General features: G+C 61.2%; 48 protein-coding genes (2 of these 48 only partly in view). 29 read left to right on the plus strand and 19 right to left on the minus strand.

The window, feature by feature from the left end; all coding sequences use genetic code 11:
* Window positions 1–75, minus strand: the 5' portion of a protein-coding gene (locus VVD49_RS19160) for a hypothetical protein (protein WP_327600834.1). The gene continues 279 nt to the left of window position 1, outside the view; only the first 75 of its 354 coding nucleotides appear in the window; it begins with the start codon at window positions 73–75; the stop codon falls past the left edge of the window.
* A gap of 176 nt (window positions 76–251) precedes the next feature.
* Between VVD49_RS19160 and VVD49_RS19165 the strand changes: the two genes are divergently transcribed.
* Both VVD49_RS19165 and VVD49_RS19170 read left to right on the plus strand, forming a co-directional pair.
* Window positions 252–611 (plus strand): hypothetical protein, encoded by a 360-nt coding sequence (locus VVD49_RS19165; protein WP_327600835.1) that lies wholly within the window; start codon window positions 252–254, stop codon window positions 609–611.
* Window positions 612–621: 10 nt separating this feature from the next.
* A complete protein-coding gene (locus VVD49_RS19170) occupies window positions 622–1,611 on the plus strand; it encodes a YihY/virulence factor BrkB family protein (RefSeq protein ID WP_327600836.1) in 990 nt (329 codons plus the stop codon).
* A gap of 42 nt (window positions 1,612–1,653) precedes the next feature.
* On the opposite strand, the gene VVD49_RS19175 is transcribed toward VVD49_RS19170, so the two are convergent.
* The 3 genes from VVD49_RS19175 to VVD49_RS19185 form a co-directional block, all read right to left on the minus strand.
* On the minus strand, window positions 1,654–1,962 hold the full coding sequence (locus VVD49_RS19175; protein WP_327600837.1) for a hypothetical protein: 309 nt from the start codon (window positions 1,960–1,962) through the stop codon (window positions 1,654–1,656).
* Between the two features lie 243 nt (window positions 1,963–2,205).
* On the minus strand, window positions 2,206–4,182 hold the full coding sequence (locus VVD49_RS19180; protein WP_327600838.1) for an AsmA family protein: 1,977 nt from the start codon (window positions 4,180–4,182) through the stop codon (window positions 2,206–2,208).
* Window positions 4,183–4,361: 179 nt separating this feature from the next.
* On the minus strand, window positions 4,362–4,811 hold the full coding sequence (locus VVD49_RS19185) for a BON domain-containing protein (RefSeq protein ID WP_327600839.1): 450 nt from the start codon (window positions 4,809–4,811) through the stop codon (window positions 4,362–4,364).
* Between the two features lie 447 nt (window positions 4,812–5,258).
* Here VVD49_RS19185 and VVD49_RS19190 point away from each other — a divergent pair, with 447 nt between their 5' ends.
* Window positions 5,259–6,392: a glycosyltransferase family 4 protein gene (locus tag VVD49_RS19190; protein WP_327600840.1), complete on the plus strand. Its 1,134-nt coding sequence runs from the start codon at window positions 5,259–5,261 to the stop codon at window positions 6,390–6,392.
* A gap of 102 nt (window positions 6,393–6,494) precedes the next feature.
* On the opposite strand, the gene VVD49_RS19195 is transcribed toward VVD49_RS19190, so the two are convergent.
* On the minus strand, window positions 6,495–8,003 hold the full coding sequence (locus VVD49_RS19195) for an RNA polymerase factor sigma-54 (protein ID WP_327600841.1): 1,509 nt from the start codon (window positions 8,001–8,003) through the stop codon (window positions 6,495–6,497).
* A gap of 380 nt (window positions 8,004–8,383) precedes the next feature.
* On the opposite strand from VVD49_RS19195, the gene VVD49_RS19200 reads away from it, so the two are divergent.
* The 5 genes from VVD49_RS19200 (at window position 8,384) to VVD49_RS19220 (ending at window position 10,822) form a co-directional block, all read left to right on the plus strand.
* Window positions 8,384–8,758: a BON domain-containing protein gene (locus tag VVD49_RS19200; protein ID WP_327600842.1), complete on the plus strand. Its 375-nt coding sequence runs from the start codon at window positions 8,384–8,386 to the stop codon at window positions 8,756–8,758.
* A 253-nt stretch (window positions 8,759–9,011) separates the two neighbouring features.
* Window positions 9,012–9,452 carry a PRC-barrel domain-containing protein gene (locus tag VVD49_RS19205; protein WP_327600843.1) on the plus strand — a complete coding sequence of 147 codons (441 nt, stop codon included), beginning with the start codon at window positions 9,012–9,014 and terminating at the stop codon, window positions 9,450–9,452.
* 84 nt (window positions 9,453–9,536) lie between these two features.
* Window positions 9,537–9,695 (plus strand): hypothetical protein, encoded by a 159-nt coding sequence (locus tag VVD49_RS19210; RefSeq protein ID WP_327600844.1) that lies wholly within the window; start codon window positions 9,537–9,539, stop codon window positions 9,693–9,695.
* Between the two features lie 47 nt (window positions 9,696–9,742).
* On the plus strand, window positions 9,743–9,940 hold the full coding sequence (locus tag VVD49_RS19215) for a hypothetical protein (protein WP_327600845.1): 198 nt from the start codon (window positions 9,743–9,745) through the stop codon (window positions 9,938–9,940).
* A 21-nt stretch (window positions 9,941–9,961) separates the two neighbouring features.
* Window positions 9,962–10,822: an SDR family oxidoreductase gene (locus VVD49_RS19220; RefSeq protein WP_327600846.1), complete on the plus strand. Its 861-nt coding sequence runs from the start codon at window positions 9,962–9,964 to the stop codon at window positions 10,820–10,822.
* Between the two features lie 156 nt (window positions 10,823–10,978).
* Here the strand turns inward: VVD49_RS19220 and VVD49_RS19225 are convergent, their stop codons facing one another.
* The gene (locus VVD49_RS19225) at window positions 10,979–11,971 is read right to left on the minus strand and encodes a sigma-54 interaction domain-containing protein (RefSeq protein WP_327600847.1); all 993 of its coding nucleotides are present in this window, start codon (window positions 11,969–11,971) and stop codon (window positions 10,979–10,981) included.
* Window positions 11,972–12,501: 530 nt separating this feature from the next.
* Here VVD49_RS19225 and VVD49_RS19230 point away from each other — a divergent pair.
* From VVD49_RS19230 to VVD49_RS19255, 6 genes are all read left to right on the plus strand, one after another.
* Window positions 12,502–13,887 (plus strand): sigma-54-dependent transcriptional regulator, encoded by a 1,386-nt coding sequence (locus VVD49_RS19230; RefSeq protein WP_327600848.1) that lies wholly within the window; start codon window positions 12,502–12,504, stop codon window positions 13,885–13,887.
* A 19-nt stretch (window positions 13,888–13,906) separates the two neighbouring features.
* A complete protein-coding gene (locus VVD49_RS19235) occupies window positions 13,907–15,043 on the plus strand; it encodes a DNA topoisomerase IB (protein ID WP_327600849.1) in 1,137 nt (378 codons plus the stop codon).
* A 68-nt stretch (window positions 15,044–15,111) separates the two neighbouring features.
* Complete coding sequence (locus tag VVD49_RS19240; RefSeq protein WP_327600850.1) at window positions 15,112–15,312, plus strand: hypothetical protein; 201 nt, start codon at window positions 15,112–15,114, stop codon at window positions 15,310–15,312.
* 85 nt (window positions 15,313–15,397) lie between these two features.
* A complete protein-coding gene (locus tag VVD49_RS19245) occupies window positions 15,398–15,604 on the plus strand; it encodes a hypothetical protein (RefSeq protein ID WP_327600851.1) in 207 nt (68 codons plus the stop codon).
* Window positions 15,605–15,834: 230 nt separating this feature from the next.
* Window positions 15,835–17,337 carry a sensor histidine kinase gene (locus VVD49_RS19250; RefSeq protein ID WP_327600852.1) on the plus strand — a complete coding sequence of 501 codons (1,503 nt, stop codon included), beginning with the start codon at window positions 15,835–15,837 and terminating at the stop codon, window positions 17,335–17,337.
* Window positions 17,297–17,770, plus strand: a complete 474-nt coding sequence (locus tag VVD49_RS19255) for a response regulator (RefSeq protein WP_327600853.1) — start codon at window positions 17,297–17,299, stop codon at window positions 17,768–17,770. Before VVD49_RS19250 ends, VVD49_RS19255 begins: the two co-directional genes overlap by 41 nt.
* Window positions 17,771–17,855: 85 nt before the next feature.
* Here VVD49_RS19255 and VVD49_RS19260 read toward each other — a convergent pair whose 3' ends face one another.
* Complete coding sequence (locus tag VVD49_RS19260) at window positions 17,856–18,998, minus strand: zinc-binding metallopeptidase family protein (RefSeq protein ID WP_327600854.1); 1,143 nt, start codon at window positions 18,996–18,998, stop codon at window positions 17,856–17,858.
* 149 nt (window positions 18,999–19,147) lie between these two features.
* Here VVD49_RS19260 and VVD49_RS19265 point away from each other — a divergent pair, with 149 nt between their 5' ends.
* Window positions 19,148–19,297 (plus strand): hypothetical protein, encoded by a 150-nt coding sequence (locus tag VVD49_RS19265; protein WP_327600855.1) that lies wholly within the window; start codon window positions 19,148–19,150, stop codon window positions 19,295–19,297.
* 76 nt (window positions 19,298–19,373) lie between these two features.
* Here VVD49_RS19265 and VVD49_RS19270 read toward each other — a convergent pair whose 3' ends face one another.
* Together VVD49_RS19270 and VVD49_RS19275 are read right to left on the minus strand one after the other, a co-directional pair.
* Window positions 19,374–21,620: a response regulator gene (locus tag VVD49_RS19270; protein WP_327600856.1), complete on the minus strand. Its 2,247-nt coding sequence runs from the start codon at window positions 21,618–21,620 to the stop codon at window positions 19,374–19,376.
* Window positions 21,621–21,635: 15 nt separating this feature from the next.
* Window positions 21,636–27,413 carry a HAMP domain-containing protein gene (locus VVD49_RS19275; RefSeq protein ID WP_327600857.1) on the minus strand — a complete coding sequence of 1,926 codons (5,778 nt, stop codon included), beginning with the start codon at window positions 27,411–27,413 and terminating at the stop codon, window positions 21,636–21,638.
* A 236-nt stretch (window positions 27,414–27,649) separates the two neighbouring features.
* Here VVD49_RS19275 and VVD49_RS19280 point away from each other — a divergent pair, with 236 nt between their 5' ends.
* Window positions 27,650–27,892, plus strand: a complete 243-nt coding sequence (locus VVD49_RS19280; protein WP_327600858.1) for a hypothetical protein — start codon at window positions 27,650–27,652, stop codon at window positions 27,890–27,892.
* A gap of 576 nt (window positions 27,893–28,468) precedes the next feature.
* On the opposite strand, the gene VVD49_RS19285 is transcribed toward VVD49_RS19280, so the two are convergent.
* A complete protein-coding gene (locus VVD49_RS19285; RefSeq protein WP_327600859.1) occupies window positions 28,469–29,011 on the minus strand; it encodes a hypothetical protein in 543 nt (180 codons plus the stop codon).
* 209 nt (window positions 29,012–29,220) lie between these two features.
* Here VVD49_RS19285 and VVD49_RS19290 point away from each other — a divergent pair, with 209 nt between their 5' ends.
* Window positions 29,221–29,745 carry a DUF4142 domain-containing protein gene (locus VVD49_RS19290; protein WP_327600860.1) on the plus strand — a complete coding sequence of 175 codons (525 nt, stop codon included), beginning with the start codon at window positions 29,221–29,223 and terminating at the stop codon, window positions 29,743–29,745.
* 50 nt (window positions 29,746–29,795) lie between these two features.
* On the opposite strand, the gene VVD49_RS19295 is transcribed toward VVD49_RS19290, so the two are convergent.
* Window positions 29,796–30,620 (minus strand): Crp/Fnr family transcriptional regulator, encoded by an 825-nt coding sequence (locus VVD49_RS19295; protein ID WP_327600861.1) that lies wholly within the window; start codon window positions 30,618–30,620, stop codon window positions 29,796–29,798.
* 371 nt (window positions 30,621–30,991) lie between these two features.
* On the opposite strand from VVD49_RS19295, the gene pgm reads away from it, so the two are divergent.
* The 8 genes from pgm (at window position 30,992) to VVD49_RS19335 (ending at window position 40,685) form a co-directional block, all read left to right on the plus strand.
* A complete protein-coding gene (pgm, locus tag VVD49_RS19300; RefSeq protein WP_327600862.1) occupies window positions 30,992–32,692 on the plus strand; it encodes a phosphoglucomutase (alpha-D-glucose-1,6-bisphosphate-dependent) in 1,701 nt (566 codons plus the stop codon).
* Window positions 32,693–32,725: 33 nt separating this feature from the next.
* Window positions 32,726–34,213, plus strand: a complete 1,488-nt coding sequence (locus VVD49_RS19305) for a DUF7125 family protein (protein WP_327600863.1) — start codon at window positions 32,726–32,728, stop codon at window positions 34,211–34,213.
* Window positions 34,210–36,615, plus strand: a complete 2,406-nt coding sequence (locus VVD49_RS19310; protein ID WP_327600864.1) for a PAS domain-containing protein — start codon at window positions 34,210–34,212, stop codon at window positions 36,613–36,615. The genes VVD49_RS19305 and VVD49_RS19310 overlap by 4 nt, the downstream gene beginning before the upstream one ends.
* A gap of 18 nt (window positions 36,616–36,633) precedes the next feature.
* Window positions 36,634–36,984, plus strand: coding sequence for a response regulator (locus VVD49_RS19315; protein ID WP_327600865.1), 351 nt, complete (start codon window positions 36,634–36,636; stop codon window positions 36,982–36,984).
* Window positions 36,985–37,295: 311 nt separating this feature from the next.
* Window positions 37,296–38,102 (plus strand): endonuclease/exonuclease/phosphatase family protein, encoded by an 807-nt coding sequence (locus tag VVD49_RS19320; RefSeq protein ID WP_327600866.1) that lies wholly within the window; start codon window positions 37,296–37,298, stop codon window positions 38,100–38,102.
* The gene (clsB, locus tag VVD49_RS19325; RefSeq protein WP_327600867.1) at window positions 38,099–39,418 is read left to right on the plus strand and encodes a cardiolipin synthase ClsB; all 1,320 of its coding nucleotides are present in this window, start codon (window positions 38,099–38,101) and stop codon (window positions 39,416–39,418) included. Before VVD49_RS19320 ends, clsB begins: the two co-directional genes overlap by 4 nt.
* On the plus strand, window positions 39,415–40,407 hold the full coding sequence (locus VVD49_RS19330) for a lysylphosphatidylglycerol synthase domain-containing protein (protein ID WP_327600868.1): 993 nt from the start codon (window positions 39,415–39,417) through the stop codon (window positions 40,405–40,407). The genes clsB and VVD49_RS19330 overlap by 4 nt, the downstream gene beginning before the upstream one ends.
* A 35-nt stretch (window positions 40,408–40,442) precedes the next feature.
* Complete coding sequence (locus VVD49_RS19335; protein WP_327600869.1) at window positions 40,443–40,685, plus strand: hypothetical protein; 243 nt, start codon at window positions 40,443–40,445, stop codon at window positions 40,683–40,685.
* On the opposite strand, the gene cls is transcribed toward VVD49_RS19335, so the two are convergent.
* Window positions 40,686–41,999, minus strand: a complete 1,314-nt coding sequence (gene cls / locus VVD49_RS19340) for a cardiolipin synthase (RefSeq protein WP_327600870.1) — start codon at window positions 41,997–41,999, stop codon at window positions 40,686–40,688. It lies immediately after the preceding gene.
* Between the two features lie 132 nt (window positions 42,000–42,131).
* Here cls and VVD49_RS19345 point away from each other — a divergent pair, with 132 nt between their 5' ends.
* Window positions 42,132–42,710, plus strand: a complete 579-nt coding sequence (locus VVD49_RS19345) for a hypothetical protein (protein ID WP_327600871.1) — start codon at window positions 42,132–42,134, stop codon at window positions 42,708–42,710.
* An 87-nt stretch (window positions 42,711–42,797) separates the two neighbouring features.
* Here the strand turns inward: VVD49_RS19345 and VVD49_RS19350 are convergent, their stop codons facing one another.
* The 7 genes from VVD49_RS19350 to dapC form a co-directional block, all read right to left on the minus strand.
* The gene (locus VVD49_RS19350; RefSeq protein ID WP_327600872.1) at window positions 42,798–43,037 is read right to left on the minus strand and encodes a hypothetical protein; all 240 of its coding nucleotides are present in this window, start codon (window positions 43,035–43,037) and stop codon (window positions 42,798–42,800) included.
* A gap of 145 nt (window positions 43,038–43,182) precedes the next feature.
* Window positions 43,183–45,306: a TRAP transporter substrate-binding protein DctP gene (dctP, locus tag VVD49_RS19355; RefSeq protein ID WP_327600873.1), complete on the minus strand. Its 2,124-nt coding sequence runs from the start codon at window positions 45,304–45,306 to the stop codon at window positions 43,183–43,185.
* A 356-nt stretch (window positions 45,307–45,662) separates the two neighbouring features.
* The gene (locus VVD49_RS19360) at window positions 45,663–46,214 is read right to left on the minus strand and encodes a response regulator (protein ID WP_327600874.1); all 552 of its coding nucleotides are present in this window, start codon (window positions 46,212–46,214) and stop codon (window positions 45,663–45,665) included.
* An 82-nt stretch (window positions 46,215–46,296) separates the two neighbouring features.
* On the minus strand, window positions 46,297–47,265 hold the full coding sequence (gene prmB / locus VVD49_RS19365) for a 50S ribosomal protein L3 N(5)-glutamine methyltransferase (protein WP_327600875.1): 969 nt from the start codon (window positions 47,263–47,265) through the stop codon (window positions 46,297–46,299).
* 52 nt (window positions 47,266–47,317) lie between these two features.
* Window positions 47,318–48,496 carry a PilT/PilU family type 4a pilus ATPase gene (locus VVD49_RS19370; RefSeq protein WP_327600876.1) on the minus strand — a complete coding sequence of 393 codons (1,179 nt, stop codon included), beginning with the start codon at window positions 48,494–48,496 and terminating at the stop codon, window positions 47,318–47,320.
* Between the two features lie 103 nt (window positions 48,497–48,599).
* Window positions 48,600–49,421 carry a 2,3,4,5-tetrahydropyridine-2,6-dicarboxylate N-succinyltransferase gene (gene dapD, locus VVD49_RS19375; protein ID WP_327600877.1) on the minus strand — a complete coding sequence of 274 codons (822 nt, stop codon included), beginning with the start codon at window positions 49,419–49,421 and terminating at the stop codon, window positions 48,600–48,602.
* Window positions 49,422–49,486: 65 nt separating this feature from the next.
* Window positions 49,487–50,671 (minus strand): succinyldiaminopimelate transaminase, encoded by a 1,185-nt coding sequence (gene dapC / locus VVD49_RS19380; protein ID WP_327600878.1) that lies wholly within the window; start codon window positions 50,669–50,671, stop codon window positions 49,487–49,489.
* Window positions 50,672–50,899: 228 nt separating this feature from the next.
* Between dapC and smc the strand changes: the two genes are divergently transcribed.
* The 3 genes from smc to ligA all read left to right on the plus strand — a co-directional run.
* Complete coding sequence (gene smc / locus VVD49_RS19385) at window positions 50,900–54,463, plus strand: chromosome segregation protein SMC (RefSeq protein ID WP_327600879.1); 3,564 nt, start codon at window positions 50,900–50,902, stop codon at window positions 54,461–54,463.
* A gap of 101 nt (window positions 54,464–54,564) precedes the next feature.
* The gene (locus VVD49_RS19390; RefSeq protein WP_327600880.1) at window positions 54,565–55,707 is read left to right on the plus strand and encodes a cell division protein ZipA C-terminal FtsZ-binding domain-containing protein; all 1,143 of its coding nucleotides are present in this window, start codon (window positions 54,565–54,567) and stop codon (window positions 55,705–55,707) included.
* A gap of 80 nt (window positions 55,708–55,787) precedes the next feature.
* Window positions 55,788–57,671: the 5' portion of an NAD-dependent DNA ligase LigA gene (ligA, locus tag VVD49_RS19395; RefSeq protein WP_327600881.1), read on the plus strand. Its footprint extends 189 nt past the window's final position; the window shows 1,884 of its 2,073 coding nt (coding positions 1–1,884); its start codon is at window positions 55,788–55,790; its stop codon lies off the right edge, out of view.

Genomic DNA, 57,671 nt, shown 5'->3' on the forward strand with positions numbered 1-57,671 from the left:
ACAGGCCGTGAGCAAGCTCGTACGGTTTTTCGGGCTCGTCGGACCCGTCAGGCATTGCGGATTGAAAGGCTTCATCGTTGTCATCTCCTGGATACATTTCTGATCTGGCTGGTACGACATTGCTTGCGATTGAAGCCTTGTCAGACCCAGCGCAGCATGTGGCGTGCCCATCGCGGCACTTGCGAGGCATGACAAGCGGGTCCAAGGGCCGGGCTTGGCGCTGTCGGGCATAGCGCTTGCCCTGATGCGGAATGAGCGACGATTCCGCCATGCGTTTTCCAGCAGCGGCGTTGCAATCTGCGGAGCACGTGAGCACAAACTGCTCTCGCAGTCCTTACAACCAGGTGGCGACCACGCCGCCCTGGCGGGAAAACTTGCAGGAGACAGACATGCACAGGAATACCAGACAGAGGGATACACGCTCGCCGGGCGCATCGACGCTTGCCGATAGCCCGCGCCTGCCCCATGAGCACGATGAGACGACCGACAAGGAAAATCCGGAAGAACGGAAGCCGCGTGCTGTAATCAAGCAAGCACATGACGATATCGTCAGTGGCAAGCAGGATACGGATCTGCATGGCACACCAGGCCTGGACAAGCCAAAACGATGAGGACGACGCCGTGGGAGAAGAGGCTGTGAAACAGGAAGTGGACGTCCAGTATCCGGACGTGACGCATGGCGCGGGCAACGATGCATCCCGAACGCCAGCCCAGCCCGCGGGCAAGTTGGCAACTGCCCTGTGGGTCGCACGCGGCTGCATAGGCGGCGTGCAGGGCTGGATTGCGGACAGTTGCGCCAGCATGGCGGCGGCGCTGGCTTTCTACGCGGCGTTTTCACTCGCGCCCATGCTGGTCGTCGTGATTGCCGTGGCCGGTTTCTTCTTCGGCCCCGATGCGGTGGAAGGGCGCCTGTTCACGGAAATCCGCGGGCTACTCGGTGCCGACGGTGCGAATGCCGTGCAGAACATGGTGGCCAACGCATGGAAGAGCGGACATAGCGGCTGGACCGCCCTCATCTCCGTTGGCGCAATGTTCGTGGGCGCCTCGGCTACCTTTGCGCAGCTCAACGCTTCCCTCAATACGATCTGGCTGGTGCGCAAGCCCACCAGCCGTGCGGCGATCGTCGCACTGGTCAAGGTGCGCCTGCTGTCGATGAGTCTCGTCATCGGCATCGGCTTTCTGATCATGGTGTTGCTGATCCTGGACGCAGCCTTGTCCTTCGCCGTCGAATGGCTGTTGGGCCCCAGCTCCAGCGCGCAACACTGGGTGCAGCTCGCCCAGCGCGGCGTCATGCTGTTGCTGCTCACGTCTGCCTTTGCCGTGCTGCTCAAGGTGCTGCCCGAAACACGCGTGCGCTGGAAAGACGTGTGGATCGGCGCAGGCGCCTCGGCCGTGCTGTTCTCGGTAGGCAAGAACCTCTTCGGCATGTACCTCGCAAGGGCCGGAACAGCCAGTGCTTTCGGCGCCGCAGGCTCGCTTGCGGTGTTGCTGATGTGGCTCTACTTCTCATCATCAGTGTTCCTGCTCGGCGCCGAGATCACAGCGTACTTCGGCCGATCAAAGAAGCGCGAAGAAGTGCAAGCGGACGGGGGCGGCGCGGAAGCAAGGTGAGACGGAGATGGATGACGTCGAACCCGATGGCGCAGCCTGCTGTTAGCGGGCTTGTAGCGCACGCGCTGCACGGGCGATGTCGAGGCACCAGCCCAGCTTCGGGTCGAAGGTGTAGCCATTCTGTTCAAGCAGCTTGCGGGCTCGCTCAGTGAGCTCGAAACTGCCTGTGCGGGGATTCTGGCGTAACAGACCGGCGGCAACCAGTTTTCGCCGCAACGCGTGATCTGCGCGGTGCCGCGTAGCCCCTGCTGCGAGAATGGCAATGTCGAGCTGGGTGAGCGTAATCGGCGCGACACGGCCGGCTTTGACTCCGGATGCTGAGCGAGTTTTGAGCGCGGTGGATCTGGGCATGGTGGGCCCTCCAGACAATTCAGGAATACCTGACAGCCGAAGTTCATGCATCGGTTGTGCCAGAAGGAGATATGGCTCGCCGTGTCCTCTTTGCTTGTCCGGGCAGGTTCTTCCATTGCTTGCGTGCCCCATTTGGCAGAATTCACATCGCCGCGAGGCAGCCTTGGTGCATGCGACATTCCACGCAGCGAGCGCGGAGCCAGGCCACGCACGCGAGTGGATTGAACAAGTCTTCAGGCAGGCTCAATCCATCTTCGTCTTGCCGCCTTTGACGGCTGCTGCAGTGGCGCGGAATACCGCTTCGCAATCGGTGTTGGAGCCAGGCCCGGTCTCGATGAGCGGGACCAGTGCGAGCAGGGGATTGACGAAGCCCAGCGCGACGGCGCTACCCACACGCAGGGCGAGCTCGCGTGACAGCACCGAGTAGCCAGGCTGCGAAAAGCTGCCGTACAGGCGCAGTGGCGCGCGGAACGAGAGGATGCTGCGATCTTTCGGTTCGGGGCTGAGGACGATGTCGAACTTCTCGTTCTTCATATCAACCTTGCCCTTGCCGTCGACCCGCGTGTCACCCGTGTCGAATACGATCACCTGGCTCTCGGCCTGCCCGTCATTGACCTTGAACGATGCGCCTGCGCAGCGGATCGGCGTTTGTGAATCGCCGCGCACGAGGAACTTCAGGATCTCACCGCCGTCGAGGCCGACCGCCTCTATCATCAGGCTGGAAACCGTACCGCCCGACATGGCGAACTGTGCGCTGCCTCTGGATGTGGCCAGCATGTCCGCGACTGAATTGCCGCGACCTACCAGATGTACCTTCGCGCCGATGGCGCCGTCGCTCTGCTTCATGATCTCCGTCGTCGGGAAAAGTTGCGAGAGCTTGGCGTGACTTACCGAGATGTCCGCGTCCACTGCGATCGGGTTCTGGCTGCCATCGAGCGAGATCTGGGCAACGATGTCGCCATCGGCTACACCCAGTTTGAGGGGCGTCAGCGTCAGCTTGCCGGCATCGACCTTGATGGCAGCATAGAGATCTTCCAGCGGCAGCTCGTCAGGGACGTTGAGCTTTTTTACATCGAGCGTGACGTCCGCATCCATTGCGTTCAGGCGATCGAGCTTGAACGGCTGTTGCGGCAGGACTCGCTGGTCAGCCACCTTGACGGGCTTGGCCGCCACGATCGTCTTCGTGTCGGCGGGTTTGGCCGCTCTTTGCGCCGGGCTCATGCCGATAAGCGGGCCAAGGTCTTCAAGCCCGAGATACTGACTGCGCAGCTTCGCCTTCAACAGGGGGCGTGGCGCGCGGGAGGTGAAGCTGGCGTCGCCCGCAATGTCACTCTTGCCGATCACGCCCTTGAAGCCCTGGTAGCCGAAGGTTTCGCCCTGCTGCGTAAAGCGCCCGGCAATGCGATAGGGCGGCGACGATGGCAGCACCAGTGGCAGGGTGGGGTAGAGCGCGGCGAGGTCAGGGCCGGCGATGGACAGTTGTGCGTCGATGGCTGAGGGCTTGAGCAGGTCCGTCACGACTCCGTCCGCACTGAGGCGCGTGCGGCCTATCGTGAGCTTCGTCAGCAGCGGGAATTGCGCGCCGCTCTCCTGCAGGCTCAGCACGTCGGCAGTGCTGGCGGTGCCGTCAAAGGGAATCTTGTTGTAGCTACCTTTGAAAGCCAGTTGCGTGGTGAGGCTGCGATGGCGTTCAGAGTCCTGGAGGGGAGAGGGCCCCGTGGCTGCCTGCACGACGATGGCGAGGTCCACGATCCTGTCGTCATAGGCGATCACGCCGTTGTCCACCGAAAGCTTCTGCACTCGCACCGTGCCCTTCGAGGGCTCGCCGGGTTTGCCGAAGGTCCAGTTCGTCCTGCCATCTGCAAAGCGCGCCAGATGGATGTCGGGCTTCGAAAGCCGTACTTCCGGAATCACGATGTCCGGGCCGAACAGGCTCGGGATGTCCACCGCGATGTCGATTTCGTCGGCCGTGATCATCCGCTCGGGCGTGGCGTTCTGGATGTTGCCGACGCGTACGTCCGTCAGCTTGACGACGGGCGGCCAGGCAAGCTTTACATCGAGGTGACCAAGTGTGACGGTACGTTCGGTTTTCGCACTGGCCATACGTTCCAGCGGACCTCGCAACCAGTCCCACTCGAATACCGCGATGAAGATGGCAAGCAGTACGACAAACAGGCCGAAGGCGCTGAGCAGGGGATGATTCGACGGGTACTTGCGCATGTTTGTTCCAGTCCAGTAGGTGCGTCGCTGAAGGGCACACGTTGAACCGACGCGGTATCAGTCGGCCCGGACCTGAGGCCGGGCTCGTACCGCGCGATTCGATGCTTTGTGCCTATGCGCCGCATCTCCCGTGCCGCGCTGCGCGCGTGCTGTCCGGGAGCGGTGCTGGAGGGTCTTGCTCAGGCGGCGAGGGCGCCATCCTCATTGCGTATCAACACGTGATTGATCACGTGTGTCACGAAGGGGCATTGGCGAATGAAGTTGCCAATCTTCGCGCGCATATTGCGGCTGCTCACCCAGCCTTCGATGCTCATGACGCCGTTACTGACATGCAAAAGCAGCTCTCGCGTTTCGAGATGACTCTGGTGTGCGAGTTGTTCGTAAACCGCTTCGAGCAGGCGCTTGTCGAGCAAGGCGCGTCGCACCGGGCTGATGCGTGGCGGCTGCTGCACTACTTCCTCTGCGCCATCGTCGCTGCCGGGCCTGAAGCTGAAACGTTGCGTCAGTTCGGCGTCGGAATGGAGGGCCGGAAGCTGGCCTGTCGATGCTGGTGTGCTTGGGGTGGTTCGGGCAACTGAAAGCTTGTTGCGAAGCTGCTCTGTAAAGTGCGTAACTCTTGTTGTTTTCAATTCTTTCTCCGTTGAACTCTCTCGACCGGGCGTGTGATGCAGGGCTTGCAAGCCCTCTGCTGTGAGCCGCGGTGCGTGCCAACCCTTCTCGCAACCGCTGTGCCCGACCAGGTTCCGAGAACCACGTCCATATGCAGGCGATGCCGGTGCATTGCGCACGCAATGCGAGGGCAAGGCTCTTTTCCAAGGCAGCGTAAAGCTTGCATGTGAAGGAATTGCTAACGTGGCTGGCGATTTTTCACCGCATGGCAGCGCAAGGCGGACGAGGGGGAGGGCGGCTGCAGCTCGTCTTCACTTGTCGGCCTTCTGTCGGAGCCAGGCGCGGAAGATCCGGCGCAGCGCGAGGCGGGATCGGCGCTTGCGACGCCCCCGGGGCTGGCGAAGGGCCAGAAGGCGTCTGCACCCGGTTTGCAGCGCCCTTGTCATGTTCTCGGGGGAGCTACCGAAATGAAAGTTGCCTACATCACTGAAACCTGGCCGCCCGCTTTGAATGGCGCGGCCCTGGCTGCGGCGCGCGTGGTCAGCCACTTGCGCAAGCGCGGCCACGGCGTCGAGTTGATCCGTCCGCGCCTGCATATGGAAGATGCAGGCGACACAGACACAGTGACTGTGCCGACGATGTCGGTGCCGATGTGTGCGGATCTTCGGATAGGCATGCCGGTTGGCCAGCACCTCATCAAGCGCTGGCGCGCAGCGCGGCCCGACGTGGTGCATGTCGCCACACAGGGGCCGTTGGGGTGGAGCGCCTGCAATGCAGCGCGGGCCCTCGATATACCGGTGACCTCCGACTTCCGCGATCGCTTCGATGCGCCGGGTGGCAAGGTCGTCGCGCCGCTGTTGCGTGCCTATTTGCGCGGCTTTCACAATCGCACGGCCTGCACATTCGTGCCGACCGATGAAGTCGCCGGCCAGTTGTCCGAGCAGGGTTTTCGCAATCTGGTCGTAAGCGGCCGCGGCGTGGACACCGTGGCGTTCTCGCCGTACTACCGCTCCGAGAGCCTGCGTCGTCACTGGGATGCAATTGGTCCGGTCGTGCTGTACGTAGGGCGCTTGTCCGAGGAAAAGAACCTGTCCGCGTTGCTCGACGCCTACGCCGCGATACGAGTCGCCGAGCCTTCCGCCCGCCTGGTGCTGGTCGGCGAAGGCCCGATGCGCGACGTGTTCGAAGAGCGCTGCCCGGATGCGATCTTCACCGGGCACCTCAGTGGTTCGATGCTTTCAGCCTGCTATGCCTCGGCTGACATGTTGCTGCTGCCCGCACTGGCGGAGGGCTTTGGCAACGTGACGCTGGAAGCCATGGCCAGTGGGCTGCCCGTCGTGGCTTATGACATGGGTGCGGCGGCGATGCACATCAGGAACGACGTGAATGGCATCACCGTCGTGCCCGGCGACCAGTACGCGTTCGTGCGTGCCGCCGTGGCGCTTGCCTGCGATGAGCCCTTGCGCGAGCGCCTCGGTGCCGCCGCCTGCCAGACAGCGCGCGCAGCCAGCTGGGAGCACATCCTCATGGACTTCGAGCAGACCCTGTATGCGAACTGCGCTTCGCAATCGACCGCTTCTATTGGCGCCTGCCCGGCCTGAAGATCCAGGTTCGCCATCATGAGAATGATGGCGAACTGGTGAATCCACAATGAAAAAGGCCGACGGCAATACCGTCGGCCTTTTTGCATGCTGCCAGCTGAATCAGACCTGGCGACGCAATTCAGCAGGCGGCACCTTCATCATGCCGCGATACTTGGACACCGTGCGGCGTGCAACCACTACGCCCTGGTCGGCGAGCATCTTGGTGAGTGAGACGTCAGACAACGGGGCGTCCTGCGACTCAGCGGAGATCATGCCCTTGAGCAAGGCTCGCACTGCAGCGGCCGAGCAGGTGCCACCCGTCTCGGTGTCCAGCTGGCGCGAGAAGAAGTGCTTGAACTCGAAGATGCCACGTGGCGTCGCCATGTATTTGTTGCCCGTGGCCCGCGAGACCGTCGATTCATGAATCTCCAGCTCTTCTGCCACCTCACGCAGGATCAGCGGCTTGAGTGCCACGTCGCCATAGTCGAAGAATGTCTTCTGGCGCGCGACGATGGCCTCCGCAACGCGCTGGATCGTGCTGTAGCGTTGCTCCGCGTTGCGCAGCAACCAGCGCGCTTCCTGCAGCTCCTGAGCGAGTGGCGTGCGGTCGCTGCAACGGTTGCGATGGAACATGTCTGCATACACCTGGTTGAGGCGTGCGCGCGGCATGACAGCCGGGTTTGTCACGACGGACCAGCGCCCCTTGATCTTGCGAACGATGACGTCCGGCACGATGTAGTCGGCCGTGCGCATATTGAAGCGCGAGCCGGGGCGTGGATTGAGTTCGCGGATGATGGCGTGTGCAGCTTGCAGGTCGTCTGCATTGCAGCCGAGCAGTTTGCGCAGTTCGGGGCCGTCGCGGCGGGCCAGCAAGGCGAGATGATCCTGGACGATGCGTTCCGCCAGCGCATGTGGTACGTCGTTGCCGTCGCGTGCCCTCAGCTGCAATTGCAGGCATTCACGAAAATCACGCGCGGCGACGCCGACTGGCTCGAGGTTCTGCACGAGGCGCAGGGCAACCAGGAGTTCGCTGGCTTCGATGCTGCTGCCTGTCTCGGGGTCATCGATGCTGCTGGCGAGATCCTCGAGGTCTTCGCGCAGATAGCCGTCCTCATCGAGCGAGTCAATGATCAATTCGGCCAGGGTGCGATCACGCGCCTCAAGGCGGTATGCGCTCAACTCGCGATGCAGGTGCTGGCGCAAGGTCGGCACATGGCTGACCCAGTCGCTGAAATCATTCTCGCCGTCCTCGCCTACCCGGGAACCGCTCGAGTACGAGGCTTCGAGGTTGTCGCTTTCGTAATCCTGCGAGCCGCCCTGATCGTCGGATTCATAGCTGGACTCGAAAGGCTCGTCCGGCACTTCGCTGGATTGTGTTTCCAGCATCGTGACTTCGCTGGGAGAAGCAGAACCGAGGCCGAGTTCGCCGAGCTGTTCGGCCTCTTCCGCCGCAGCGGCTTCGCCAGGCACGACCTCTTCTTCTTCGAGGAAGGGATTGTTGGCCAGTGCGTGCTGGATCTCCTGCACGAACTCCTGCGACGAAAGCTGTAACAGCTTTACCGACTGTTGTAGTCGGGGCGTCAGGCTCAAGGTCTGTTTGGCTCGCTGATCAAAGGCGGTGTTCATCATTTTCTCTGCTCCTGCTTTTGGTCGCTGGTTCAGTGCCCAAGTCACTGATGGCGACGTTTGTCGTTGCGTGAATATGCGTTCCGGACTCTTCACTGCAACGACCATGCCAGTTTGTTAAACCTCGTAACGGCGCGGGTTACGTGGGGCCTGGCTCGTCGGCAAGCGCAACATAACTACATGCGGCCGGTACTTTTTACGCGGCAGGGAGCGTTAATTGCTGGCAAGAGTTGGAGTCGCTTCCAGCAACTCAGGAAACAGGTTGCCTGTCGCCTGTGTCGCCAGGTGACGGCACGCCGATTGCGGCGACCTCCCTGGTCGGGCCCATGTCAGACGTGTGGGTCACGGTCAATTCCAGAACGTGGAAAGAAAAGGAGATAGCCATGCATCCAATCCTGAAAAAACAGATCACCCTTGGTGCAATCGTTGCCGCCACCGCGTGCTCGATCTCGTACTCCATCGCTGCTGCGGACGTCATCGATACAACGCCGCGGGAAGCGGGCGGCAAAGTAAAAGGTGCCGCCGAAGGCGCGGTGAAGTTCGTTGATGACGTTGCCATCACCACTGCGGTCAAGACAAAGCTGATTGCGGACGAGCAAACCAAGGCGCGCGATATCAAGGTCATCACCGAAAAGGGCGTCGTGCGATTGATCGGCGAAGTCGACAGCAATAGCGAGCAACGCGAAGCGGAATCCGTTGCGCGCTCCGTCGATGGCGTGCAGGCCGTGAAGAACGAATTGAAGGTCAAGGCGCGCTGAACCTCCGGAAGTACTGCAGAAAATTCGCTGGCGATGCAGGACTTACCGGGCAAGCCCCCATGCGGCATCTCTGCCAGGTGCGCGGGGTACCAGCCCTTGCAGGGCAATGACGCCCAAACAGTTTAGCGGAACACAAATTGCTCGACTCCAGGTACGGCATGTCCAACGCATCCAAGGCAGCGCGGAGTCGTGTCGGAGTCCTGAGACTTATCAGGATTACCCCCTGAAACAGAAGTGGATAAAGGAGACGAATATGTCGATATCATCACAACAGTCGCTCAATGTCAGTGGTGGCGCAACCATCATTGGCTCGCACTTTGGCTCGGGTCGTTCCGGCCCCGAAGTCCTCGCAGCCGATACGCTGGAAGGTGACGAAGTGTTCAGCATTTCCGGCGACAAGCTGGGCAAGGTCCAGAACATCATGCTGGACGTGCCCACAGGCCGCATCGCTTACGCCGTGCTGTCGAGCGGCGGCTTTCTCGGCGTGGGCGACAAGCTCTTCGCCATTCCCTGGTCGGCGTTGACGCTCGATGCGGACCGCAAGTGCTTCGTGCTCGATGCCGAGAAGGAGCAGCTCGAAGCCGCTCCTGGTTTCGACAAGGACCATTGGCCAGCGATGGCCGATCTGAGCTGGGCTACGTCGATCCACAACTATTACGGCAAGCGTCCGTACTGGGATCTTGGTGACGAATAAGTCGAATGAGTCTTGAGAGCCCTTGCACGGGCGGGCCTGCTGCCCGCCCGTGCTCCCAGATTTTTTCCGATGAAGGATGGATTCATGAACACGGAATTCCAGACCATGCGCGATCTGCGCGCTATCACTACCGGCGCTGCGACGGCGCCGCGCCGGGAAGGCCCGAGCAAGACAGAGGAACAAAGATCTGCAAGGCGCCCGGCGGAGAAGCGCAGCCGCACCTCGGCGCGCAGCGCAGGCTGAAGCGACCCTCACGACGTCACCCTCAGTTACGGCCAGGAGATTTCCAGATGCCGCTCAAGAACGGAAAGAGCCAGAAGACGATCAGCGAGAACATCCGCACCCTCGTGCATGAGTACGAGGACGACGGCGCAATCGGCAATAGCCATCCCGCAAGCAAGAAGAAGGCGGTCAAGCAGGCGGTTGCCATCTCGCTGAGAAAAGCTGGCGTCAGCCGCACCCGGAAGAGCCGTAAGGCAAGGTCGTAACCTGGCGTGAAGGAGAGTCGCATGGTCGACACACAACAAGTCAATCCACCACAACATCAGGACCATCAACCTGGCTCGGAGGCCTTGATGCAGCCGGCGCCCGAGTCAGCGCCGCGCGTCGCACCGCAAGGCAAGAAGCTGCAGGGAAAGGTGGCGATCATCACGGGCGGCGATAGCGGCATCGGCAGGGCCGTCAGTGTTGCTTTCGCTGCGGAAGGTGCTGACATCGTGATCGCCTATCTCGATGAGGACGCCGATGCTCAGGAAACCATTCGCCTGGTGGGCGAGTATGAACAGCGATGCGTCGCCCTGCGTGGAGACATCGGCACCACGGACTTTGCCGCGGAACTGGTGTCCCGCACGCTGATCGAGTTCGGCCAGATCGACATCGTCGTGAACAACGCCGCCGAGCAGCATGTGCAGTCTTCCATCGAAGACATCGAACCCCGGCAGCTCGAAGAGACGTTCCGCACCAATGTATTCGCAATGTTCTATCTGGTCAGGGCAGCACTGCCGCATCTCAAGGCCGGCGCGAGCATCATCAACACGGCGTCAGTGACGGCATACCGCGGCAGCGCGCACTTGCTCGACTATTCCGCATCGAAGGGCGCCATCGTCGCCTTCACGCGCTCCCTGTCGCAGCAACTCGTTGAAATGGGTATCCGCGTTAACGCCGTGGCGCCAGGACCGGTGTGGACGCCGTTGATCCCGGCTTCATTCAGCGCCGAACAGGTTGCCGAGTTCGGCAGCAAGTCGCCGATGAAACGACCAGGCCAACCCAACGAGGTTGCACCCAGCTACGTGTTCCTGGCTTCGAACGATGCCAGCTTCATGAGCGGGCAGGTGCTGCATCCGAATGGCGGCGAAGTCATCAACGGTTAGGCAAGAGCAGATCTCGGAATGAAAAAGGCCATGAAGCAATTTCATGGCCTTTGCTTTTCCTCTATCCGTCAGGAAGCTGTGGCAGGACGAGCGAGCGGACAGCACGTCAGTACGGCGAGCACCTCGATGAAGTCAGCCGTTCCGTGACAACTTCAGCTAAACACCGCCGGCCTGGTATATCTCCAGCCGGTTGTAGAGCGTCTTCAGGCTGATGCCGAGTGCGAGCGCAACCTGACGTTTGTCGCCGTCGAAATGCTTCAGCGTGGCGAGAATGATCTCGCGTTGCGCCTCGGCGAGCGGCGTGCCGATAGGCAGGCTCAGCATGCCATTACTGATCGACGTCTTCTCGCCACTCGAGGCCGCGTAGGGATCGGCGATGTCGACATTCTTGTCGGCAAGGATGAAGGCGCGGTGGATGGTGTTACGCAATTCGCGCACGTTGCCGGGCCACGCGTAGCCACGCACGACATCCAGAGCGCGGCGCGAGAAGACCTTTTCCGTCTTGGAACCCTTGTTCAGGTCGTTGAGGAAATGCTGGGCCAGCAGTTCCACGTCGTCGCCGCGTTCACGGAGCGGCGGCACACGAATCGGCACGACCGCCAGTCGGTAAAGCAGGTCTTCGCGGAAGATGCCGTCACTCACCGCCACGAAGGGGTCACGATTGGTGGCTGCCACGACACGCATGTCGACGCGGATCAGGTCTGTACCGCCTACGCGGTGAAAGCTCTCCGTTTCCAGGACACGCAGCAGCTTGATCTGCATGTCGCTGGCCATTTCCGTCACCTCGTCGAGGAAGACAGTACCTTTGGTGGCGTGCTCGAAGTAGCCGATGTGCTGATGCGTGGCACCGGTGAAGCTGCCTTTCTCGTGGCCGAACAACTCCGCTTCGACAAGCTTGGCGGGGATGGCGCCGCAATTGACGGGGATGAACGGATTGTTGCTGCGCGCGCTACGATCATGAACCGTCTTGGCGAGAAGCTCTTTGCCGGTACCGCTTTCTCCGATGATGAGCACCGAAGCGTTGGTCGATGCAACGCGCTCGATCTGCCGGTACAGCTCCTGCATGGCAGGGGAGCCCCCAAGCAGGACGCCGAAGCGATCCGGCGTTGCCGCACTTACCTTCTCGGCAGAGACAGAAGCATCTGACATGAATCACTTCCTTGTTGTGGGATTGTCGTCTTTAGCAGGAACAGTGCCTGCAAGGGCTGGGATGACGATAGCATCCGGAGCGTCGGGCTGAACGCCAAGCCTGTCAATGCTATCCGGTCTATTGTGTGGGTGGCCCCCGGCTTCAGGGCTTGGCGAAACTCTGCCCGGCGTGCAAAAGCTCCACCTGCTATCTTGTAATTTTTACCTATTTTCTTTGCCGTGAGCTGTCCGCAATTGGCAAGAATTAAATTAAATATTTGATTAATAAAGTTTTGTCAAAAATGGCATGGAACGTGCGATCTGTCTGCCGACGCAGAAACTTCGTGCAGGCGGAAATGCGTTCCTGCAGTCGTCCGCTGGTCCGGTTCTTCGGAACTTGTGGAGGCTGCGCTGAATCAGTACCCGATCAGCTTTTGAACGATTGCTCGTCATGAGCCTGGCGCGTGCCGCACGACTGAATGACGATGAATGCTATTTACGACGGGCTGAGTGCAGCCCGGTTTCCTGAACTTTTCCCGTGGTCCGAGTAAATGCCTAGAGCCCTCATAGTTGATGACGATGAAAACACCCGCATGGCCCTTGCCGCGTTGATTGAAGCCGAAGGCTTTTCAGTCGACCTGGCCAAGGATCTGCGTGACGCACGGATCAGTCTTGTGCGCCAGACTCCTGACGTGGTGCTGACAGATCTGAAACTACCCGATGGCACGGGCATGGATCTGTTCAAGGAGTTCGACCCGAAGGTGCCCGTCGAGCTGATCGTGATGACCGGGTTTGCATCCGTCGACACCGCAGTCGACGCCTTGCGCCAGGGGGCAGCGGATTATCTGGTCAAGCCGGTAAACATCCAGCGCCTGCAGGTGATCCTGGCGCGTGTGCCGCGTGGCAGCGATCTCCGCTCAGAGATCGGCCAGTTGCGCGGGGAGTTGCGGCGCTACGGGAAGTTTGGCCGCATGCTGGGCAACTCGCCCGCGATGCAGACGCTTTACGACCAGATCAATCGCGTGGCGCCTACGGAAGCCACCGTCTTGCTGGTAGGTGAAAGCGGCACGGGTAAAGAGCTGGCCGCCCAATCGATCCATGATCTCAGTTTGCGTCGCAAGCAGGCCTTCCTGCCTGTCAATTGCGGCGCCATTTCGCCGAACCTGATCGAAAGCGAAATGTTTGGCCATGAGCGCGGCAGCTTTACGGGTGCAGATCGTCAGCATCGCGGCTATTTCGAACGCGCGGATGGCGGCACGATCTTTCTCGACGAAATCACCGAGATGCCGATCGAGTTGCAGGTCAAGTTGCTCCGCGTGCTGGAGAGCGGCGTGTTCATGCGCGTCGGTACCAACAAGGAAATCGCCACGGATGTGCGCGTCGTTGCCGCCACCAATCGCGATCCGGAAGCCGCAGTGGCCGAAGGCAAGCTGCGCGCTGACTTGTATCACCGCCTGAATGTATTCCCGCTGCAATTGCCACCCCTGCGCGAACGCGGCAAGGACGTGGAATTGCTGGCACTGAGCTTCCTCGAACAGCTCAATGAAACGCACAACACGAGCAAGGCTTTCGTGCCGGGCGCGATGGATGCGCTGGTGGCACACGGTTGGCCGGGCAATGTGCGGGAGCTGCGCAACTATGTGCAGCGTGCCTACATCATGACCGACAGCAAGCTGATCGAGACGGCCAGCGTGCCGCTGCAGATCTCCAGCGCCAAGCCGGCCACTGGCTCCAGTGTGGTGGTTGCGGTTGGCACTTCGCTGGCGGACATGGACCGACAGCTCATTCTCGCAACGCTGGAGCAATGTGGTGGCGTGAAGAAGCGTGCAGCGGAGATCCTCGGTATCAGTCTCAAGACGCTCTACAACCGGCTTGAAGAATACGGTTCGGTGGCGCGGGGCGATAGCGACGAGGACGAGGCTGCGAACGTCGCCTGAGCCCCGGCAGGTAATCGCGATGCACGGGGGCAGGGCGCTGCCAGGGAGGGGTGGTAGCAAGCGTGGTGACAAGCAGGCTGGCACGCCTGCCACACGTAGCTCGGCCCAGGCGTCGGGCAAGGCGCATCGTTCGCACACTTCCTTGCATTACGTGCGAGATGATTGCAGTGGCATTTCGCGTCGCAAGTTGCGCGGACGTTTCGCCTACTTCCTGCCGGATGGCACGCGCCTGAAAGATGCGGAGCAGGTGAGGCGTATCGATGCGCTGGCGATTCCGCCGGCGTATTCCGATGTGTGGATCTGTCCTGATCCATGCGGGCATCTGCAAGCGACCGGGCGGGACGCGCGCGGCCGAAAACAATATCGTTACCACGCTGCCTGGCGCGAGATCCGCGACGCGAACAAGTACGACCGCATGCTTGCTTTCAGTGAGGCGTTGCCGGTGATCCGCCGTCAGGTCGAGAAGGATCTGGCGCTACCCGGCGTGCCGCGGCAGCGCGTACTTGCCACCCTGGTTCGTCTATTGGAGACGACCTTGATCCGGGTGGGCAACGAGGCCTACGCGAAGGACAACGACTCCTACGGACTGACCACGCTGCAGGACAAACACGTGGACATCCTCGGTAGCCAGCTGAGTTTCCGTTTTCGCGGCAAGAGCGGCGTCGAGCACGATGTGTCGGTACGAAACGCGCGACTGGCGAAGATCGTGCGCCGCTGTGCGGATATTCCCGGCCATGAGCTCTTCCAGTACCTGGACGAAGCGGGCATGCCGCACAAGCTTGGGTCCAGTGACGTCAATGACTACCTGCACGCACTCTCGTCGCTGGTCTGCGCCAACGCCTCATTCACTGCCAAGGATTTCCGCACTTGGGCGGGCAGCGCATTGGCGTTCGAACTGCTGCGCCCGCTACCGGCTGCCGATGACGAGGCAATCCGCAGGAAAAATGTCGTGTCGATTGTAGAAAGCGTTGCAGCGTGTCTGGGTAATACGCCAGCCGTCTGCCGCCGCGCCTACATTCATCCAGCGATTCTGCAGCGCTATCTGGAGGGAGCATCTGTGCCGCTCCCGGCCGCGAAAGCGGTAGCGGGCTTGAGCGCGGGCGAAGCGCGCCTGAAAGCTTTCCTTGCTGCGTTACCGAGTGATGCGAGGCGCTAATCGGAGAAATGCGTGGAGGCACTCTGCAGTCGCACGCCCTGGGCATGGCCGTTGCTGTATGTACCGGAATGAAACGTACGATGGAAGAGGTGGCAGTTGTGAGTGCCGAGCAGATCATCATTTCGACCGGTGGCGTCACGACGCCGAATATCCCGGGTACCAATCCGGCGCCGCCCAATGTGCCACCACCGGCACCGCCGGTTGGCGACCCGCCCATAGCACCGCCACCGCCTCCGCTTGAGCCGCCGCCGCTTCCCGAGCAGGTCTGAACAGCGAAGCGAGTGTTGCCCGATCAAGCCGGATCAAGGCCAGCGTAAGGTCATAGTGAATCAAGGACAGACAGAGGAGAAACGCATGAATACATCCATCCTCGCAAAAGCAGGCGCGGTCACCGTTACCGCATTTCTTGCAGGTGCCACCTGGGTGGCCCTGAGTCGTTGGCGGGCCTCACAGCAAGCAGCCGATGCGGGCAGATTGACGCCCACCGCAGCGGGCGCGCCGGCAGACGCCTTCAGCCAGCACGCGGTACAGCACGATCTTTCGGTAGGCGACGCGGTATAGGAGCATCCATGGGTTTGCGTGGTCGTGAGGTAGCCGACGGAAGCTCGCGATATATTGCGGATTCCGGACTGGATGGAAGCGCGCTGAAGCGTGTCCGGGCGCAGGACTGGACACAGCATCGTATGGATTTACAGGGGCCGGAGCGACATCCGGGATTTGCTGTTGGTAGTTTTTCTGAAGCACGCCCCGGCGGACTTCAATCCGCTACGGCGCGCAGGAATATGCAATCGATGATTACGGATGACACGGACTACTTCTCGAACGTCATGGTGGCGCGCACCCCCACGCTGACACGATTGTCCGACGAGCAGGGCGTGTATCGATTCTTCAATGATCGATGGCTGAGGTTTACCGGCCGCGCACAGGACGAGGAGCTAGGCAATGGCTGGCTGCGCTCGGTGCATGCTGACGATAGGGCGGCCGTTGTCGGGGCTGGTCGTGAGGCCATTGCGGCCCAGGCCGATGTCGAGATCCAGTTCCGTCTCTTGCGTCGCGATGGGACTTATCGCTGGATGCTTGAACGTGCTTCGCCCTGGCGTCATCCAGACGGCAGCTTCGGCGGCCTGGTCAGTGCCTGCACCGATATCACCTCGTTGAAGACCCCTCCGGCCAGCAATGTTGCCGATCGACGTGCCGCACGTTTGCCGGCGGCCACGCTGCGCGTCTCTGCTGACCAGACAATCCTCTTCTCCAGCCCGGAGGCTGAAGCCTTGTTCAATGTCCGGCCAGAGGCGCTGGAAGGGTTACAACTGACCGATGCGGCCGTGCCGGATGCGCTGCGCCAGACAATTGGTCGTTTGTTGCAGCAAGCCGCAGATAGCAGCAGTGCGCACGCGGAGATCGAGTTCAGCCTGCGCGTAGGTATGCGTGAAACTGAAGTTGATCACCATCTTGCGGCCAGCGTGATCGACGATGGCCTGGACGTCGTCACCCATGGATCACTCATCCTCATTCACGACATCACGGCCTGCGTTGAGGCGCAGAACCTGCATCGTGAGAGCCTCATGCGCGAAGAGCTCGCGCGGCAGAGTGCCGAGGCTTCGGCGCGTTCGCGAGACCAGTTCCTCTCGGTGGTGTCACACGAACTACGCTCGCCACTGAATGGCATCCAGAGCTGGGCGCATGTGCTGGAGAGCCAGATCGATTCGGGTCGTCCCATCGTCCAGCGCGCGTTGGCGGGTATCAAGACAGGCGTGACGCAGCAGGTCGCGTTGATCGAGGCCTTGCTCGACGCTACGCAGATACTCAACGGTCATCTGAGCCTGCTATCCCGTCCTTATTCCTTGAGCGGAACTGTTCAGGCAGCACTGGATACGTCTCGCGACGAGGCCGAGCACAAGAAGATCGACATCACCTTCATGCCGGACTTCTCCGACGTGGACATGGTGGGCGACGCGGATCGTGTGCAGCAGATCGTTCGCCAGTTGATCTCCAACGCGATCAAGTTCACCGACGATGGCGGTGACGTGCGCATCGGTGTCACACGTGAGGCCGCTAACGTCGTCGTCAGCGTGGAGGACAACGGGCACGGCATTGCGCCATCGATGCTGGCTTCGGTGTTCGAACCATTCCGGCAAGCAGATGGTTCGCCGACACGTCGCGCGGCGGGGCTCGGCCTTGGCCTTGCGGTGTCGCGACGGATTGCCGAGCTGCAAGGAGGGTCTCTGCAGTGTGAGAGTGAAGGGGTCGGGCATGGCGCTACATTCCGCCTTATCTTGCCACTCCCCATCTGATGCACATGCCGCCAGCCCGCTCGAGGGTTTGAGAGTACTGGTGGTAGATGACAGCCGGGAGACGCGTGAGTCTCTCGCGGCGCTGCTGGGTCTTCGCGGGGTAAAGGTTACGCTGGCCGATTCCGGTATCGCGGCGCTCAATATCGTTACGGACCTGGCGCCAGACTATCTACCCGAGGTGCTGATCTGCGATATCGCCATGCCGGATCAGGATGGCTACGTAACGCTGTCCCGCATTCGCGAGTGGGAAGCGCGAAACGATGCGCGGGCGCCCATGCCTGCGATCGCATTCACGGCCTCGGCGCTGCAGCATGAGAAGCTAAAAGCTGCCTCTTACGGATTCAACGCACACCTGACCAAGCCCATCGTGCCGGACCGTCTTTACAGCGCCCTGAAAGATATGAGTCGCCTGCGCTCCGTGCTGACGATCTGAATCTTCCTCGCCGACTCAAAGGAAATCGCCCCGACTGCCGTGAGCGGCGAGGCGATTTCTCTTGCCGGGATGCACTAGCGCCTGCCTAAGCCCTGGCGACAGCTGGCACTTCCTCTGGCTTACCCTCCAACGGGGGGCTGTCATCCGCATCCGGCTGTGCCGCTGCTTCTGCGATCAGCGCGTGCACAAAAGCCAGCTTCGAGATGACGACTGTCGTCAGCACGAAGGGATACGCGTCCGATAGCCCCAGGCTGCGATTCAGATTGTTCAGCACGTAGGTCAGTGCCACCCAGTCCTGCACCATCTTCTCGATATGTGCGCCTGATCTTGGGCCGTGGTCTTCCGCGTCAAGGTGTGGCTCGTCCTCTCGGGTCGGCGTGAGGCTCAGGCCGCAAGCCTTCGCCGTCTCCAGTGCATCGACCATGTGCAGATAGTGGGCCCAGGTCTCGGCCCAGTCCTCCCATGGGTGCGAGCTGGCGTAGGCGCTGACGAAGTTCTGCTGCCAGTTAGGCGCCTGCCAGTTGGCAACTCCTTCGTCGTAGTGCTGCTTGAGTGCTGCTGCATAATCCTGTCGCTCATCACCGAACAGTTCGCGAAAGGCGTCGATGTGAGGGCTGTCCTTGACGAGACGGTCCCAGAAATAGTGCCCGATCTCGTGGCGGAAGTGACCCAGCACGGTGCGATAGGGCTCGCCCAACGAGAGGCGTGTCTGCTCCCGCTGGGCATCATCTGCTTCAGCGAGGTTGATGGTGATCAGACCATCGTCATGACCCGTGGTGACCGGTGGTGCGCCAGGTGTGTCGGCTGCAAGAAACTGGAAGCCTAGACCGCTGGCGGGCTCTTCGTCGCGACTGCGGATCTCCAGCCCGAGGCTCATCAAGCTGTAGAAGAGGCGGCGTTTTGCAGTTTCGAGCTGGAACCAGGCCTCCTTGTGGCCGGCGATGCTCAGGTCGGGAATCATCAGCGTCGTGCGGCAGGACTTGCACAGCGGCTCAGGATCATCGGCAGGAACGGCCCAGTTGCAAATGCCGGAGTCATAGTTACTGCACAGGCGGAAGCTTTCGGAAGACGCGCTGTTGACGGGGCGCCACAAATTGTCGCCCGCCGCTTCAAGGGAAGCGATGTCCTGCTGCGCCGGAATGTACGCGAGCGCATGGCCACAATTTACACAGAGGCTGTTTTCGAAAAAGAGGAGGTGACCACAGTGGTCGCAGTGAAAGATCTTCATGTTGGTGTCTGCACATTTCATTGGTTACACGTCGCCTATTACAGCAACCGGCGTGCCCTGCAAGGCTGTGGGGTTCGGCACCGTTCTTGCGATGTACTAAGGGTTTGCATGTATCGATGCAAAGCCATGCGACGAGAGCGGGATGTGAAATGGCAAAGCAGAAGATCAAGTACGACTGGGCGCCTCATGAGGTACGCCGCGACGAACGCGAAAGCCGGGTCGCCTACATTGTGGTGAGCGTTGCCGTCGTGGTGCTCGTCGTGGGTGGCATGCTCGTGGTGTTGCGCGGGCTGAGTTGATCACCAGAACCAGGCTTCAGCCTGGCGCCTGCTTCGTAGGTTGGTAAGGCAGGTGCAAGTGGTTATTGCCCGCGCATCATGCGCGGCGAATCTGTGCAGCTTCTCCCCCAGGCGCCGCATTGCCGTTCGCTGCAACGCGGGTTGCGATGAGCCGATGGATCTCCTCGGGACTTACAGGTTTGATGAAGTGGTGATCGAAGCCCGCTTGCCTGGCGGTGCGAAGGTCTGACTCCTGACCATAGCCGGTCAGCGCGATCAGCAGCATTTGCGCAGTGTCTTGCGAAGCACGCAGTCGCTGCGCCAGTTCGTAGCCATTGAGACCCGGCAGTCCGATATCGATCACCATCACGTCGGGTTTGAAGCTTTGCGCGAGCTCCAGGGCCTGCAAGCCATTCAGTGCTGAGGTTGTTTCATGGCCTTCCAGGCGCAGGAACAGGGCCACACTCTCTGCCGAGTCAGCATTGTCATCCACGACCAACACGCGGACGCGCCCTGCTGGCAGCAGGTCAGCCGTGGTGCGGGCGGAGTTGCGCGGTATGAACAGGTTCTCGGTGAGGCAGGGCAGGGTGACGATGAATTCGGACCCGCGACCGATGCCGCCGCTGACGGCTTCGACCTGACCGTCGTGCTGTTCGACCAGCCTCTGCACGAGCGTCAAGCCGACGCCGAGTCCGCCCTGGCTGCGGTCAAGCGAGCGCTCACCCTGTGAGAACAGCTCAAAGATGCGAGGCATCAGCGTGGGCGCGATGCCGATGCCATTGTCCTTTACCGAGATCGTGACAACGCCTTCGCTGACGCTTGCCACGAGGCTGATTTCCCCGCCGTCTGCCGTATATTTCGCTGCATTGTTGAGCAGGTTGGAGGTGACCTGCGAGAGCCTTGCAAAATCGGCGTCCAGCCAGACCGGTGCGGGCGGGACATCGACGAAGAGATTGTGGCCACGAGCATCGATCAGCGGCCGAACGGTCTCGACCCCGTGCGCGATGATCCTGGCCAGCTCCACGGCTTCCTTGCGCAGCGCAATCTTGCCCTGGCTGATGCGCGATACGTCGAGCAACTCTTCGATCAGGCGCGACAGATGGGAGACCTGCCTGTCCACCACATCGCGTGCCCAGATCAGAGTCGGCTCCGGTGCTGCAACGCGACGGATGACTTCGACAGCATTGCGGATGGGGGCCAGTGGATTGCGCAGTTCGTGCGAGAGCATTGCAAGGAATTCATCCTTGCGGCGACTCGCCTCCTGCAATTTCTCTTCCGCTTGACGCGACTTGAGAATTTCCCGTTGCAGGCTCAGGTACAGGTGCGCGTTCTCGAACGCGATGGCGGCGCGACTGGCGAGCTCTTCGACGGTAGCGACATCCGCAGCGGTGAAGTCTGATGCGAGGAGCGCGAGTACGCCGAGTTGCCGTTCACCGAGGCGCAGCGGCACGACCAGCAGATTGTTAAGATCGCCGCGCCACTCAGCCGTTGCCAGCGTGGCGGGTCGCGCGGCCATCTGCTCTTCAGTCCAGGTCAGGCGAATGGCGCGCGCCTGATAGGCGGACTCCACGCACGCTTCGACCATGTCGATGGGCAGGTCCTGATAAGGCGATAGCGTGCACGTCTCAGGGTTGTAGAGTCGGGTAGTGGCCGAGCGCATCAGCATCATGCCCGGATCGTCACCCATATCCACCAACAGCACGGTGAGGTCTGCCAGCTCCGGCGTGACCAGCTCGACGAGACGATGAGCTGCCGAGTTCATCTCGAGCGAAGCGCTCAGCTCGCGGCTGGCGCGTGACAGGAAGTTGGAGCGCCGCGTGGTTTCCTCCGCTGCCTCCCGCGCCGTTTGCGCCTGCATGAAGGTAATGCGTTCCTCGGCGAGGAAGCGCGTCCGGCGCTGCATCTCGTAGAGTTGAACGAACACCATCACCTTGCTGCGCAGCACCTCCGGTACGACGGGTGACAGGATGTAGTCCACCGCGCCCAGCGAGTAACCGCGGGTGGTCTGTATCTCGTCGGCATACGAGGTGATGAAGATGATGGGCGTGTGTGCCGTGCGCTTGTAACGGCGGATCATGCTGGCCGTTTCCAGGCCGTCGATGTCCGGCATGTTGACGTCAAGCAGGATCACGGCGAACTCGCGCTGCAGGATTTCGCGCAAGGCCTCCGCTCCCGAGCGCACCATGACGAGGTTCTGCCCCAGGTCTTCGAGCACGGTTTTGAAGACCAGCAGTTTCTCCGTCAAGTCGTCGACGATGAGGATATTTGCGGGCGTGATGTTCTCGACGCCTTCCTGGCCGTCTTTGTTACCCACACCTGCAATGAGGTCGTTGCGCTGAGCCATGGGAGATTCCGGCAATTAGCGGTAGAGCCAGCCACGTAATACGGACAGCAGATGAATGGTATCCACCGGCTTGGAAAGGTAGTCCCAGGCGCCCGCCTCAATACAACGTTCGCGGTCACCCTTCATGGCCTTGGCCGTCACCGCAATCATGGGCAAGTCGCGACCGCCCGGCAGCTTGCGGATTTCCTGCATGGTCGTGATCCCATCCATCTCCGGCATCATGATATCCATCAGCACAATGTCAATATCCGGATCGCTTTCAACCAGACGAATGGCCTCGCGACCGTTGTTGGCGGAGACGATCACCATGCCCTCTTCGTCGAGCACCGTCGCCAGTGCAAAAATGTTGCGCATGTCATCGTCGACGATCAATGCCTTCTTGCCGGCAAGCAGTTCGTTCGACGAATGCAGGCCTTCGATCGCGGTGCGTTCCGACTCGGACATCGAGGCGGTACTGCGATGCAGGAAGAACGAGGTCTGGTCGATCAGCCGATCCAGCGAGTGCGCTTCGCGCAATGCGAAAGCGCCGTCGTTGCGTTTCCATTGGGCACTGAAGCCCGCCCCGCGGTCAGTATCGGGCCTGCAGAACAGGACGATGGGGAGCTGCCGTGTGAGTGCCTGTGCCTGGAGGGCATCCAGCACGTCCTGTGGGTGGAAGTCCGTAAAGCTTTCATCGATCACCAGGCAGTCGATCCGTTCGGTGCGCAGCGCTTCGCGCGCGAAGGTCACATTGCTGAGCACGCGTGTATCTACGTCATCCACGATCAGCTGCTTGCTCAGTTCATTCCGCATCGGGCCTTCCGGCACGAGCATCAGTAGTGTCTTGCGTCGGCGTGACACGAAATTGCTGAGCTGTGAAATGGCCTCATCGACTTCATCACGCGACTGGATCGGTTTGGCGATGAAACCGATGGCCCCCGAGTTGAGCGCGCGTTCGCGCGAATCGTCGGTGGATACAACGCAGACAGGGATGTGGCGCGTGGACAGATCGGCCTTCAAGCGATCAAGGATGCGCCAGCCCTGCATATCGGGCAGGTAGATGTCGAGCGTGATGACCGCCGGCAAGTACTCGCGCGTCATCGCCAGGCCGGCCGCGCCGCTGGTGCTGACCACGCCCTTGAAACCTTGCTGTCTGGCCGAGTCGAGCAGCACCTTGGCGAAGGCCAGATCGTTCTCGACGATCAGGAATACCTTGTCTTCGGACGAAATGCTGTCGCGGTCGTCGTCGGCTTCGTTGATGAACTCGTAGACAAAGTCGCTCTCGCCGGCAACTGCTTCGACATGTGATGGCGGCAGGGCTTGCGTGTCGTCTTCGCGCTTGCTCTTGTCGTGGTCCTGGCGCGCTTCAGGCGTGGCGTTGGCGTTCGTCCAGCGTGTGCGGGAAAGACGTGGAGACGAGTAGCTTTGCGGCAGGTACAGCGTGAAGGTGCTGCCATGGCCGGGCGAGCTGACCAGCTTGATTTCGCCGCCGAGCAGCTTCGCCAGTTCGCGGCTGATGGCCAGACCCAGGCCCGTGCCGCCGTATTTGCGGGAGGTGGAGCCGTCGGCCTGCTGGAAGGCCTCGAAGATGATCTGCTGCTTGTCTGGCGAGATGCCAATGCCGGTATCGCTGACCGAGAACGCAATTACCTGGGCGCTGCGATTGAGCTCCTCGTTCTCGGCTGACCAGCCCGTGAGAACCGGGGCGACGTTGAAGGACACCTGGCCGAAGTGGGTGAACTTGAAGGCGTTTGACAGCAGGTTCTTGATGATCTGCTGCAGGCGCTTGATGTCGGTGAGAACGGTCTTGGGCAAGCCCGGGGCCAGCGAGACCTTGAAGTCGACCTGCTTGCCGTCGGCGAAGTGGGCAAAGCTGCGTTCGACGTAGCGGTGCAGATCGTCCGGGCGCAGCTCGCTGATATCGACGGCCACCGTACCCGATTCGATCTTCGACAGATCAAGAATGTCGTTGATGAGCGCCAGCAGGTCATTGCCGGACGCGTGAATCGTCTTCGAGAACTCGACCTGCTTGCCGGTCAGGTTGCCGTCTGCGTTCTTGCACAACTGGTCGGAGAGGATCAGCAACGAGTTGAGCGGGGTGCGCAATTCATGCGACATGTTCGCCAGGAACTCGGACTTGTACTTGGAGGTAAGGGCCAGTTGCTTGGCCTTCTCTTCGAGTGCCTGACGAGCTTGCTCCACTTCTTCGTTCTTGCGTTCCACTTCCTGGTTCTGGTGGGCCAGCAAGCGAGCCTTTTCCTGCAGCTCCTGGTTGGTCTGTTGCAACTCTTGCTGACGGCTCTGCAGTTCTTCCGCGAGCGATTGCGATTGGGTCAGCAGATTCTCTGTTCGCGTATTCGCCTCGATGGTGTTGATCACGATGCCGATGGATTCGGTCAGTTGATCGAGGAAGGCCTGGTGCGAGGGATTGAAACGCTCCAGTGAAGCGAGCTCGACGACGCCGCGTACCTGGCCTTCGAAGACCACCGGCAGGACCAGCACGTCGAGCGCAGCGCTTTCGCTGAGGCCGCTGGCGATGCGGAAGGCTTCAGACGGCACATTGGTGAGCAGGATCTTCGCCTTCTCCAGTGCGCATTGCCCGACGAGGCCTTCGCCGAGCTGAATCTCTTTCCCGTGCGCTTGCTGGCCACCCGATGCGTAGCTGGCGAGCAGTTTGAGGTTGGGCGTCTCAGCCGCACTGTTCAGCACATAGAACTCGGCCTGATGCGCGCTGACCACGGGCGCCAGTTCGGAGAGGATCAACTGGCCCACGGTCACGAGATCCTTTTGCCCCTGCAACATGCGCGAGAACTTGGCCAGGTTGGTCTTGAGCCAGTCCTGCTCGGTGTTCTTCTGCGTCGTGTCCTTGAGGTTGCGGATCATCTCGTTGATGGTGTCCTTGAGCGCGGCCACTTCGCCCTGCGTCTCGACGGTGATGGAGCGGGTCAGGTCACCCTGCGTCACGGCGGTTGCCACCTCGGCAATCGCGCGCACCTGGGTGGTCAGGTTGGCCGCGAGTTCATTCACGTTTTCCGTGAGGCCCTTCCAGGTACCTGCAGCGCCCGGCACCTTGGCCTGGCCGCCGAGTTTCCCTTCCACACCCACTTCGCGTGCCACCGTCGTCACCTGGTCGGCAAACGTCGCCAATGTATCCGTCATGCCGTTGATGGTGTCGGCCAGCGCGGCGATCTCGCCTTTTGCTTCCACGGTGAGCTTCTGCTTCAGGTCGCCGTTTGCCACGGCTGTCACCACCTTGGCGATACCGCGCACCTGACCGGTCAGGTTGCCGGCCATGAAGTTCACGTTGTCGGTCAGATCCTTCCACGTACCCGACACGCCTTGCACCTGCGCCTGACCGCCGAGACGACCTTCGGTACCCACTTCACGCGCCACCCGCGTCACTTCCGCAGCGAAGGAGCGCAGCTGGTCCACCATGGTGTTGATCGTGGCCTTCAGCTCGAGAATTTCACCCTTCACATCCACGGTGATTTTCTTGGAGAGATCGCCAGCTGCGACGGCCTTGGTCACGTCGGCGATGTTGCGCACCTGCGAGGTCAGGTTACCCGCCATGAAGTTCACCGACTCGGTCAGATCCTTCCAGGTTCCGGCCACGCCTTGCACGTCGGCCTGTCCACCGAGCTTGCCTTCGGTACCCACTTCACGCGCCACCCGCGTCACTTCAGCGGCGAAGGAGGAGAGCTGGTCCACCATCGTGTTGACCGTGTTCTTCAGCTCAAGAATTTCACCCTTCACATCCACGGTGATTTTCTTGGAGAGGTCGCCGGCGGCCACGGCCTTGGTCACGTCGGCGATGTTACGCACTTGCGAAGTCAGGTTACCCGCCATGAAGTTCACCGACTCGGTCAGATCCTTCCAGGTACCGGCCACACCCTGCACGTCGGCCTGACCACCGAGTTTCCCTTCAGTACCCACTTCCCGCGCCACGCGTGTCACTTCAGCGGCGAAAGATCGCAACTGGTCCACCATGGTGTTCACGGTGGCTTTCAGTTCGAGAATTTCACCCTTCACATCCACGGTGATTTTCTTGGAGAGGTCACCTGCGGCCACGGCCTTGGTCACGTCGGCGATGTTGCGCACCTGCGAGGTCAGGTTACCGGCCATAAAGTTCACGTTGTCAGTCAGATCCTTCCACGTACCGGACACGCCGCGCACTTCTGCCTGACCGCCGAGCCGGCCTTCCGTACCGACTTCCCGCGCCACGCGCGTCACTTCCGCGGCGAAGGAGGAGAGCTGGTCCACCATGGTGTTGATGGTGGCTTTCAGTTCGAGAATTTCACCCTTCACATCCACGGTGATTTTCTTCGACAAGTCGCCGGCCGCCACAGCCTTCGTCACGTCGGCGATGTTCCGTACCTGCGAAGTGAGGTTGGACGCCATGGAGTTCACCGAGTCGGTCAGGTCCTTCCACGTTCCGGCCACACCCTGCACGTCGGCCTGACCGCCGAGCTTCCCTTCCGTACCCACTTCACGCGCAACCCGCGTCACTTCTGCCGCGAAAGACCGCAGCTGGTCCACCATGGTGTTGATGGTGTTCTTCAGCTCGAGAATTTCGCCCTTCACGTCCACCGTAATCTTCTTGGACAAGTCACCTGCCGCCACGGCGGTTGTCACTTCCGCGATGTTCCGCACCTGGGAGGTGAGGTTACCGGCCATGAAGTTCACCGACTCGGTCAGATCCTTCCAGGTACCGGCCACACCTTGCACGTCGGCCTGACCGCCGAGCTTCCCTTCCGTACCCACTTCACGCGCAACGCGGGTCACTTCCGCCGCGAAGGACCGCAGCTGGTCCACCATGGTGTTGACGGTGTTCTTCAGTTCGAGAATTTCGCCTTTCACATCCACGGTGATTTTCTTGGAGAGGTCACCCGCGGCCACGGCCTTGGTCACGTCGGCGATATTGCGCACCTGCGAGGTCAGGTTGCCGGCCATGAAGTTCACCGAGTCGGTCAGATCCTTCCACGTACCCGATACGCCTTCCACGCGGGCCTGGCCGCCCAGGATCCCTTCCGTACCCACTTCACGCGCGACGCGAGTCACTTCCGAAGCGAAGGACCGCAGCTGGTCCACCATGGTGTTGATGGTGTTCTTCACGGTCAGGAACTCGCCCTTCACATCGACCTCGATCTTCTTGGAGAGGTCGCCCTTGGCCACGGCTGTCGTCACGTCGGCGATGTTCCGCACCTGGTCGGTGAGGTTGCCCGCCATGGAGTTCACCGAGTCGGTCAGGTCCTTCCAGGTGCCGGCCACGCCTTTCACCTTGGCCTGGCCACCGAGCTTGCCTTCCGTACCCACTTCACGCGCCACGCGCGTCACCTCGGCGGAGAAGTTGCCGAGCTGTTCCACCATCTTGTTGATGGTCTTGGAGGTCTTCAGGAATTCGCCCTCAAGCGGGCGACCGTCGACTTCGAGGGCCATGGACTTCGACAAGTCGCCTTGTGCCACGGCGCCGATCACGCGGGCCACTTCCGAGGTCGGGTGTACCAGGTCATCGATCAGCGAGTTGATGTTGTCGACCGAAGCCGCCCAGAAGCCTCTTGCCCCCGGCATCGAGGCGCGCTGCTTGAGTTTGCCCTCCTTGCCGACCACCTGGCTGAGTCGCTCGAGTTCCTCTGCCATGGCAGCGTTCTGCTCGACCAGATCATTGAAGACCTCGGCCACCTTGCCGAAGAGGCCTGCGGCATTGACGGGCAAGCGGACTTTTGCATCGCCTCGCCGCAGGCTGGTGAGGGCAGTCAACATCAGGGACATCGCTTCAGAACTGGCGAGAACTGATTGATCTTCTAGTACTTGCATGACTGACTCCGGCTAGGGATATGGGCGGTGCAGGGGGGACGTGCAAAGAACGCGCGGGCAGGTGTCGAAAGATTTTCCACACCTTGCAGGAATGACGTGCGTGAGGCGCAGGCGAGAAGGGCCTCATTGGTGCAGAGACGAGACGCATGCCAATGTTGGCGGGCCTCAGCCTCAATGGCGACGGGACTTTCAGCATTGCTGCGGTGCGCAGGAACGCTTGATGCTAGAGAAAGCCCGTGGCGAAGATTCAACTCATGGGTATTGCCGAAAAGCTGCCTGAACGCCTGACTAACCAAACTGAAAGGTTCAACATGACCCCAAATTTTGATTACGCCGACGCCAAGACCCTTTCCTCCAAAGCCGTGAGTGCGGAAGACCAGGAGCGCGAGGATTACCTCAATGAAGTGTCCCAACAGAGCACGCAGTTCGGCTGCGGCAGTTGGCAATACGAGGCGACCTTTGACTTCAACGAAGATTGATTGCCGTATCGGACAAAATTGCAGTACCTCGTAAAGAGCGGGTAGATTTTTCAAATCACCCGCTCTTTGCATGTCGTTTTTTACCAGCGTCGTATCCCCTGACGCACCGGTGCGGCGACCACGACACAGCACATCGCCGGCCTTCAATGGCCGCATCGAGGGCAAGCCAAGGCCCCTCCGGCTGCGAAGTCTTCCGGCTTCTTCCACCTGATTAGAAAGGCCGCGCGCGCCACGCGCCGGGGTGATTTCCCCCGTGCCTGCTGGGCGAAAGCCTTTTTCAGCACGCTTGTGACCAGGCTCGCTGGGTTGGCACACGCGTGATACGCATGCTGCCGTAACCGTCCCGCGGTAAGTCCTGGAATTGCTGCCGACCACTGAAGTCCCCTCTGCACAAGCCTCGTCCCGGCCTATCTTTTGTGCCGCTCGCAATCGATGCGGCAGGTGGGTTTTGCAAAAGCCATGCCATGGCATTCTCGTCAGGAGACCTGAGGGCTGGTGGCAATGAAAAGCGCCAGAGGCAGATGTCCGCCTCTGGCGCTGGGGTCCGGCCTTGCCCCGGCAAGGGGCGAGCGTCCGTCAGGTCACGGCGACCTGCTGCAAGACCTCACGGTCGAGAGCCGAATCCCACTCACGGTGGAAGCGTTGGCGGTCAGCCTCGTTCTTCGGTTGAAAGCCGATCAGGATGTCGCCATTGCGCAGACGTTCCTCGTATTGCTTGACGCGCTCTTCGGGGATACGCCAACCCACCAGGGCGCCAACCAGGCCGCCCGCAGCAGCGCCGGCCCCGGCGCCTGCCAGGCCGGCCGCGAGAGGGCCGGCCACAACCAGGCCCAGGCCGGGAATGACGAGCGAGGTGCCCAGTGCCGCCAATGCAGCTGCTACCGCGCCCACGGTGCCACCGATCGCACCACCCACTCCCGCGCCTTCGGCTGCCTTTGAACCCAGCTCGGTTTCCACGTTGGCGACGTTGTCATTGAGGAAGTGACGGTTCCGCGTCTCTTCCGACATCAGCACGTCGATGTCCTTCGAGCTGTAGCCACTTTCGCCGAGTTGATCGTATGCGCGCTCAGCGCTCTCTCGATCACTGAAAAGACCTGTCACCCAGGATGATTCGTTCATGGTTCTCACTCCTTTTGTCCGTTATGAAGAAGGCTGCTGTGGCTGACTCAGCCGCAGCAAGCGCATGGCCAGGGCGCGGAATCGACGTGGCCGCTTACCGCCTTCAGGTCGCAAGATCGAGGCCCGGCCGGGCGCCCGACGGGCATATGGATTGCTCGAACGATGCAGGCACTCATCCAGCCTGGCAGTGCCAGTTCGAAGAGAAATCCATGTCCCGCACTCACATGCAAGCGGTCTTGATTATTGCCATTGGCATCTTGATGCCAGGCACTCTCTTCGCTGCGGGCATTACAAGCGCCGACAGGGCTTTCATCGAGGCAGCGGCATACGCCAGTCACACTCAGATTGATGGTGCGCGGCTGGCGCAGAAGAGGGCGGCGAGCAGCGACGTGAAATCATTCGCAGCCACAATGCTTGAAGATCACATCAGGCTCGGCGAAGAGCTTGAAAAGCTGGCCGCCCTCAAGAACGTGAAAATCCCGACAGAGCCGCGTCTGTCACAGAAAGCCAGACTGCGACTGCTCGGTACCTACAGCGGGGCGAGCTTTGACAAACGTTACGTCAGGGAAATCTGCATGGATGAGCACGCACAAGCGGTGAAGCTGTTCCGCAAAGCGGCGAGGGACGCGGACGATCGCGAGATAAGGGATCTCGCGGGGAAGCTACTCCCACGCCTCGAGCACCATCTTCAAATGGCGAACACGCTCTCGTCGGATGTCGCCAGGGAAAGATAGTCTGACATGGCTCCCACACCGCATCGCCGCCCTGCGGGAGCATGCGGCGCTCAGAGGCCCGGTTGGCTCGCGCTTGCCTCGGCGCGCAGGTGGTTATGCCCCTCGGGCATGAGTCGCTCCGTCTCACGTCTGACGATCGCATAGCATTCGCACACGTGGGATTCGAGTGCGGGGCGATCGAGCACCGTGATGCGGCCACGGCCGCAGCGGATCACGCCAAGGCGCTGAAGCTTGCCCACCGCCTGGGTGACGCCGACCCGGCGTACCCCCACCATGTTGGCGATCATTTCATGTGTCGTGTGCACGTGGTTGCTTGGCAAGCGGTCCAGGCTCAGGAGGAGCCAGCGGCAGAGCTGCTGCTCCAGCGAGTGGTGACGATTGCAGACCGCGGACTGTGCCATCTGGGTGATGAGCGACAGGCTGTAGCGCAACAACATCTGTGCAACGAGGCCGCCGTTGTCGAACTCCTGTTTCAGAACACTGCTCTTCAGGCGCAATACCTGTCCTGCGCGTTGCACGACGGAGCGACTGTTGCTTTCGCCCCCCATGAGGAGCGACAGCCCGGCAACGCCTTCGTCACCGACGCGGGCGACCTCGGCTGAATCACCGTCATTGGTCTCGTACATGACAGAAATGACAGCGGTGGTCGGAAAGTACACGTTTCGCAGAACGGTTCCCGGTTCGTACAGGACGCAGCCGAGCTCGCAATTCAATAGTTGCAGATGGGGGGCGAGACGCTCCCAGACGTCGTCCGGCACCAGATCGAGGAGGGCGTTGTGTCGAGGTGCGCGTTGATGACAAGCGGGTTGGGTGACAAGGGACATGAAGGCGGGCTGGGGTCTTGGCGTGTTACTGACGGCGGCGACCAGGGTCATGAGTTATCACTCCACGAATAGTTGGAATATTGCCGGAACTGTTGTTTTTGGCTTGCATCCAGCGGGGCTTAGCGGGCACATTTGAAAAACGCTCCGCAAACCTTGTGCCCAGCCTGTCAGTCGCTTCGCCGTTCAATCGGGACGAGAGGGGGCAATGACTTGCAGGGTGTTGATTTGCGGGGAGTTCATAGGGAAGTGGAAATTTCGGGAGCGGTTTTTGCTCGACGCACGGGCTGGCACGCGAACGGTTACGCAAAACGCGGTTAACGCAGAAAACGGGAGAGTTGGAATGTTGGCGTTGATGGAAAGACAGGACACGCGCGGCGTATTGCCCGCAACATGTTCCGCAGCTTTTTCACGTGGAGCACGCCATGAGTGAGGCCACCGTAAACACAGCCGCTGCAGCCTCCATCCTGTTGCAGGAACTCAAGCCGGGCGAATTGCCACCGGCTTCCGCGCTGACCAATATTCCAAGGCTCATCAGCGCCTACTACACCGGGCAGCCCGACGTCAGCGTCGCCGCCCAGCAAGTCGCCTTTGGCACCTCGGGCCATCGCGGCTCTTCCTTTCTACAGAGTTTCAATGAATGGCACGTGCTGGCCATCAGTCAGGCGGTGTGCGATTACCGCGCGCAGAAAGGCATCAACGGCCCCCTGTTCCTCGGCTTCGATACGCATGCCTTGTCCGAACCCGCGTATGCCAGCGTGCTGGAAGTTCTGGCCGCGAACGGCGTAGAGACGATGATTGCGGTGAACGACGAGTACACGCCCACGCCGGTCGTGTCACACGCCATCCTCAAGTACAACGCCGGGCGCAGCAGTGGCCTCGCGGACGGCATCATCATTTCGCCTTCGCACAATCCGCCTGACAGCGGCGGCCTCAAATACAACCCACCGAACGGCGGGCCTGCAGATACTGACGTCACGGGCTGGATGCAGGCGCGCGCCAATGAATTCCTGAAGAACGGCCTGCAAGGCATCAAGCGCATTCCGCTGGCGCGTGCCCTGAGCGCATCGACCACGCATCGCCACGACTTCCTGAACGACTACATTGCAGATCTGGGCGATGTGATCGATATGGATGCCATTCGCGGCGCGAAGCTGCGCATGGGTGTCGATCCCCTGGGCGGCGCGGGTGTGAATTACTGGGGGGCCATCGGTGAGCGCTACAAGCTCGACCTGACGGTAATCAACAGCGATGTTGACCAGACCTTCCGCTTCATGACGCTGGACTGGGACTGCAAGATCCGCATGGATCCATCTTCGCCCTCCGCCATGCAAAGCCTCATCGTCCTCAAGGACAGGTTCGACATCGCCTTCGCTTGCGATACGGATCACGACCGGCACGGCATCGTCGCGCCGAGCGTGGGCCTGCTGCCACCGAATCACTACCTGTCGGTGTGTATCGATTACCTGTTCCAGCATCGTCCGCAGTGGAGCGCTAATGCCGCGATCGGCAAGACGCTGGTGAGTAGCCAGATGATCGATCGCGTCGGCGCGCGTCTGGGGCGCAAGGTCTATGAAGTGCCGGTCGGCTTCAAATGGTTTGTCGATGGTCTCATCGACGGCTCGCTGGGCTTTGTCGGCGAAGAGAGCGCGGGCGCTTCCTTCCTGCGGCGCGATGGCTCGGTGTGGACCACCGACAAGGACGGCATCACGGCGGCCTTGCTGGCAGCGGAGATCACGGCCGTGACGGGGCAGGATCCTGGCGAGCGCTATCGCGAGCTTGGCAACGAATTCGGTGCACCGTTCTTCATGCGCGTCGATGCTGGGGCGACGCTGGCGCAGAAGAAACTGCTGTCTGCACTGTCGCCAGAACAGGTCACTTCCACCGAGCTGGCCGGCGAGAAAATCGAGAGCATTCTCACGCGGGCGCCCGGCAACAACGCAGGCATCGGCGGGCTGAAAGTGGTGACGAAGAATGGCTGGTTTGCAGCGCGACCATCAGGCACTGAAGACATCTACAAGATCTACGCCGAGAGCTTCCTGGGGTCTGATCACCTGCAGACGATCATTTCCCAGGCGCAGGCCATGGTGACCGAAACACTGGATAGAGGTGCAAAGCCGGCTTGAACGGCGACGCTGGAGTAATCAAGGATTTCTGCAATGTCCGATGACAACAATAAAGCCCGCACAGGCATTGCGGGACTCGATGACGTACTGGGTGGTGGCCTGTACCGCAACCGGCTGTATCTGCTGGAAGGGCAGCCGGGGACCGGCAAGACCACGCTGGCCCTGCAATTCCTGCTGGAGGGGTGCGCCCACGGTGAACGCGTGTTGTATTTCACGCTTTCCGAAACGGCCGAGGAGTTACGCCACGGTGCCGAGACACATGGATGGTCGCTGGAAGGTATCGACATATTCGAAGTGGTGTCCGTACAGGAGTTGCTCGACGACAGCCAGCGTCAAAGCCTGCTCTATTCGTCCGACCTCGAGCTTGGCGAGACCGCCAACAACATGTTCAGGAAAGTCGAGGAGCTGAAGCCGTCACGCGTAGTGGTGGATAGCCTCTCGGAAATCCGCCTGCTGTCACAGAGCTCCTTGCGTTACCGACGTCAGGTGCTGGCCATGAAGCACCGCTTCGCACAATTGGGCGCCACGGTGTTGTTGCTCGATGACATGACCAGCGAAGCACTCGACAAGACGGTGCACAGCGTGGCGCATGGCGTCATCAAGCTCGAAGAGCTGACGCCGGACTATGGCTCGGAGCGCCGTCGCCTGCGCATCGTGAAGTACCGTGGGCAACGCTATCGCGGTGGCTATCACGACTTCAATATTCACACGGGCGGTGTCGTCGTGTTCCCCGCACTGGTGGCATCGGAGCATCGACTTGGTTTCGGCCGCGAGAAGGTCGGCAGCGGTAACCCGGAGTTCGATCAGTTGCTGGGCGGCGGCCTGGAGCACGGTACCAGCGCGTTGATGCTGGGCCCGACCGGCGCCGGCAAGTCCTTGCTGGCCTTGTCGTTCATCGTCGCCGCCATCGAGCGCGGCGAGCGCGCCGCGCTGTTCGCCTTCGATGAAGACATCGACTTGCTGACCGCACGCGCAGAGAGCATCGGCATGAAGATCGGCCAGTATGTTGCCGATGGCCGGCTCATCCTGCAGCAGGTCGACGCAGCCGAACTTTCACCGGGTGAGTTCGCGCACCAGGTGCGTCACTGTGTGGAGAAACAGCAAGTCACCACAGTGATGATCGACAGTCTCAACGGCTACCAGCTGGCCATGCCGGACGAGCGCTTCCTCATCCTGCACATGCACGAGCTGCTGACTTATCTGAATCGCAGCGGCATCGTCACCTTCCTGACGGTCGCGCAACACGGCCTAGTCGGCACTGACATGCAGTCACCGGTCGATCTGACTTACCTGTCGGACACGGTGGTGCTGTTGCGCTATTTCGAGGCGCTGGGCCGCGTGCGGCGAGCAGTTTCCATCCTCAAGAAGCGCGATGGTTTCCACGAGAACACCATCCGTGAATTCATGATCTCTTCCACCGGTCTGCAGGTCGGTGAGCCACTCGATGGCTTCCAGGGCGTGCTGCGTGGTGTCCCCGAATTCGTCGGCCGCGACAATACCTTGCTCGACAACGATAAGTGAGCCACGTCGACTCCCTGCGTGCCCTGATATTCGCGCCGATGGGGCGCGATGCGCGGCTTGCTGCGCAAATCCTGCACGAGGCGGATATTGCCGCCATGATCTGCGACGACGTGGATAACCTCGTCGACGAGCTGGAACGTGGTGCCGGCCTGGCAGTCGTCACGGAAGATGCGCTCGCAGGCCGTGACTTCGGCCGCCTCTACGATTGGATCGGGCAGCAACCCTTCTGGTCTGACCTGCCATTCCTCCTGCTGACCTTGCATGGTGGTGGTGTCGAACGCAATCCGACGGCGCAAAGGCTGACCGAGACACTCGGCAATGTCTCCTTTCTTGAACGACCTTTTCATCCCACAACCTTCGTGTCGGTGGCGCGCACGGCCACGCGCAGCCGCTTGCGCCAGTACAAGGCACGTGACGATCAACTGGCGATCAGCGACAGCGAAACTCGGCTGCGCTTCGCACTCGAAGCCGGGCGACTGGGCTCCTGGCAATTCGCGGTCAACACGCAGACCCTTACGTGTTCCGACATATGTAAATCGAATTACGGGCGTGGCGCGCACGAGGCATTCAGCTACGCCGATCTGCTCGACTGCATCCACCCCGACGATCAGGCGCAGATGATCGAGGCCGTGCAAGCGGCCATCGAAGGCAAGGGCGACTACCAGATCGAATACCGCAATATCTGGCCCGACGGCTCGGTACATAGCGTCGAGGTGCGTGGCCGCAAGCTGATCGCAGCGAACGGAGACGTAACCCTGCTTGGCGTGTCCACCGACGTCACCGAACGCCGGCAGGCGGAGAGCGATCTGCGCGCCAGCGAGGCACGCTATCGCTCGCTCACCGAAGTGCTGCCGCAGCTGGTGTGGACCTGCCTTGCGGACGGGCGCTGCAATTACCTCAGCACGCAATGGGTGGATTACACCGGTGCGCCACGCGAGCAGCAGCTCGGCCTGGACTGGCTCGACCGCGCCATCCACCCGGATGATCGTGCGCGCACGCTGGAGCACTGGATGGGCGCCGTCGCGGACCTGCATCCGTATGACATCGAATTCCGCATCCGTCGCCACGATGGCGTGTACCACTGGTTCAAGGTGCGTGGCATTCCGCTGCGTGGCGCGCGGCGCGAGATCCTTTCGTGGTTCGGCACCTGTACCGACATCCAGGACATCGTCGAAGCGCGCGAGATCATGAAGCGCAGCAGCGATGAGCTGGCCGATCTCGTTGCGCAGCGCACGCTGGCACTCGAAGCCGCCATGGCCGAGCGCCAGCAAGTCGAGGAAGTCTTGCGTCAGAGCCAGAAGATGGAGGCTGTCGGCCAGCTCACCGGCGGTCTCGCGCACGACTTCAACAACCTGATACAGGTGATCAGTGGGGGTCTGGAGATCATCCGTCTCGGCGATCGCGTGCCGAATCGCGAAAAGATTCTCGACGGCATGCGCCGCGCGGCCGATCGCGCCAGTCAGCTCACGCGCCAGTTGCTGGCCTTCTCGCGCAAACAGACACTCAAGCCGGAGCAACTCGCTCTCGAAAGCCAGGTCACGGCGATGCGCGAACTGCTCGACCGCTCGCTGCGTGGCGATATCCGCGTCGAGACGCATTTCGACGAAGGCCTGTGGCCGGTCGAAGCGGACCCCACGCAGCTGGAACTCGCCATCATCAACATCGCCGTCAATGCGCGCGATGCGATGCCGCGCGGTGGCACGCTGTCCATCAGCGCGCGCAACGAGATGAGGCTGTTGGCCCATGGGGAGGAGGGCGCTTTTGTCAGGCTCTCGATCAGTGACACGGGGACCGGCATGGATGCAGCCACCCTGGCGCGTATTTTCGAACCCTTCTATACGACCAAGGACGTGGGCAAGGGCTCGGGCCTTGGCTTGCCACAGGTGTATGGCTTCGCCCAGCAATCGGGCGGCGATGTACTCGTGGAAAGCACGCCAGGGCAGGGCTCCACCGTCAGCCTGCTACTGCCACGTTCGAACGGCGCGCTCATCGCAGCGATCCAGCCGATACCCGAACCGATTGCAGTTGAAGTGACATCCGTGCGCAGGTCGGTATTGCTGGTCGAGGATGACGACGAGGTTGCTGCGCTCACGGCGGAAATGCTCGCCCAACTTGGCCATCATGCAACCCGTGTGTCAGATGCAGCCGCGGCGCTTGGTGCGCTCGCCAGCAACCGGGCGATCGACGTGGTGTTCACCGACGTGATGATGCCCGGCGGCATGAGCGGCGCTGAACTCGCCTGCGAGATACGCAAACGCAGGCCAGAACTCGCCGTGATACTGACCACCGGCTACGACGGCGATGCCGTCGCCGCAGCCAGCGCGCAAGACCTGCCGTTGCTGCGCAAACCATTCCGCCTCGACGCGCTATCCAGCGCGCTCGAACTCGCAACCCACATATAGGGCGAAGTTCAGTAAGCCATGAATCGCATACTCATCGTCGAAGACAATCAGGACGTCGCCGAAGTCTTCGCACAACTCGTCGAGATCATCGGCCACGAAACGAAGATTGCAGCCGACGTGGAGCCGGCCCTCGCGCTGACCCGTGAATGGCTGCCAGCGATGGTGCTGTGCGACCTGGGCTTGCCCGGTGACGGCCTCGAATTCGCGCGCGCCTGCAAACGCGAGGAGGCGTTAAGAAGCATCCGCCTGATTGCGGTTTCCGGCTTCACGAGCGACGAGCATACGCGGCGCGCACACGCGGCTGGCTTTGATGATCTTCTTTGCAAACCCCTGGATTTTTCGACCTTGCAAAGAATCTGCGAGGCCTGAGCTTCCCTGGTTTCCGACGCGTTTGCTCATGTTGTCCGCATGCCGTGACGTGTGACAACTCCCGCTTTCCGACCTGCAGTTGTTTGGCGACGGTCCGCTGACCAGCACATTCCCCGGCCCTGCATTGCTTGCACGTTTTCTTCGCGATGGCGTGCATGCAGAATTTCCCGCGCAGCACCATCCTCGCATTGAGTGAGCCAGCTCCACACGGCTTGTGGACCGTGGGAGCGCTTATTGCTCGAAGCCCTTATGAGCGGCTTTGAGCGCTCGGAGACTCTCCGCCTGGGGCGGAAAGAAGACGGGAAGAGGCGATGCTATCCACACTCGAAAGACCTGCTACGCCTGCACATGCAGGGCCACAGCAGGCAGAACAGGCCACTTTGAAGGTTCTCACCGTGAATGTGCACAAGGGCTTCACGGTCTTCAACCGCAAATTCATCCTGCCCGAACTGCGGGATGCCGTGCGTGCCGAGCACGTCGACATCGTGTTCCTGCAGGAAGTGCAGGGGAGCCACGAGCATCACGCCGCGCGCTTCACCAACTGGCCGGAGCTGCCGCAATACGAATTCCTCGCCGATCAGATCTGGAAGGATTTCGCCTATGGCAAGAATGCGGTGTATCCGCACGGCCATCATGGCAATGCGGTGCTGTCGAAATTTCCCATCGTCGCCTACGAGAATCGCGACGTGTCGATGAACACGCACGAGAAGCGCGGCCTGCTTCATTGCGAGATCAAGTTGCCGGGCCATGCCGAGCACCTGCATGCGATATGCGCGCATCTCGGCTTGCGCGAAGACCATCGCCAGAAGCAGTTGCAGCTGATGGGCAAGATCATCGACACGCAGATTCCCGCGACCGCGCCCATCATCGTCGCGGGCGATTTCAATGACTGGCGCATGCGCGGTCATTCCGTGATCCTGCAGCGCCTGCGTCTGCACGAGGTGTTTGCCGGCAACCACGGCAAGCCCGCGCGTACCTTCCCGGCGCGCTGGCCTCGTCTGCGGCTCGACCGCATCTACACACGCAACCTCGTCTCGAGCAAGGCGCAGGTGCTTTCCTCGCGGCCCTGGTCGCATCTATCCGATCACGCAGCACTCAGCGCGGAGGTGTCGCTATGAACAGCGCGACGATGAACCTGGCGAGCACTCACGCGGCTCACCCCGAGCCGGCCGGTAGTCTCTACTGGAAGTCCGGGCACGATCTGCGCCTGCTTGAAAATGGCGAGGAGTTTTATCCGCGCGTCTTCGAGGCTATTCGCGGCGCTCGCAGCGAGGTCTTGATCGAGACCTTCATCCTCTTTGAAGACAAGGTTGGTCGTGAGTTGCAGCAAGTCCTCATCGATGCAGCGCAGCGTGGCTTGCGTGTTGAGCTGACCGTGGATGCCTTCGGCTCTCCCGATCTCTCGCCGGACTTCGTCGGCGCTGTGACCGGAGCGGGCGTGGTGCTGCACATCTTCGACCCCAAGCCGAAAGTGCTGGGCTTCCGCACAAACATGTGGCGGCGCCTGCACCGCAAGCTGATCACCATCGATCGCGAGATCGCCTTCGTGGGCGGCATCAATTTTTCTTTCGATCACCTTGCCGAGTCCGGCCCGGAGGCCAAGCAGGATTATGCGGTGGAGATAAAGGGGCCGGTCGTGGAGGACATCCACCTGTTCCTCGAATCGGCAATCAGCGGCAAGCCGATGAAGCACACTCGTCAGGCGCGCCGCGAAGCACGCAGGGCCGGCCTGCCGGACGAAGACTCCTGCTCGCTGCTGTTCGTGACGCGCGACAACGGCAACCACCCGACCGATATCGAGCAGCACTACCGTGCGGCGATTCGCTCGGCGAAGCGTGAAGTGGTGATTGCCAATGCCTACTTCTTTCCCGGCTTTCGCATGATGCGGGAATTGCGCGCTGCCGCGCGCCGCGGTGTGCGCGTCGTATTGATCCTGCAAGGGCAGGCCGATACACCTCTGGCGAAATGGGCACCGCGCATGTTATTCAACTACCTGCTCAAGGCCGGGGTCGAGATTCACGAATACTGCGAGCGGCCGCTGCACGGCAAGGTGGCGGTTGTCGATTCGCATTGGGCAACCGTCGGGTCAAGCAACCTCGACCCCTTGAGCCTGTCGTTCAATCTCGAATCGAACGTCTTCATCGTTGACCGGCGATTCAACAACTTCCTGCGCGGACGCCTGGAAGTGCTGCTGGAGAATCATTGCCGGCAGGTCACGGCCGAGCACTATGAGCACACCAATGTGCGCGCCTTTCTGGCCTTCCTTGCCTTTCATTTCATGCGTCGCTTTCCCGCCCTGGCGAGCTGGGTACCGCATCACCCACCGCATGTAGAGACGGTGCGCAATGAGGCTGGTTGCGTCAGCACCAGTCGCAGGCCCTGCGATGGCGCCGATGGCCAGCGCAACGCGCGCGTGCAGGAAGTGCAAGCATGATGAACATGAGACGACTGAGCCTGCCCAGCATGGACTTCTCCGCACTCAAGAATCGCATCGACTGGGTGAAGGCCGGCAAGGTCGTGACCTTCGGCCTGCTGGCTGCAGCCGCAGTCATGATCATCTTCTATGCACGCAACATAGACTGGAACGCCGTAGCCCGGGCGCTGAAAAGCTATTCGGCACGCGAGATCGCCTTTGCCGGTGCGCTCACGGCATGTAGCTTCCTGACCTACAGCTGCTTCGATCTGTTCGGCAGACACTACACCGGCTACGAGCTCAGGACTGCGCGCGTGATGCTCATTACCGCCATCAGCTACGCCTTCAATCTCACCCTGGGCTCGATTGTCGGTGCGGCCGGCATGCGCCTGCGCCTGTATCAGCAGATCGGCGTCAAGGCGGGGGACGTAGGGCGCATCATCCTGATCAGCGTCGGCATCAACTGGCTGGGCTATGCGTTAGTCGCTGGCGTGTTGTTCGTAGCAGGGCTGATCCAGCTGCCTCCGGACTGGGAGGTGAATGCGCGAACCCTGCCCATTCTTGGCTGGGCACTGATCGCCGTGGTTGCAAGCTACATCGGCGCGAGCATCTTCTATGGCGATCGTGGTTTCACCGTGCGTGGTCGTGAGGTATGCCTGCCAAAGACCGGGGCGGCTGTTCTGCAACTCGTGCTCGCCAGCTGCAACTGGATGATCATGGGTGGCGTGCTCTACTGCCTGATGCAGCAGAAGGTGACCTACGCCCTGACCCTGGCGGTCGTAATGGTCTCCAGTGTTGCCGGCATCATCTCGCGCATTCCGGGGGGCATTGGCGTACTCGAAGCAGTCTCCATTGCCATCCTGGCGCCGCAGCTCACGGAAGCGCGTGTGCTGGCCGGTGTGCTCGCCTATCGGGCCATCTACTACCTTGCCCCGCTGGTGCTCGCAACAGGCGGCTTCCTGGCGCTGCAAGCGGCTGATCGCGGCCAGGCTGCTTCCGCAGCAGAGTAGTCGGTCGCAAGACCGCTGAGGCCCCGGGAGGCTGGATGCAATACCTCGATCTCGTTCAGTGGCCAGCCATGCTGCTTACCGTTATTGCCGCATGGCTGGTCGGCTCAAGGCAGCGGAGCAGACGCGAGGTGGGCTTCAGGGTGTTTCTGCTGAGCAACGTCCTGTGGGTCGTATGGGGCGTGCACGACGAGGCTTACGCGCTGATCATGCTTCAGCTTGCGCTTGCGGCCATAAACATCCGCAGCGCGCAGAAGAATGAACAAGGTTCCGCAACGTAGTCAAAGCTGAGCGCCGAACAAGGAGAGGAAGTGTTCGATGGCTTTCTCTTGCAGCGGCCGCGCCTGCCACTCTTCAAACGTAATGGCAGTCGACCGCGCAAGGTCCTTGTCAAAAAGGGCGCTCGCTTTGGCGGCGAAAGCATGGTCGTAGATGTTGAGATTCGCCTCGTCGTTGAGGCGGAAGGAGCGGTTGTCGAAATTGGTCGAGCCAACCGAGACCAGAAGCTCATCAACGATCATGACCTTGCAGTGATACATGGTCGGTGCGTATTCACGGATTTCGACGCCCGCGGCCAGCAATTCGCCCCAACGGGCACGTGACGCCCTGCGGACAATCTCTGTATCGGTGTGAGGCCCGGGCGTGATGATCTGGATCTTCACGCCGCGCGCTCTCGCTGCAATCAATGCGCGTATCGACAGTTCATCCGGCACGAAGTAGGCGTTGGCGAGACGGATGCTCTTCTCCGCAGCTGCGATGGACAACAGGTACATGAGCTGCATGCTGTCGGCGCCGCCCGAAGGCGAGCTGCTGAACATCTGCGCCTTCACATTGCCGCGCGGGGCCACCTGCGGGAAGTAATCCGAACCATGCAGAACGCGGCCGGTTGCCTTGGCCCAGTTGTCCTCGAATACCGCCTGAAATTGCGAGGCGACCGGCCCCTCGATGCGGAAGTGGGAGTCCCGCCAGTGCTCGGGGTCCTGCGCGTCGCCGGTCCATTCATCCGCAATGCCGACACCACCCGTAAACGCGACCTGTCCGTCGACCACCAGCAGCTTGCGATGGGTGCGGTTGTTCATGCGCGTCAGCGTGTACCAGCTGGGCTTGTGATAGCGCTCAACCTCGACGCCGGCGTCGCGCATGGCGCTGAGCAAGCTCTCATCCATCTTCGCGCTGCCAACCCAGTCGAGCAGCACATGTGTCTTGACGCCTGCGCGCGCACGCTCTGCCAGGGCTTGTGCAAACGCCTGGCCTATCTCGCCCGACCAGTAGATGTAGGTCTCGAAGCTGATCGTCTTGCGCGCGCCGTGGATCGCCTTGAGCATGGCTGGAAATATCTCCTTGCCATTCTCGAGTTGCTCCGCGTGGTTGCCTTCGAGTATCGCCGGCCCCAGTAAGACGCCCATGGATTGCATGAACTGCGGATCATTGACGCCATAGAGATGCGCCACGTCATGCGCGATGTGCTGTTCGCCGATCATGAAATTTGCAGCGACCAGGGTGGTGCCGAGGGTCAGCAGTGCCGTGGCAATAACGGTTTTGCGCAGCGTAGTCGTTCTTTTCGCGTGCAGACCCTGCGGTCGTGTGGTGGGCATCCGCATCTCTTGCCTGGCTCATGGCCTTCTTGTCATTGAGCCTCTTGCTGTGCAATCGACGTGCCCGCAAGAGACCCCTGCGGGAACGCTTTCTGCGGCTTCATACATGTTTCCTGTGTATGGAGAATTGTCATGTCACTCATTGTCGCTGCGCGTTTCACCACCTTCGCCGAAGCAGAAAATGCGGCGAGTATCCTGTTCGGGAACGGTTTCGAGGAATCGGATGTTTCCATCTTTTTTGTCAATCCACCGGGCATGCACAATCGCTTGCCAACGGGTGGCGACGAGTACGCCGACCGCGTCGCCAAGGGGGCACATATGCCCATGATCATCGGTGCCGGTATTGGCGCCGCAATAGGGGTCGCGGCGAGTGCCTTGCTGATCGGCTTGCTCGAACTGAGTCCGGTCGTTGCTGCGATCGCCATCGGTATCGGCACCTACATCGGCTCTCTGGTAGGGGCGCTCAACGGCATGCGCGTGATACCGCAGTTGCGCGCACCTGGCACGGCGCTGGATGTGCGACATGCCGGCGTCCTGCTGGCTGTGCACGTCACGCTGGAGAATGAGGCGTTTGCTTCGAACCTGCTCAAGAATCACGGTGGTGATGATGTAGAGCGCGCCAGCGGGCGCTGGAGCGAAGGGCGCTGGGTGGACTTCGATCCGGTGGTGCCGCCAGTGCTCAGCGACAAGGTCACGCCAAGCCACGCCTGAGCTCAGGCAGCAAGAAAAACGAAGGCCCGCGTTGCGGGCCGTTCGTGTTTGCTTGCTGCAGGGGTCTGAGGGGCAGGGTTCTGAGGCCTAGTTGCCTTCGGCTTCTTCGGCAGGGCTGATGATCTTGTCAGGTGCAATATCCTGCTCTGTCTGGCTGGGGGCAACGGATTCGACGGATGAGCGTTCGCCGGTGCCCGTCGAAGTGTCGGACTCCTGTGCATCACTGCCAAGCACGTCACTGGCCGAGTCTGATGTGTCGCCAGGGCCATATTCGTTATGACGCTGTGGAACGATCTCGATTGCTTCCGGATCAAGTAATGAAGACATGTGCGTTCTCCTTCTGGATGGTGTTCAACCGATAGTGGGTTCGGCTACAGAAGGTTCAGCAATCGCCATGCCTCTCCGCGAACGGCATCGCACAAACAAAAAGAGCTGCCCGCAGGCAGCTCTTCTCGTTTCCAGCCTTGCCGGATTACATGCTCTGGATGGTGCTCAACAGCGAGCGTTGCTTGTCTGTGGTGACAAAGCGGTCGTACACCGGACGCATGGCTTGCTGGAACGGGCCCTTGTCGACACCGGTGACGAACTGGCAACCGGCTTCGATGAGCGACTTGCGGGCAGCGCCTTCGCGATCGGCCCAGAAGCGACGCATCTGCGGCACGGATTCCTTTGCAGCCTGGCGGATGATCTTCTGGTCTTCCTCGCTGAGGCCGTCCCAGCTCTTTTTCGAGAACACGAGCACGTCCGGCGCCATCGAGTGATCGGTGTGCGAGAAGTGCTTGAACACCTGGGAGTGCTTGAAGCTCTCATAGGCGAGCAGGTTGTTCTCGGCCGCGTCGATCAGGCCCATCTTTGCGCCGTTGATGATTTCGTCGATCGACATTGGCGTTGCCGTCGCGCCCATGGCATTGGCCACGGCGATCCACAGATCGGACTGCGGCACGCGCAGCTTCATGCCACGCACATCGGCGATCGAACGGATCGGCTTGTTGGTGTAGATACAGCGCACGCCACTGTCGTAGAACGCGAGGCCGACATAGCCTTCGTTGAGACAGGAGGCGAGGATCGCTTCACCCGGCGCGCCATCCAGCGCCCGCTGCATGTGCGAGATATCGCGGAACAGGAAGGGCAGGGTGGGGATGATGGTTTCCGGGCAGCTCTTGTTGAGCGGCGAGATGTTGATGCGCGCCATGTCGAGCGCACCGGTCTTCATCTGTTCGAGTGCTTCCTTTTCCGAACCGAAAGAACCGCTCGCATAGACCTTCAGCGAGATGCGGCCATTGGTGCGCTGGCTGAGCAGCTCGCTCATGGCCTTGAGGGCGCGCACGGTGGGGAAGTCGTCGCTCTGGATGTCGGCGACGCGCAACTGCACTTTCTGCGATGCGCTGGCATCGACGCGGTAGATCGACAGGGCACGCACGATTTCGCGGCTCATGCTCGACATGCGGCCTATGGCTTCAGCAGAAGCTGCGGCAGCGGCGGAATTCTGCTCGCTCATCTGCGCCATCTGTTCGATGTTCTGCGCGATGGCCGTGCTGCCTGCCTGTTGCTCGCGGATGGCGCCGGAGATGTCTTCCACCACGTTGGCCGCGGCGGTCGAGCCGTCCTTGATGCGATCGATGGATTCGCCAGCCGCGCGGGCATTGTCGACACCGCTCTCGACGGCCTCTTCAGTCGTCACCATGCTCGTTACCGCGAGCTTGGCGCTGTCCTGCATGCGGCCCAGCAGGCTACTGATTTCCTGGGTGGATTTGGCCGTGCGTTCGGCCAGCTTGCGCACTTCGTCAGCCACCACGGCAAAGCCACGGCCCTGCTCGCCGGCGCGCGCAGCTTCAATGGCGGCATTGAGCGCCAGCAAGTTGGTCTGCTCGGCGATTTCGCGAATCATCTTGGCAACGGTCGAGATGCTGTCGCAATCCGAACGCAGCGCCTTGATGCGGCCAGCGGCTTCGCGAACCGAATCGGAAATGGTCTGGATGCCGGTCAGCGTGGTGACGATCACCTCGGAGCTGTGCTCGGCGATGTTGCGCGATTCCTGCGTGTGCGAGCTGGCGTCCTTGGCCTGCTGCGCCACCATGGAAATGCTGACGGTCATCTCTTCGACCGAAGCAGCCATATTGGTCGAGGCATCGCTCTGCATCTGCGAGTTGCGCGCGATCTTGCGTGAGGAGCGATCGACCTCTTCGGTTACATCCAGCATCTGTGCTGTCGATGCCTGGATTTCCATGAAACTGCCACGCAGTTTGGCCAGCAGGCGGTTGTAAGCGTCAACGATGCGGCCCAGCTCGTCGCTGGACGAAAAGCGGATTGATTCGGTGAAGTCGAGTTTGTCAGCGGTGCGAGTAATCGCTTTTTGGACGTCTTCCAGAGGCTTGACGATGGCGCGCCCCATGAACCATCCCATCGTGGCCATCACTCCGACACCGAGCAGGCCCATGACGATGGTCAGGGTTCTCGTTCCTGAGAGTTGTTCCTTGGCTGCGCCGGAGACCGACGCCAGTGCATCAGACAAGCCCCACAGGGAGACGATGGTGACGGTGGCAGTAGTCAGCAGTGCAACACAAACGAGCAAAAATATCTTGCGGGTAATGGTCATCCCATTTCTCCAGCTTCTTGAAAACGGACAGCCTCCTCCGGTCGGGCGACGACACCACGCGTGCGTGTGGCGGGCGTCACCTCGGGCTGTGAGGTTCAACGGCCGAAGGCGCGCCAAGCTTTAACCGGGGTTGCCTTGCAGGCAGTCAGCGCTTCAGCGAGCGTGGCGGAAAGCAAAACGGCGTAGTGACGGGGGTTTCAGAGGAAAAGTTCGCGTCTGGAGCGGCGCGCGGAAGGAAAACAGGGCGCAATGCTGTTAAAGGTTTTACTGTTGTTTGCATTCACACAGCGAAAGGGCGCGACGCATGGGCGACGCCCTCCCGCCAAAGTGTGACAAACCGCACAGCGAGCAGTGTTTCAGACGGGCTTGGGCTGATTGGTGCTGGCTGCCGTGCGGCGCGGCACGAGGTCGGCGTCGAGCAGGCGCTCGATGCGTGCGAAGACCTCGAAGCGTGAGAAAGGCTTCTTCATGAAATCATCGGCACCGATGCGGGTACCGAAGAATTGCTCGGTCGCCTGCTCGTTGCCGCTGATCATGATGATGGGCACGTCTTTGGTGGCGGGATCGCGACGCAGCATGCGCAAGGCGGCAAAGCCGTTCATGCCGGGCAGCACGATGTCGAGGAAGATCAGCTCGGGGTTCTCGGTGCGGGCAATCTCGATGCCTTTCTCGGCATCGCCCGCTTCGAGCGTGATGTAGCCGGCTGAACGCAGGAAGCGCTTCAGCGCAGCGACGATGGTGGGGGAGTCGTCGATGATGAGTGCGCGCGTCCCCTCGCGCGCATCACGACGTTTCCGGCTACGGCGATCGCCAATCCTGCCAGGATTATCGAGCGCTGCTTCCTGCTCTTCGACGCGCGGCTCGCCGGACTTGGCGAAAATCGTCTTGAATGTTTTGAAGATACTCACAGCTGCATTACTCCTTCTCTCTCCCCCGAGACATCCGGCTTACAGCGCTTGTTGTATCTGAGCAGCTTCGTCGAAACCGCTTCTACAACTGATCGGCCCTCAGCAACAGCACCATTTCGTCCTGGGCGGACTGGCTGAGCCAGACTGCCTCCAGCGCAGGAAATGCCGCTTCGAACTCCGCACGGTTATAACCGACTTCGATGATCAGGATGCCATCCGGTTTCAGATAGCGGCCCGCCTGGGCAATGATACGCCGCACGATGTCCATGCCATCCGCGCCTGCCCCAAGAGACATCGCCGGCTCATGACGATATTCGTCGGGCAGGTTATCGACCGATTCCTGGGTCACGTAAGGTGGGTTGGAAATGATCAGGTCGTAGCGGCGCTGATCGTCGGCGAGGGCATCGAACACGTCGGACTCTATGAGATTGACGCGGTCCTGCAGGCCGTAGTCCTCGACATTGATGGCGGCGACGTCGAGCGCGTCCGGCGAGAGGTCAATGGCATCGATCTCCGCATAGGGGTAGCGATGCGCCATGAGGATCGCAAGGCAGCCGCTGCCAGTACACAAGTCCAGCGCATGCGTCACGGCCTCGTCATCGGGAATCCACGGTCCGAGGCCGCCTTCCAGCAGTTCCGCGCAGAACGAGCGGGGCACGATGACGCGCTCATCGACATAGAAGCGGAACTGGCCGAGCCAGGCTTCGCGCGTGAGGTAGGCCGCCGGAATGCGTTCGTCGCTGCGACGATGGATGATGTCGATGACTTCGCCGCGCTCTTCCGCCGGAATGCAGGCATCGAGAAAAGGGTCGAGGCGATCCAGCGGCAGATGCAGGGTGTGCAGTACGAGGTAGACGGCCTCGTCATAAGCATCCTGCAAGCCGTGGCCGAAGAAGATTTTCTTGCGATTGAAGCGACTGGTGGCGTAGCGCACCAGGTCGCGTACTGTGATCAGTTCGTCAGCGGGTGAGTGCTGATGGTCGTGGCTATGGTCATGACCGCAGTCATCGCCGCACGCATCAGTGTGTTCGTGCTCGTCGTGGTTGTGCATGGTGTTCGGGGGTTCTCAGGAGCACGAAAAGTTGGGTTGTCTGAACCGACGTTCAGGTCGGCTCTTCCATGTGCAGGGTGAAGGAGCTGAAGGAGGCGCCATCCTCCTCCGTCGATTCAAACTCGACGAGGGAAGCGGAGTCGCCCGGTGTGATCAGCGCGTGATCATCCTTCGACTGCGAATTGTTCACCAGCCAGGAGAAGTTCGTAGGCGAATCCGAATTCAGCAGCGCTTCGTCCAGCGTGATGATGTTTTCGCGATAGAGGCGATACAGGTCTTGTTCGAAGGTTTGTGAGCCTGGGGCAAGCGACTGCTCCATGGCTTCCTTCACGCCATTGAATTCGCCGCGCTCGATCAGATCGGCAATGTGGCGCGTGTTGTTCAGAACCTCGACGGCCGGGATACGGCTGCCGTCGGGCAGGCGTACCAGGCGCTGCGACACGACGGAGCGCAGGGAGACTGAAAGGTCGAGGTACAGCAACGCGCGATTCTCCAGCGGGAAGAAGCTGGAGATGCGATTGAGGGCGTGATACGAGTTGTTGGCGTGCAAAGTCGCTACGACGAGGTGGCCAGACTGTGCATACGAGATGGCCAGCTTCATCGTTTCCAGATCGCGGATTTCACCGATCAGGATGACATCGGGTGCCTGGCGCAGCGCATTCTTCAGCGCATCGTTCCAGGTATGGCTGTCGAAGCCGACTTCACGCTGATTGACGATGGAGCGTTTGTGCTGGAACAGGTACTCGATCGGATCTTCGACTGTCAGGATGTGGCCCGTCGCATTCGTATTGCGATGGTCCAGCATCGAGGCAATGGTGGTGGACTTGCCCGAGCCGGTGGCGCCTACAACGAGCACCAGACCGCGCTTCTCCATGATGATTTCTTCCAGCACCGGGGGCAGCCCCAGGGTGTGCAGCGGAGGAATGTCGCTCTGGATGAAGCGCACCACGATACCGATGCTGGAGCGCTGCCAGAAGAAGTTGATACGGAAGTTGCCGACGTCCTTGCGGCCAAAGGATACGTTCAGCTCGCGATCCTTCTCGAAGCGCGCGACCTGCTCGGCCGTCAGCATTTCGTAACCCATCTTCTGGATCACGGCGGGTTCCATGATCTGCTGGTTGATGGGCACGATGGCGCCATTGATCTTGATATGGATCGGCGCGCCGGCGGACACGAAAATGTCCGACGCCTGGCGCTCCGCCATGAGCTGGAACAGACGATCAAAAATCATGGCAACTCCCCAGTTCTTGGATTATCAGGGCAGCTACGCCGCCCCGATGTAGCTTCCCATCACCGATTCGTAGGGGTGAGAGTCCGTCTCACCCCTCCATGCTTCAGTCGCGCAGCAACTCGTTGATCGAGGTTTTGGCACGCGTCTGGGCATCCACACGCTTCACGATGACAGCGCAATACAGTGAATACTTGCCGTCAGCCGAAGGCAGGTTACCAGACACCACCACCGAGCCCGATGGAATGCGACCGTAGGTGATTTCACCGGTAGCGCGGTCGTAGATCTTCGTGCTCTTGCCGATATACACACCCATCGAAATGACGGAGTTTTCTTCGACGATCACGCCTTCCACGACTTCCGAACGGGCGCCGATGAAGCAGTTGTCTTCGATGATGGTCGGGTTGGCTTGGAGCGGCTCGAGCACGCCACCGATACCGACGCCACCCGAAAGGTGCACGTTCTTGCCGATCTGCGCGCACGAACCGACCGTTGCCCATGTGTCGACCATCGTGCCCTCATCGACATACGCGCCGATATTGACGTAGGAGGGCATCAGCACCACGTTGCGGCCGATGAAAGTACCTTTGCGCGCGACCGCTGAAGGCACGACACGGAAACCACCATTGCGGAAGTCCTGTTCCGAGTAGTCTGCGAACTTGGTCGGCACCTTGTCAAAGTAACGGATGTCGCCGCTGTTCACGACGCGATTGTCGTGGGTGCGGAAGTACAACAGCACGGCCTTCTTGATCCACTGGTGGGTCACCCACTCGCCATTGATCTTCTCGGCAACGCGCAGCTTGCCGCTGTCCAGGTCGGAGATGACGGTCGCGATTGCCGCGGCCAACTGTGGTTCGGCGCAGCCATGAGTAATCTCGGCGCGGCGTTCGAAAGCTTCGTTGATCAGGCCTTCCAGTGGGTGTGACATGGTGTTCCTTCTTTTCTGACTGATAGTTCTTGGGGTGGATTGCTCGAAAAACCTTACTTGCAGACTTATTTGCAGAATCTGACGATGCGCTCAGCCGCCTCGATACATGGAGCGACGTTGTCGACCAGGGCAATGCGTACAAAACCCTTGCCGGGATTGATGCCGTAGGCCTCACGCGCCAGGTACTGGCCGGGCAGCACCGTGACATGCGTCTGCGCAAACAGCGCGCGGGCGAATTCGGCGTCGTCGCCGGGTGTCCGCGCCCACAAGTAAAAGGCCGCGTCCGGCATCTTCACGTCGAGCACGGGAGCCAGCATCGGCACCAGCGTCTCGAACTTCTCGCGGTACTGGCGGCGATTCTCGATGACGTGCTGTTCATCATTCCAGGCTGCAATGCTGGCGAGTTGTACCGTCTGGCTCATCGCGCAGCCGTGGTAGGTGCGATACAGCAGGAATTTCTTGAGGATGGCCGCGTCACCTGCCACGAAGCCCGAGCGCAGGCCGGGCACGTTGGAACGCTTCGACAGACTGTGGAACACGACCAGGCGCGGGAAGCCTTCGCGCCCCAATTGCTGTGCCGCCTGCAAGGCGCCCAGCGGTGGATGGGCTTCGTCGAAATAGATCTCGGAATAACATTCGTCGGCGGCAATCACGAAGCCGTACTTGTCCGACAGTGCAAACAGCTCACGCCATTCATCCAGGCTCAGCACGCGGCCGGTCGGGTTGCCCGGCGAACAGACGAACAGCAACTGGACGCGCGACCATTGCTCCGCGCTGAGGCTGTCGAGGTCGAAACCGAAATTGTTTTCCGGCGTCTGGTTGAGGAATACCGGCTCGGCACCGGCCAGCAAGGCCGCGCCTTCATAGATCTGATAGAAGGGGTTCGGGCTCCCGACCAAAGCACCGGGTTTTGAAGCGTCCACGACACATTGGGCAAAGGCGAACAAAGCCTCCCGCGTACCATTGACCGGCAATACCTGCGTGGCCGGATTGATCGCTGAGACTTCGAAACGGCGCTGCAGCCACTGTGCAATCGACTCGCGCAAGGCATCGACACCAAGCGTGGTCGGATAGATTGAAAGGCCGCCGAGGGAATCGACAAGCGCCTGCTTCACCAGCTGTGGGGTTTCGTGCTGCGGCTCGCCGATGGACAGGCGGATAGGCGACAAGGCTGGCGGCGTAATCCCGGCAAACAGGGCGCGCAGCTTTTCAAAAGGGTAGGGATGAAGCGTGTCGAGAAGAGGGTTCACGGCGGGATTCACAGGCGGAAGCTCGATCGGGTTGGGTGGCCGGAGATCCCCCTTTCGGGTGCCCGGCCAGCGTTGATTCGGGTGATATTATAGCCCGCCAAGCCCGTCGGTCCTTGCGATCCCGGCTTGTTCAGCAAGTGACCCCGATGTTTTTAGCGGTCTTTCCGGCTCTCAATCCCGGAAAGTGATGACAAACTCAACGCATCCGGCACCCGACACGACACTCACGTGCGCCTCTCGAAGCTAAAACTTGCCGGTTTCAAGTCCTTCGTTGATCCAACGACCGTGCTGACCCCCGGCCAGCTGGTCGGCATCGTCGGGCCGAACGGTTGCGGCAAGTCCAACCTGATCGATGCCGTGCGCTGGGTGCTCGGCGAATCGCGCGCCTCGGCGCTGCGCGGCGATTCGATGCAGGACGTGATCTTCAATGGCTCGACGACGCGAAAACCCGTGTCACGCGCCAGCGTTGAACTCATCTTCGACAACGCCGACGGCAAGGCGGCTGGCCAGTGGTCGCAATACGCCGAGATTGCCGTCAAGCGCGTGCTGGATCGCTCTGGCGACTCCGACTACCTGATCAACAACGTCCGCGTGCGCCGCAAGGACGTGATCGACCTGTTCCTAGGCACCGGCCTCGGCCCGCGCGCCTACGCCATCATCGAGCAAGGCATGATTTCGCGCGTCATCGAGGCGCGGCCGGAAGAGGTGCGCGCTTTTCTCGAAGAAGCGGCCGGCATCACCAAGTACAAGGAACGGCGGCGTGAAACGGAAGGACGCTTGGCCGACGCGCGCGACAACCTTGCTCGCCTCGAAGACCTGCGGGCCGAACTGGGCCAGCAGATCACGCGTCTCTCCGGTCAGGCCGAGGTCGCGCAGACCTGGCGCACGCTCAACGACAACCTGCTGGATCGCCAGAGCCTGCTGTGGGTGCTCAAGCTGCGTGAAGGTGAGCGCGAATTGCAGCTTGCGGATACTGCCGTCGCTGACAGTGGCCGCAGCCTGGAGGCCGCCCAGGAAAACCTGCGCCAGATCGAAGTTCGCCTCAGCACTGCGCGCGAGCAGCACACGCGCATGTCCGAAGCAGTCGGCCTCGCGCAGGGCGATGTGTACGCGATTGCTGCCGAAGTCTCGCGCATCGAAAACGAATTGCGGGTGCTGCGCGAGCAACGCACGCGACTCGCCCAGCGCATTGATCAACTAGGTGCGGCTGCCGCGCAGTGGCAGGGTCGTGCAACGGCGCTGGCTGCGGATCGTGAGCGCTGGACGGCACAGGCGGTCGTTGCCGAAAAAGGCCTTGCCGACGCACGCCTCGCGCACGAAGGTACCCAGGCACAGCAACCGGGCGCCGAGCAGGCGCTGGCCGAAGCGCGCGTTGCCCTCGATGGTATACGGCGCGAACTGGCCATGGCCGATCAGCAGGCACGCGTGGAGGAAACGCGGCGTAGCGCCAGCGAGCGAGCTTTACTGGGGCTCGAGGAGCGCCAGAAACGCATCCTGGATGAGCAGGGCAGCTTGGTCGCCCCGCCTGCTGAAGAACTGGACATTGCAGAAGCCAAGGCTGCGTCACTGTCGGAAGACATCGACGCAGGCGAAGAAATGCTGGCGCAAAGAACGAACGCGCTGCAGGACCTGCAGACCCGGCTGCGTGCAGCGCAAGAGTCCGAAAAACAGGCTGGCGGGCAGGTCACGGCAATCCGCGCGCGCCTCGACGCATTGAAGGCACTGCAAAGCCGCCTGCGCGACCAGGGCGATCTTGCCGACTGGCTGCGCACATCCGGTCTCGCCGCGCTCGATCCAGCCTGGCAGCAGATTTCCGTCGAGACTGGCTGGGAGCTGGCGCTGGAGGCCGCTCTGCGAGAGCGTCTTGGCGCACGGGGGCCTCTGTCGCCCGACGCGACGCGCGAGATATTGTCCCAGTCCGCACCTGTGACGACGGTGTTGTTGCGCGAGGCCAATGCATCAGCAGGTACGACGCAAATCGAAGCGCCCTCGGGCACACGGGCATTCCGCGAGCTCGTCAGCACACGCCAGAGCAGCCTCGGTCCCGTACTCGACGCCTGGCTGGTGAATGTATTCGTGGTCGATGAGCTCACTTCTTGGGTGGATCACGAACTGCCGGCCGGCGTGACGCTGGTAGCGAAGTCCGGCCAGTTGCTGAGTGCCGGCGAGATCATCCTGTTTGCACCGGACGCCCGCACGCATGGTGCGCTGGAACGTCAGCGCGAGATGGAGCAGCTCACCGCCAGCCTTGATGCAGCGGAGCTCGAGCACGAACAACAGCAAGCCGTAACGGCTGAACTCGACACTGCTGCGCACGATGCGCAGACCAACCTCGCGACCAGCCGCGAGCAACTGGCGCGCTTCCGGCAAGCCCAGCATTCTGCGCAACTCGCGCTCGTGCAATTGCAGCAGGCGCTTGCCCGCCATGAAGAACGTTCGGTACAGCTCACGCGCGAGCGCGACGAGGTCGAGCGTGCCAAGGCGACCGAATTGGGCCAGAAGCAAGCGGCAGCCGAAGCGCTGGACCGTCACCAGCTCGCCGCCAACGGGCTACGCGTTCAGCTCTCCAGCGCCGAGCAAGCCTTGTCTCATGCCGAGCAGGGGCAGACGCAGACGCGCGAGATGAGCGCGCGCCAATTGCGCAGCTTGCAGGAGGCTGAATTTGCGCTGCGCGAATGCCAGAGCAAGCTCGACGATATCGCGCGCAACGAAGCGCTGGTGCGCGAAGAAATTTCGCGTGGCGAAGTCGAGCTCGCCCATCTGATCGCCGAGCGCGACGGCCTCGACGAAAGCAACCTCAATACCTCGCTGCAAACAGCTTTGCAGCTGCGTGGAGCACGTGAGGCGGAGCTGCTCAAGCGACGTCAGGCACTCGAGGAAATCACGACCGCCCTGCGCACGCAAGACGAAGAGCGCCTGCGCTGCGAACAAGGTCTGGAGCCGCTGCGCGAGGCGCAGGCCGCAGGCCGCATGGCGCGACAAGCTGCTGAGATTGCCATCACGCAGGCGAACGAGCGTCTGACGGAATTGAACGTCGATGCCAGAAGCATCGACAGCGAACGGCTTGAGGGGCTCAAGGAAACGAGCCTGACGCGTGAGGTCGCGCGACTCACGCGTGAGATCGCCGAGTTGGGGCCAGTGAATCTCGCCGCGCTGACCGAATTGAGCACGACGACCGAACGCAAGACCTACCTCGACGCGCAGTACGACGACCTGATGCAGGCCATCGGCACGCTCGAGGACGCCATTCGCCGCATCGACCGCGATACGCGCGAGGCGATGCAGGCGACGTACAATACGGTGAATCGTCACTTCGGCGAACTCTTCCCGCAGCTTTTCGGCGGTGGTGAGGCGGAGCTGGTACTGGTCGGTGACGATGTGCTGGACGCAGGCGTGCAGATCGTGGCGCGCCCGCCCGGCAAGAAGAACACGTCGATCCACCTGTTGTCGGGTGGCGAGAAAGCGCTGACCGCCATCGCACTTGTCTTCGCCATGTTCCAGCTAAACCCAGCGCCGTTCTGCATGCTCGATGAAGTGGATGCGCCGCTGGATGATACGAATACCGAACGCTATTGTGAGATGGTCAAGCGCATGTCATCGGTGACGCAGTTCGTGTTCATCAGTCACAGCAAGATCACGATGGAGCGGGCGCAGCAACTTGTTGGTGTGACCATGCAGGAGCAGGGCGTGTCCCGCGTGGTTGAAGTGGATATCGATGCCGCACTGAAAATGGCGGAACCTTTGGTGACAGCGCCCGCCGCACAGGATGCAGAGACGGCAGCTAGCCAGTAAATGGCCGACGAAGAGCGGTCAGAGAACAAAATGGTGGTCGGCAGCACAGCATGCCGGCCTGAAAAGAAATCGGCAGTATTGAGAGAGCAGTCGTAAAAACAATGGCATTCAGTGACCTACAACTCGGGTTGGTCTGTGCGGGCGGTGCGGCAGTTGTTGCAGTCGTCGGCTACAACCTGTGGCAAGAGCGCCGCGCGCGCAAGCATGCAGAACAACTATTCCGTCCTGGCGAGCGTGATGCGCTGCTTGACGGCGAAGACATAGCAGCCATTCCACCAGCCCCCGGCGGTCGCATGGAGCCAACCTCGTTCGGTTCCGCGAATCCCTTCGATACGCCAGAGAGCCACGAAGATCTCGACATTCCGGCGCCAGCGCCATCGTCGCGCGCCAGAACATCGTCGGCACGTGCTTCGCAACCAGGCTTGCCGGTTGACTCGCAAGCCATCGACTGTGTCGTGACCGTCGAGGCGCCTGCGGGCATTGCTGCGGCTTCGCTATTCACCGCGCAACAAGCCTTGCTCGCCGGCTTCTCAAAGCCGCTGCGCTGGTTCGGTTGGGACGATGGCGCCAATCAGTGGGTCGAGCTCGACGCGCGCAGCCCCGGCAATCTCAACCGCGCTACGGCGGCGCTGCAGCTCGCCGATCGTCGTGGCGCCGTGAGCGACGCAGACCTCGTGCGCTTCTACGACCAGGTGCAGCGTCTCTGCGATCAGTTCCTCGCCGTGCCGCGTCTGCCCGCACGCAACGAAGTGCTCGAGCGCGCCAACGAACTGGACCGCTTCTGTGCGGATGTCGACATCCAGATCGCCGTGAATGTCGCTGCCAAGGATGGCAGCTTCCCCGGCACCAAGATCCGTGGCCTGGCCGAAGCGGCTGGCCTGACGCTGCATGCCGATGGTGCGTATCACGCGCAGGACGACAACGGCCGCACGCTGTTTACGCTGTCCAACCAGGAGGCCGCGACCTTCTCGGCCGAGCAGTTGCGCAACCTCTACACCACGGGCGTCACCGTCGCGCTGGATGTGCCACGCGCGCCGGACCCCGTCGCATCCTTCGACAAGATGGTGGCTTTCGCACAGAAACTCGCGGCTTCGCTCAATGGCGTGCTCGTTGATGACAACAGGGTATTGCTGTCGGAGCGCTCGATCAGCCTGATCCGCGGGCAGATCGCGCAGTTCGACCAGCAGATGGAACGGCAAGGGATTCCCGCGGGCGGCGAAGTCGCGTTGCGTCTGTTCCGCTGAGCCCCGTGTCTGGATCATGGCGTACGGTTCGGGAGGCATGCGCCTCCCGATTTTCATGAAGAACACATCTGTCAGAGTTGATGGACATGCAGACTCAATCCTCTGTCACCGAACGTGCCGCCTGGCTACGTGCTGAACTCACACGCTACGCCGAGGCCTATTACACGAACGACGCCCCCATCGTTCCTGATGCGGAATACGACCGCCTGTTTCGCGAACTGCAAGGCATCGAGCGCGAACACCCCGAGCTGCTGACGCTGGATTCACCGACCCAGCGTGTTGGCGGTGCGCCGCTTAAATCCCTCACGCCCGTCCGCCACAAGCTGCCAATGCTGTCGATCCAGACAGAGACGGATACGACCGAGGGCGGTGCAATTGCTTTCGACGCACGCGTACGCAAGAAGCTCGAGCTATCTGCCGAAGCGCCCGCTGTCGAATACGCTGCAGAGCTGAAGTTCGATGGGCTGGCGATCAACCTGCGTTACGAGCAAGGCATTCTCGTGCAGGCCGCGACGCGCGGCGATGGTGAAGTCGGGGAAGACGTTACGCACAACGTACGCACGATCCGCAACATCCCCTTGCGTCTCAATGCCAAAGGCAGCTCCGTGCCCGAGGTGCTGGAAGTGCGCGGTGAGATCTATATGCGCCGTGACGAATTCGACAAGCTCAATGAACGTCAGCGCGAGCAGGGCGAGAAGACATTCATCAACCCACGCAATACGGCAGCCGGCGCAATCCGTCAGCTCGACCCGACCATGGCGGCCGCTCGCCCGATGACGTTCTTTGCCTACGGTCTTGGCGAGGTCGTCGGCTGGAATGCCGCACCGCCCAGCCACGCAGCGATGCTCGATGCGCTTGCCGCGCTGGGCCTGCCTGTGAGCACCGATCGATCAATCGCGAAGGGCGCCGAAGGTTTGGTCGAATTCCACACGCAGATTGCAGCAAAGCGTGACCGCCTGCCTTTTGATATCGATGGCGTGGTCTACAAGGTCAATCGCCTGTCCCTGCAACGCGAACTCGGTTTCCGCAATCGCGAGCCGAACTGGGCAGTGGCACACAAATACCCGGCGCAGGAAGAACTGACCGAGCTACTGGACATTGAAGTACAGGTCGGCCGCACGGGGGCCATCACGCCGGTCGCGCGGCTCAAACCGGTCTTCGTCGGCGGCGTTACCGTGACCAACGCGACACTTCACAACCAGGGAGAGATCGATCGCAAGGACGTGCGTGTCGGCGATTGGGTGATCGTGCGGCGTGCGGGTGACGTGATTCCCGAGGTTGTCGGTCCGGTGCTGGAACGTCGGCCGGAAGGTGCTGAACGCTTCGACTTGATGGCGCGCTTCCCCGTCTGCCCGATATGTGGATCGCATGTTGTGCGTGGTGAGGATGAAGCCGTGGCGCGCTGCACCGGCGGCCTGTTCTGCCCGGCTCAACGCAAGCAGGCCTTGCTGCATTTTGCGCAGCGCCGCGCCATGGACATCGAGGGCCTGGGAGACAAACTCGTCGATCAACTGGTCGACGCAGCCATCGTCAAGACGCCCGCCGACATATACAAACTCGGGCTGCTGGCACTTGCCAACCTCGAACGCATGGCAGAGAAGTCGGCGAAGAATCTCCTCGACGCAATTGAGAAGAGCAAGACGGCGCCGCTGCAGCGTTTCATCTTTGCGCTGGGTATCCGCAACGTTGGCGAGGCCACCGCGAAAGATCTGGCACGCCGCTTCGGCAATATCCATGCTCTGATGGATGCTGATATAGAGGCCCTGCTGGCAGTGAATGATGTCGGCCCTATCGTCGCGCAAAGCATCGTCGACTTCTTCGCCGAACCGCACAACCGGGAGGTGGTGGAGCAATTGCTGGCTGCCGGGCTGATCCTCGTTCAGGAAACCATCAATACGGGGGAGGGCGTGCTCTCTGGCAAGACCTTCGTGCTGACCGGCACGCTGCCGACGATGAGTCGCGAC

The sequence above is a fragment of the Uliginosibacterium silvisoli genome, assembly GCF_036017035.1.
In the GTDB taxonomy this organism is placed as follows: Bacteria; Pseudomonadota; Gammaproteobacteria; order Burkholderiales; family Rhodocyclaceae; genus Viridibacterium; species Viridibacterium silvisoli.

What these genes read in the sequence shown, in the direction of transcription:
- VVD49_RS19165 (WP_327600835.1), top strand. Translation starts at nt 252, where the DNA reads ATGAGCGACGATTCCGCCATGCGTTTTCCAGCAGCGGCGTTGCAATCT.
- VVD49_RS19175 (WP_327600837.1), bottom strand. Translation starts at nt 1,962, where the DNA reads ATGCCCAGATCCACCGCGCTCAAAACTCGCTCAGCATCCGGAGTCAAA.
- VVD49_RS19180 (WP_327600838.1), bottom strand. Translation starts at nt 4,182, where the DNA reads ATGCGCAAGTACCCGTCGAATCATCCCCTGCTCAGCGCCTTCGGCCTG.
- VVD49_RS19190 (WP_327600840.1), top strand. Translation starts at nt 5,259, where the DNA reads ATGAAAGTTGCCTACATCACTGAAACCTGGCCGCCCGCTTTGAATGGC.
- VVD49_RS19195 (WP_327600841.1), bottom strand. Translation starts at nt 8,003, where the DNA reads ATGATGAACACCGCCTTTGATCAGCGAGCCAAACAGACCTTGAGCCTG.
- VVD49_RS19200 (WP_327600842.1), top strand. Translation starts at nt 8,384, where the DNA reads ATGCATCCAATCCTGAAAAAACAGATCACCCTTGGTGCAATCGTTGCC.
- VVD49_RS19205 (WP_327600843.1), top strand. Translation starts at nt 9,012, where the DNA reads ATGTCGATATCATCACAACAGTCGCTCAATGTCAGTGGTGGCGCAACC.
- VVD49_RS19210 (WP_327600844.1), top strand. Translation starts at nt 9,537, where the DNA reads ATGAACACGGAATTCCAGACCATGCGCGATCTGCGCGCTATCACTACC.
- VVD49_RS19215 (WP_327600845.1), top strand. Translation starts at nt 9,743, where the DNA reads ATGCCGCTCAAGAACGGAAAGAGCCAGAAGACGATCAGCGAGAACATC.
- VVD49_RS19220 (WP_327600846.1), top strand. Translation starts at nt 9,962, where the DNA reads ATGGTCGACACACAACAAGTCAATCCACCACAACATCAGGACCATCAA.
- VVD49_RS19225 (WP_327600847.1), bottom strand. Translation starts at nt 11,971, where the DNA reads ATGTCAGATGCTTCTGTCTCTGCCGAGAAGGTAAGTGCGGCAACGCCG.
- VVD49_RS19230 (WP_327600848.1), top strand. Translation starts at nt 12,502, where the DNA reads ATGCCTAGAGCCCTCATAGTTGATGACGATGAAAACACCCGCATGGCC.
- VVD49_RS19235 (WP_327600849.1), top strand. Translation starts at nt 13,907, where the DNA reads ATGCACGGGGGCAGGGCGCTGCCAGGGAGGGGTGGTAGCAAGCGTGGT.
- VVD49_RS19240 (WP_327600850.1), top strand. Translation starts at nt 15,112, where the DNA reads ATGAAACGTACGATGGAAGAGGTGGCAGTTGTGAGTGCCGAGCAGATC.
- VVD49_RS19245 (WP_327600851.1), top strand. Translation starts at nt 15,398, where the DNA reads ATGAATACATCCATCCTCGCAAAAGCAGGCGCGGTCACCGTTACCGCA.
- VVD49_RS19250 (WP_327600852.1), top strand. Translation starts at nt 15,835, where the DNA reads ATGATTACGGATGACACGGACTACTTCTCGAACGTCATGGTGGCGCGC.
- VVD49_RS19255 (WP_327600853.1), top strand. Translation starts at nt 17,297, where the DNA reads ATGGCGCTACATTCCGCCTTATCTTGCCACTCCCCATCTGATGCACAT.
- VVD49_RS19260 (WP_327600854.1), bottom strand. Translation starts at nt 18,998, where the DNA reads ATGAAGATCTTTCACTGCGACCACTGTGGTCACCTCCTCTTTTTCGAA.
- VVD49_RS19265 (WP_327600855.1), top strand. Translation starts at nt 19,148, where the DNA reads ATGGCAAAGCAGAAGATCAAGTACGACTGGGCGCCTCATGAGGTACGC.
- VVD49_RS19270 (WP_327600856.1), bottom strand. Translation starts at nt 21,620, where the DNA reads ATGGCTCAGCGCAACGACCTCATTGCAGGTGTGGGTAACAAAGACGGC.
- VVD49_RS19275 (WP_327600857.1), bottom strand. Translation starts at nt 27,413, where the DNA reads ATGCAAGTACTAGAAGATCAATCAGTTCTCGCCAGTTCTGAAGCGATG.
- VVD49_RS19285 (WP_327600859.1), bottom strand. Translation starts at nt 29,011, where the DNA reads ATGAACGAATCATCCTGGGTGACAGGTCTTTTCAGTGATCGAGAGAGC.
- VVD49_RS19290 (WP_327600860.1), top strand. Translation starts at nt 29,221, where the DNA reads ATGTCCCGCACTCACATGCAAGCGGTCTTGATTATTGCCATTGGCATC.
- VVD49_RS19295 (WP_327600861.1), bottom strand. Translation starts at nt 30,620, where the DNA reads ATGACCCTGGTCGCCGCCGTCAGTAACACGCCAAGACCCCAGCCCGCC.
- pgm (WP_327600862.1), top strand. Translation starts at nt 30,992, where the DNA reads ATGAGTGAGGCCACCGTAAACACAGCCGCTGCAGCCTCCATCCTGTTG.
- VVD49_RS19305 (WP_327600863.1), top strand. Translation starts at nt 32,726, where the DNA reads ATGTCCGATGACAACAATAAAGCCCGCACAGGCATTGCGGGACTCGAT.
- VVD49_RS19315 (WP_327600865.1), top strand. Translation starts at nt 36,634, where the DNA reads ATGAATCGCATACTCATCGTCGAAGACAATCAGGACGTCGCCGAAGTC.
- VVD49_RS19320 (WP_327600866.1), top strand. Translation starts at nt 37,296, where the DNA reads ATGCTATCCACACTCGAAAGACCTGCTACGCCTGCACATGCAGGGCCA.
- clsB (WP_327600867.1), top strand. Translation starts at nt 38,099, where the DNA reads ATGAACAGCGCGACGATGAACCTGGCGAGCACTCACGCGGCTCACCCC.
- VVD49_RS19330 (WP_327600868.1), top strand. Translation starts at nt 39,415, where the DNA reads ATGATGAACATGAGACGACTGAGCCTGCCCAGCATGGACTTCTCCGCA.
- VVD49_RS19335 (WP_327600869.1), top strand. Translation starts at nt 40,443, where the DNA reads ATGCAATACCTCGATCTCGTTCAGTGGCCAGCCATGCTGCTTACCGTT.
- cls (WP_327600870.1), bottom strand. Translation starts at nt 41,999, where the DNA reads ATGCCCACCACACGACCGCAGGGTCTGCACGCGAAAAGAACGACTACG.
- VVD49_RS19345 (WP_327600871.1), top strand. Translation starts at nt 42,132, where the DNA reads ATGTCACTCATTGTCGCTGCGCGTTTCACCACCTTCGCCGAAGCAGAA.
- VVD49_RS19350 (WP_327600872.1), bottom strand. Translation starts at nt 43,037, where the DNA reads ATGTCTTCATTACTTGATCCGGAAGCAATCGAGATCGTTCCACAGCGT.
- dctP (WP_327600873.1), bottom strand. Translation starts at nt 45,306, where the DNA reads ATGACCATTACCCGCAAGATATTTTTGCTCGTTTGTGTTGCACTGCTG.
- prmB (WP_327600875.1), bottom strand. Translation starts at nt 47,265, where the DNA reads ATGCACAACCACGACGAGCACGAACACACTGATGCGTGCGGCGATGAC.
- VVD49_RS19370 (WP_327600876.1), bottom strand. Translation starts at nt 48,496, where the DNA reads ATGATTTTTGATCGTCTGTTCCAGCTCATGGCGGAGCGCCAGGCGTCG.
- dapD (WP_327600877.1), bottom strand. Translation starts at nt 49,421, where the DNA reads ATGTCACACCCACTGGAAGGCCTGATCAACGAAGCTTTCGAACGCCGC.
- VVD49_RS19390 (WP_327600880.1), top strand. Translation starts at nt 54,565, where the DNA reads ATGGCATTCAGTGACCTACAACTCGGGTTGGTCTGTGCGGGCGGTGCG.